This window comes from Mixta intestinalis (assembly GCF_009914055.1).
Lineage (GTDB): Bacteria > Pseudomonadota > Gammaproteobacteria > Enterobacterales > Enterobacteriaceae > Mixta > Mixta intestinalis.
Genome location: NZ_CP028271.1, coordinates 571,913 through 629,583, shown reverse-complemented (window position 1 = coordinate 629,583; position 57,671 = coordinate 571,913). Strand labels below are relative to the sequence as shown.

The following is a 57,671-nucleotide window of genomic DNA, read 5'->3' as shown; positions in this document are numbered from 1 at the left end:
TTTTCCCTGACGCGGCTCAACTGCTTACCTTTCAGGCGTTAAGACCAGAAATCCAGCGATATCTGGTCAACTTAACGCAATTACAGTCCCGCAGCACGTTTTTGCGCCTGCTTAGCCGCTTCGGTATTCGGGTACTGTTTAATCACCTGCTGATAAACGGCCTTCGCCTTCGCGCTGTCGCCCTTATCCTGCATGATTACGCCAACCTTATACAACGCTTCCGCGCTTTTTGGCGACTTAGGATAATTCTTCACCACGGTAGCAAAATAATAGGCCGCATCGTCTTTTTTGCCTTTGTTGTAATTTAGCTGACCCAGCCAGTAATTCGCATTTGGCTGATAGGTTGAGTCAGGATATTTCTTCACAAAGGCCTGAAAAGCCGTAATTGCCTGATCGTATTGTTTCTTTTCCAGCACCAGCGCAACCGCACTGTTGTAATCGCTGTTTGCATCACCGCTTTGTACCGGTGCCGCTGAGCTACCTGTCGCCGCCCCGCTGCTTGCCGGACTGTCGGTAGCAGCATTATCGCCTGACGCTGCCGCACCGCCCGCGCTGGCTGAAGCACCGCTGCTCAGGCTGTCAATCTGCTGATAGATCTGTTTTTGACGTTCAACCACCTGGTTTAACTGGTAGCTGTTTTCCTGAATCTGACCACGCAGCGAATCGATATCGCTTTGCGTTGCGTTAAGCTGCTGCTGTAGCTGTTGAAGAAGCTGAGCCTGCGAATTAGAAATGCGCTCAAGAGAGGTGACCCGGTCTTCTACCGAGCCGGAGCCGACGTTACTGATTGAAGCCTGGGCATTAGCGGCCCAGGGGGCCGCTATGCCAATCAGTAACGACAGACTCAACAAGTGAGGTCTGAAGCTACTAATCATGTGAGTCTCTTAGTATACCAGGACGGCGCGACGGTTTTTAGAATACGCCGCTTCGTCATGACCAAGAACAGCCGGTTTCTCTTTACCGTAAGAAACGATAGAGATCTGATCGGCAGATACGCCTTTGCCCTGCAGGTACATTTTAACGGCGTTAGCACGACGCTCGCCCAGTGCGATGTTGTATTCCGGCGTGCCGCGCTCGTCTGCATGACCTTCTACGGTCACTTTGTAAGACGGGTTGCCACGCAGGAAAGCCGCGTGCGCATCCAGCATCTGAGCGAAGTCAGAGCGGATGTCATATTTGTCCAGATCGAAGTAAACGATATTGTTCTGCTGCAGCTGCTGCATTTGCAGACGCGCCTGCTCTTCAGAGGACATGTTGCCGCCGTTCATGCCGTTGCCGCTGCCGTAAGCACCATCAGCGCCCATACCACCGTTGGTCTGGTCGTTGTTGTTGTCTTTGTGCGAGCTACATGCAGCCACAGCGATTACCGGCAGAGCCAGCATTAAACCCTTCAGCACTTTGTTCAGTTGCATTTCTAAATCCTGTTATAAGTTGCTATACATATTTACACATGCATCACAGATACGGCGACCAGGCAGGAAATTTGACCTGTCCATCGGTAGCCGGAAGACGCGCTTTGAAACGCCCATCTGTCGAAACCAACTGCAACACGGAACCCATCCCCTGAGTAGAGCTATAGATTACCATCGTGCCGTTAGGTGCGAGACTTGGCGTCTCATCCAGGAACGTGTCCGTTAATTGTTGAACGGCTCCCGTTTCCAGATCTTGTCTGGCGACGTGTTGTGCGCCGCCGTTGGTGCTAATCATCACCATAGATTTTCCGTCAGTGGCAACGTCAGCATCCTGGTTTTGTGAACCTTCCCAGGTAATACGCTGCGCGGTGCCGCCATTGACGCTAATTTTATAAATCTGCGGACGTCCCGCCTGATCTGAGGTATAGGCGATATTCTGGCTGTCCGGATACCAGGTAGGCTCGGTGCTGTTATAGCGTCCGTCCGTTACCTGACGAATCTGACCGGAACCAAGATCCATCACGTACAGATTGAGGCTGCCGGTTTTAGAAAGCGCAAACGCCAGCTTCGAACCATCCGGTGAGAAAGCCGGTGCGCCGTTATGACGCGGGAACGATGCCACCTGACGAATAGCACCATTGGCCAGCGTCTGGATAACCAGCGCGGATTTACCGCTCTCAAACGTCACATAGGCCAGTTTACTGCCGTCCGGTGACCAGGCTGGTGACATCAGCGGCTGCGGCGAACGATGAACAACAAACTGGTTGTAGCCATCATAGTCGGCAACGCGCAGTTCATAAGGGAACTGACCGCCATTGGTCTGCACCACATACGCGATGCGGGTACGGAAAGCGCCTTTGATACCGGTCAGCTTCTCGAAAGATTCATCGCTGGCAGTATGCGCCGCATAGCGCAGCCACTGCTTAGTCACTTTGTACTGGTTTTGTGCCAGCACGGTGCCCGGCGAACCGGAGGTATCGACCAGCTGGTAAGAGATGGTGTAGCTGCCATCAGCACCAGGCTGGATTTGCCCCACCACAACCGCATCGATTCCCAGCGCGGTCCAGGCCGCTGGCTGCACTTCCGCCGCGCTGGTTGGCTGCTGCGGCAGACGAGAACGATCCAGCGGATTAAATTTGCCACTGTTGCGCAGATCGGCAGCGATAATCCCGCCGATATCTTCCGGCGCGGCACCAGGGCCATCCCATTTAAACGGGACAACGCCTATCGGACGCGCCGTGTTTACCCCCTGGGTAATTTCGATGCGCACTTCCGCGTGCAGCATCGCTGCCCACAGAAGAAGAAAAAAGCTTAAGGTTACACGTAGTGCCTGCTTCATTTTCTCTCCCTTATCTGAACATTTACGTCCACGATAATTCGCACTGTTCCTGACGACGATTAGCTAAGTCCATACAGAGTATGGCAAGCTAACCATAGTTCAACCTACCATTTGTTACTGCATTATTAAGGCTTGAATTCCAGCACTGCATCCTTCACCGCCTGCCAGACATCCTGGCTTGGCGGCTTCGGCATCCGCGCCATGCGCGCTGCGTTAATCGCCGCCTGGCACAGGGCCGCATCGCCGCCTGCCGCCGTTGCTGAAATCAACAGTCCATCCGGTGCCAGCTTGATGCGCACGTCACAGGTTCGCCCTTTGAAGGTGTCGGAATCATAGAATTTACTCTCTATTGCCCCTTTCACCTGACCGAGATAGCTATCGATAGCCGCCCCGGAAGCCCCTGATTTTTTCTGCGTACCTTTACCCGCCGCACCGCCGGACTGCCCGGTTTTAGGTGCGTTCTTACCTGAGGTCAGGCCGCCCAGCAAATCATCTACCGCGCTACTGTCGCTGGCTGCTTCCGCCGCCGCTTTTTTCTTCGCGTCTGCGGCAGCCTTCGCTTTCGCTTCCGCAGCGGCTTTGGCTTTGGCGTCCGCCGCTGCCTTTGCTTTCGCCTCGGCTTTCGCTTTAGCATCGGCAGCCGCTTTTTCTTTGGCTTCCTGTGCCGCTTTTTCTTTCGCTTCCGCAGCGGCTTTTGCTTTAGCCTCCGCCGCAGCTTTGGCTTTTGCCTCAGCTTTCGCTTTGGCATCGGCGGCCGCCTGCGCTTTCGCCTCGGCCTCGGCTTTGGCCTTCGCTTCTGCCGCCGCTTTAGCCTGCTGCTCCGCTTTTTTCTTCGCATCGGCAGCGGCTGCTTTCGCCTGTTCTTCCGCTTTCGCTTTTGCCGCAGCAGCGGCGGCAGCTTTTGCCTGCTCTGCCGCTTCGGTTTTCGCTTTAGCGGCGGCGGCTTCTGCTGCTTTCTGCTGCTCCTGCGCACGCTTCATCGCTTCTTCAGCCTCGCGCTGCTGCTCAGCCTGTTCCTGCGCCTGCTTTTTCGCCTCTTCCTGCGCCTGTAGCCGCTCTTTCTCCAGCTCTTTCAGACGTTGCTGTTCTGCCGCCTGCTTCTGCTGTAGCTCTTCAGCCTGCTGCTGCGCTTTTTTCTGCCGTTGCTGTTCAGCCCGGCGGCTGTCACTTTGCTGATTTTGCTGGCGATTATACTGCTCAACCACCGCGCCCGGATCGACCATGACAGCATCAATATCGCTACCGCCACCGCCGCCGCTGGCCTCGATTTTCTCGTCAAACGAACTCCAGATCAGTAATGCAATCAAAAAGATATGCAATATCACTGAAATGATTATCGCGCGTTTTAACTTATCGTTTTGTTCGGATGCCTTCGACACGCTCGGTTCCCAAAAAACGGTTACGGAATAATTAAATTGGCTGCGTCATCAGGCCAACTGATTTCACACCCGCCTGATGCAGCAGGTTCAGCGCCTTGATGATTTCGTCATAGGGGACATCTTTCGCACCGCCAATCAGAAACACCGTTTTCGGATTCGCTTCCAGTCGACGCTGCGCTTCTGCCACCACCTGCTCGGCAGGCAGCTGCTCCATGCGATCGTGATCGACCACCAGGCTGTACTGGCCAACGCCAGCCACTTCCACGATTACCGGTGGATTGTCATCGCTGGAGACGGTTTTCGCATCCGTAGCATCTGGCAGATCCACCTCAACGCTCTGGGTGATAATGGGTGCCGTCGCCATAAAGATCAGCAGCAGCACCAGCAGCACGTCCAGCAGCGGAACGATGTTAATTTCTGATTTCAGATCGCGGCGACCGCGACCACGCGTTCTGGCCATACGTCACCTCGGCTTACTTTTTACTGTCGCTGGAGAATGCCTGACGGTGCAGGATAGCCGTGAACTCTTCCATAAAGTTGTCGTAGCCCTGTTCCAGTTTATTGACGCGCTGGTTAAGACGGTTATAGGCCATGACCGCCGGAATAGCGGCAAACAGACCGATAGCGGTTGCGATCAGCGCTTCCGCGATACCCGGCGCTACCATTTGCAGCGTGGCCTGCTTCACTGCACCCAGCGCGATAAAGGCATGCATAATCCCCCACACCGTACCAAACAGGCCGATATAAGGACTGATAGAGCCTACGGTACCCAGGAAAGGAATATGGTTTTCCAGCGCTTCCAGCTCGCGGTTCATCGAGATCCGCATCGCGCGGCTCGCACCCTCGACGACCGCTTCCGGCGCATGGCTGTTCGCACGGTGCAGGCGAGCAAATTCTTTAAAACCGGCATAAAAGATCTGCTCAGAGCCACTTAGCTCGTCGCGGCGCGTCTGGCTTTCCTGGTACAGGCGAGAAAGCTCAATGCCCGACCAGAATTTATCTTCAAAGGCTTCCGCTTCGCGCCCCGCCGCGTTAAGGATGCGGGTACGCTGGATGATAATTGCCCAGGACGCAATAGAAAACCCGATCAAAATCAACATGATAAGTTTGACCAGAAGGCTTGCCTTCAGGAACAAATCAAGAATGTTCATGTCAGTCACTGCTTGAACTCCGCGACAATAGACTTGGGAAGCGCTATCGGCTTCATGAGGTGTGGGTTGATGCAGGCAATAAGAACTTCTGCTTCATTGAGAACTTTGCCTTCTGTGTTAACAATACGTTGCCTGAACGTCATGGTGGCCCGACTCATCGTCGTTACCTCGCTCTGAACCTCAAGCAAGTCGTCCAGACGCGCAGCAGCAATGTAATCAACCGTCATTCGACGAACAACAAAAGCAATCTGCTGTTCAAGCAGCGATTGCTGATTGAAATGACGCTCGCGCAGCATTTCAGTACGTGCTCGTTCATAGAAAGCAATATAGCTGGCGTGATAAACCACGCCACCGGCATCCGTATCTTCGTAGTAGACACGTACCGGCCAGCGAAACAGCGTTGTACTCACTTTACATCCCGGTAATGCTTTTTAAACGTTGCTACTATACGCAAGTGCAAACGGCTTGGGAATGGGTCGCCAGAGCGCAGATAAAATAATTATCAAACGGATACTATTGACAAAAATTTCGTGATATTTACTGGCACAAGGTGGGACTAAAAACAGATGAATTGACAAAATTTTTCGTTGTCGGCTGGCCTGCAAAAAGAAAAGAGCCCGTTGCGGGCTCTTTCCTGTCAATGCACTACGCGTCAATCGATCAGCCTTGCGCGTTATCCTGCGGCGCGCTTTCTTCTATATGCTCCAGCGCCAGCGCAGTGATGATACCTAAGGAGCAGGCCAGCAGCGTTCCGAGAATCCAGGCAAAGTACCACATAGCTTGTCGCCTCCGTTAGTAAAGTGAATGAGTGTTACGTTCTATATGTTCTTTGGTAATGCGCCCGAACATCTTGTAATAGCTCCAGCTGGTGTAAATCAGGATCAGCGGTACGAAAATCATTGCCACATACAGCATCAGGTTGAGCGTTAACAGACTTGAAGTCGCGTCCCACAGCGTCAGGCTGACATTAGGCTGGGTGCTGGAAGGCATAATGAACGGGAACATCGCAACGCCGGCGGTAAGGATCACACACGCCAGCGTCAGCGAGGAGCAAAGAAATGCCCATGCGCTCTTTCTCAGACGTGAACAGATCACCGTCAACAGCGGCAGCAGCAGGCCCAGCGCAGGAATCAGCCACAGCAGAGGATGGTTCTGGAAATTAATCAGCCAGGCACCTGCCTGACGTGCCACTTCTTTATTTAACGGATTAGAGACCGCCGCATGATCGAGCGCACTGGTCACAACATAACCTTCAATACCGTATACCACCCAAACGCCCGCCAGCGCGAAAGCCACCAGCATCACCAGCGCGGAGATTTGCGCCGCTGCACGGGCGCGCAGGTAAAGCTCACCGCCGGTACGCATTTGCAGATAGGTTGCCCCCTGGGTCAGAATCATTGTCAGGCTGACCACGCCCGCCAGCAGACCAAACGGGTTGAGCAATTCAAAGAAGCTGCCGGTATAAAAGAGGCGCAGATAGGTATCGGCATGGAAAGGCACGCCCTGTAACAGGTTGCCAAACGCGATACCAATCGCTACCGGCGGTACGAAGCTGCCAATAAAGATGCAGTTATCCCACCCACGACGCCAGCGTACATCTTCAATCTTTGAGCGATAGTCAAATCCCAGCGGGCGGAAGTAAAGCGAAGCCAGTACCAGGATCATCGCAATGTAAAAGCCGGAAAACGCCGCGGCGTAAACCATTGGCCAGGCGGCGAACAGTGCGCCGCCTGCGGTGACCAGCCATACCTGGTTGCCGTCCCAGTGCGGCGCGATGCTGTTAATCATCACGCGGCGCTCGGTATCGGTGCGTCCCAGAATGCGTGACAGCATACCCACGCCCATATCGAACCCATCGGCGATGGCGAAGCCAATCAGCAGAACACCAATCAGCACCCACCAGATAAAACGTACAACTTCATAATCCAACATGGCTGACTCCTTTACTGCGCAGGCTGTGAAGCGATAGTGGACTGTTCATAGTGATAACGTCCGGTTTTCAGGCTGCTTGGCCCCAGGCGGGCGAATTTGATCATCAGATACATCTCTATCACCACGAAGATCGTATAGAGGCCGCAGATCAGGATCATTGAGAACAGCAGATCGCCGATAGTAAGCGAGGAGTTCGCTACCGCTGTTGGCAGCACTTCGCCAATCGCCCAGGGCTGACGGCCGTATTCAGCCACAAACCAGCCCGCTTCAACAGCGATCCAGGGGAGCGGGATGCCGAAGAATGCCGCTCGCAGCAGCCAGCGGTTTTTACCCACGCGGTTGCGGATTACGCTCCAGAATGAGAGCCCGATAATCCCCAGCATCAACACACCGCACAGCACCATAATGCGGAAGGAGAAATAGAGCGGCGCGACCTGCGGAATAGAGTCCTGCGTTGCCAGCTTGATCTGCTGTTCCGTTGCGTCAGCCACATTCGGCGTATAGCGTTTCAGCAACAGGCCATAGCCAAGATCTTGTTTACGGGCGTTAAAGTCTTCGCGTACTGCCGGATCGGTTTCACCAGCGCGCAACGCTTCCAGTAACTGATATGCTTTCATACCGTTGCGGATACGTACTTCATGTTCCGCCAACAGCTCTTTCAGCCCGGTTACCGGTTTATCCACCGAACGGGTGGCAATGAGTCCCAGCAGCCACGGAACCTGAACGGCGTAGTCGTTTTGCTGAGTTTCCTGGTTGGGCAGGCCGAACAGCGTAAAGGAGGCTGGCGCAGGCTGGGTTTCCCACTCGGCTTCTATCGCAGCCAGCTTAGCTTTCTGTACATCACCCATTTCATAGCCGGACTCATCGCCCAGCAGAATGACCGACAGCACTGCCGCCATACCAAAACTGGCCGCAATAGCGAAAGAGCGCTTCGCAAAAGCGACGTCGCGCCCGCGCAGCAGGTAATAAGCGCTGATGCCCAGGATAAACATGGCCCCGGTGGTATAGCCCGCCGCCACGGTATGCACAAATTTCACCTGTGCCACCGGGTTTAATACCAGCTCAGAGAAGCTCACCATTTCCATGCGCATGGTTTCAAAATTAAACTCGGCGGCAATCGGGTTCTGCATCCAGCCATTAGCGACCAGGATCCACAGCGCAGAAAGGTTGGAACCCAGCGCAACCAGCCAGGTCACGGCCATATGCTGAACTTTGCCGAGACGATCCCAGCCGAAAAAGAAGAGGCCGACAAAAGTCGATTCAAGGAAAAAAGCCATTAGCGCTTCGATAGCCAGCGGAGCGCCGAAAATATCCCCAACGTAGTGAGAATAGTAAGACCAGTTAGTCCCAAACTGGAATTCCATCGTCAGGCCGGTGGCAACCCCCAGGGCGAAGTTAATGCCAAACAGCTTGCCCCAGAACTTAGTCATATCTTTGTAAATCGGTTTTCCCGACAGGACATAGACGGTTTCCATGATTGCCAGTAAAAACGACAGACCTATCGTCAGTGGCACAAACAGGAAATGGTACATCGCCGTCAAGGCAAACTGTAAACGCGACAGATCGACGATATCGAACATCTTGACCCCTTGCTTTTCGCTGAAAGCGATTAACGCATACGTTATTTATTGGCGAACCAACAAATAGCGACAGGCTAATTGCTGTTGAAAAAGGTTTTTTATTTTTTGCTGTATAGCGGACGCAAACAGCCACGCTGCCCTACAGCAGTTAAACGAAAGTTAATTATATCTTCCCTGGTGAGACGCCAATATAATACCCATACAAACGAAACGGTAAAGCAAAATTATTGCGGCCTGAGGATTTTTTTGATCCAGATTCGCAACTACTACAAATGAGGTAAAAATCCAAAAAATGATATGGCGCAATTTACTCCGAAAAGGCGCGAGGTCAATAGGAAAACTTAAACTTCAAATAATTAACGGCAAATCAAAGAAAAATTAAAACTTAATGAGAGAAATTAAAATAGTGGTAAATCAAATGTTAACTTAACGTTTATATTTAGTAATATTAGCGCATGTGTTTAATATTAGAAAAAGTTTAAATTGCCAAATTTTACTTTTCTTTTAGTTGAATAGCTAAAGCGTTTAATTCCTTTTCTTCAGATAACATTATTTTTACCATTATCCTTTCCGTTGAAATTTACAATAAATAAACCAAAAACAATCAAAAATACAACAAACATATATTGCAAAATTTATGCCAAATATAAAAACAGGAGAACGAATGAGAGGTTTATCCAGAAGCAATGAGAGGGATAAAAGACAGGAAGTTACTTAACCAACGGCAATATATAAAAAAGGCCACCCACAGGTGGCCAATTTATCGAATAATCTTAAAGAGATTATTTCAGAGGAAGAACCGCTTTTACTGCATCGCCAATATCTGCCAGGCTACGTACAGTTTTTACACCTGCGGCTTCCAGCGCAGCGAATTTCTCATCCGCCGTACCTTTACCGCCTGCGATGATGGCACCTGCATGTCCCATACGCTTGCCTTTCGGCGCGGTGACGCCCGCAATATAGCCAACAACTGGCTTGGTCACGTGCTCTTTGATAAAAGCAGCCGCCTCTTCTTCCGCACTGCCGCCGATTTCGCCGATCATTACGATGGCTTCGGTCTGCGGGTCATCCTGGAACATCTGCAGGATATCAATAAAGTTAGAACCCGGAATCGGATCGCCGCCGATACCCACGCAGGTGGACTGGCCGTAACCGATGTCGGTAGTCTGCTTAACCGCTTCATAGGTCAGCGTACCTGAACGGGATACGATGCCGATGCGTCCCGGCTGGTGAATGTGGCCCGGCATGATACCGATTTTACATTCGCCCGGCGTGATCACGCCCGGACAGTTCGGGCCAATCATGCGCACGCCCGCTTCGTCCAGCTTCACTTTTACCGTTAGCATATCCAGCGTCGGAATACCTTCGGTAATGGTGATAATTAATTTAATGCCCGCATCGATCGCTTCCAAGATGCCGTCTTTACAAAACGGAGCCGGTACATAAATAACGGAGGCTGTCGCGCCGGTAGCTTCTACCGCTTCGCGCACGGTATTGAATACCGGCAGGCCGAGATGGGTCGTGCCGCCTTTGCCCGGCGTTACGCCACCAACCAGCTGCGTCCCATAGGCCAGCGCCTGCTCAGAGTGGAATGTACCCTGGCCACCGGTGAACCCCTGGCAGATAACTTTGGTGTTTTTGTCGATCAAAATGGACATTACTTACCCTCCGCTGCAGCAACAACGCGTTGGGCCGCGTCGGTGAGGCTGGTTGCTGCAATAATATTCAAACCACTGTCCGCCAGTTTCTGTGCGCCCAGCTCAGCGTTGTTCCCTTCCAGACGTACCACTACCGGTACGTTAACGCCAACTTCCGCTACTGCACCGATGATGCCGTCAGCAATCAGGTCACAGCGCACGATGCCGCCGAAAATGTTAACAAATACCGCTTTCACCGCATCATCAGAGAGGATGATTTTAAAGGCTTCGGTTACGCGCTCTTTGGTCGCGCCACCGCCGACGTCGAGGAAGTTAGCTGGCTGGCCACCGTGATGTTTCACGATATCCATGGTCCCCATCGCCAGGCCAGCGCCGTTTACCATACAGCCGATGTTACCTTCCAGCGCAACGTAGTTCAGTTCCCACTGGGTAGCATGGGCTTCACGCGGGTCTTCCTGGCTCGGATCGCGCATTTCACGCAGTTCCGGCTGACGGAACATTGCGTTGCCGTCCGCGCCCAGTTTGCCATCCAGACAGATCAGGTCGCCCTGCTTAGTGATAACCAGCGGGTTGATCTCAACCAGCGCCAGGTCACGTTCCAGGAATAGCGTTGCCAGGCCCATAAAGATTTTGGTGAACTGGTTTACCTGTTTGCCGGTCAGACCCAGCTTAAATGCCAGCTCGCGGCCCTGATAAGGCTGCGGACCGGTCAGCGGATCCAGCGCCATTTTATGAATCAGGTGCGGGGTTTCTTCCGCTACTTTCTCAATCTCTACGCCACCTTCGGTAGAGGCCATAAACACCACGCGACGCGAGCTGCGATCGACAACCGCACCGAGATAGAGTTCTTTATCGATATCGGTAGCGGCTTCTACCAGAATTTCGTTAACCGGCTGCCCTTCCGCATCCGTTTGGTAAGTGACCAGACGTTTACCCAGCCAGTTTTCAGCGAAGGCACGAATATCTTCCTTGCTGTTAACCACTTTCACACCGCCCGCTTTACCACGGCCACCGGCATGAACCTGACATTTCACTACCCACGGGCCTGCGCCAATTTTGGAGGCCGCCTCTTCCGCTTCGCGTGGCGTAGTGCAGGCGTAACCGGTGGGTGCCGGTAAGCCATACCGTGCAAACAGCTGTTTCGCCTGGTACTCGTGTAAGTTCATGATGTTCTATCCATTCAGGTCTGAAAACATTAGTAACGTTGGGCGCGGCATATACCGCGCCCGGCAAGATTAAACGTCCAGCAGCAGGCGCGCCGGATCTTCCAGCATCTCTTTCACTGCCACCAGATAGCCTACGGATTCGCGGCCATCGATCAGACGGTGATCGTAAGAGAGCGCCAGATACATCATCGGCAGCACTACTACCTGACCATTTACCGCCATCGGACGATCTTTAATGGCGTGCATGCCCAGAATCGCGCTCTGCGGCGGGTTGATGATCGGCGTGGACATCAGAGAACCGAACACGCCGCCGTTGGTGATGGTAAAGTTACCGCCGGTCAGCTCGTCGACCGTTAGCTTACCGTCGCGGCCTTTAATCGCCAACTCTTTGATTTTTTTCTCAATGTCCGCCATGCTCAGCGTATCAACATCTTTCAGCACCGGCGTGACCAGGCCACGCGGCGTAGAAACGGCAATGCTGACGTCGAAGTAGTTGTGATAAACCACATCGTCGCCGTCGATAGAGGCGTTCACTTCCGGGTAACGTTTCAGCGCTTCTACCACAGCTTTAATGTAGAAGGACATAAAGCCCAGACGCACGCCGTGACGCTTCTCGAAAGCTTCGCCGTACTGCTTACGCAGATCCATAATCGGCTTCATGTTCACTTCGTTGAAGGTGGTCAGCATTGCGGTACTGTTTTTCGCTTCCAGCAGACGCTCCGCCACACGCTTACGCAGACGGGTCATCGGTACGCGTTTTTCGCTGCGGCCCGCCAGCGGCTGCTGCGGTGCAGCTTCCGCTTTCGGCTCGGCTTTCGCGGCGGCAGGCTGCTGTTTCAGATGTTTTTCCACATCTTCACGGGTCAGACGTCCGCCAACGCCGGTGCCTTTGATCGCAGCGGCGTCAAGATCGTGTTCAGCAATCAGGCGGCGGATCGCCGGGCTGAGCGCGTCGTTGCTTTCTTCTTCCAGCGAAGCGGACTGCCGCTGCGCCGGGTTAGCCTCGTTACCTTCAGCTTTAGCGGTCGTTTCTTTACCGCCGCTGTTGCCCTCTTTCAGGCGGCCCAGGATCTGACGCGACGTAACGGTGGCACCTTCTTCTTCCAGTACGGCTTCCAGCACGCCGTCGGCGGAAGCCGGCACTTCCAGGATAACTTTATCCGTTTCGATCTCTACCAGAACTTCATCGCGGCTTACCGCATCGCCCGGTTTTTTATGCCAGGTTGCTACGGTGGCGTCAGCAACAGATTCAGGCAGGTCGGGAACGAGAATATCTACGCTACTCATTATCTTTCCTTATTTAATCAACGTTCAGCGCGTCATTAACCAGGTCTTGCTGCTGTTTCAGGTGTACGGACATGTAACCTACAGCAGGTGAAGCGGAAGCCGGACGGCCGGCATAACGTAAAGAAGCACCAAAAGGAACCACTTCGCGGAAGTGATGCTGGCTGCAATACCAGGCACCCTGGTTCAGCGGCTCCTCCTGACACCAGACGAAATCATGTACGTGCGCATAGGGCTGTAACGCTTCCTGTACCGCTTTATGCGGGAAAGGATAGAGCTGCTCAACGCGTACGATAGCCACATCTTTTTGCTCATTTTTGCGGCGCTGCTCCAGCAGATCGTAGTAGACCTTACCGGCGCACAGCACCACGCGTTTTACCGCCTGCGGATCGAGATCGTCGACCTCACCAATCGCTGGCTGGAAGCTACCGTTCGCCAGTTCTTCCAGTGAAGAAACGGCCAGCGGATGGCGCAGCAGCGATTTCGGCGACATCACTACCAGCGGACGACGCATCCCACGCAGCGCCTGACGACGCAGCATGTGATAAACCTGCGCCGGGGTAGACGGTACGCAAACCTGCATATTTTGTTCGGCGCACAGCTGGAGATAACGCTCCAGGCGTGCCGAAGAGTGTTCCGGGCCCTGCCCTTCATAGCCGTGCGGCAGCAGCATCACCAGGCCACACATACGGCCCCACTTCTGCTCGCCGGAGCTGATGAACTGATCAATCACCACCTGCGCGCCGTTAGCGAAGTCACCAAACTGCGCTTCCCAAATGGTAAGCGTGCGTGGCTCAGCGGTAGCGTAGCCATATTCAAACGCCAGTACCGCTTCTTCCGACAGTACAGAATCCCAGACTTTAAACTGGCCCTGACCGTTGTGAATATGCTGTAGCGGCGTGTAAGTTGAGCCGTTCGCCTGGTTATGAATCACCGCATGGCGATGGAAGAAGGTGCCGCGCCCGGAATCTTCACCGGAGAGACGTACCGGAATGCCTTCATCTACCAGCGTGGCGTAGGCGAGATTTTCCGCCGCGCCCCAGTCAAACAGCTTGTTGCCCGCCGCCATTTCAGCGCGGTCGTTGTAAATTTTCGCCACGCGCGACTGCACTTCTACCGATTCCGGCACCTGACTGATGCGTTTCGCCAGTTCCTGAAGCCGTTTACCATCTACCTTTTCCGGGTAGCTCTCATCCCACTCATGGTTGAGATAAGGCGACCAGGTAAAGGAGTGCAGGCTCATCGGACGCCATTCCGGCACCACGCATTCGCCTGCATCCAGCGCGTCACGATAAAGATTAACCATTTCCGTGGCATCTTCCAGGCTGATCACCTGTTCAGCTTCCAGACGGTCAGCGTAAATTTTACGCGGCGTCGGATGCTTTTTAATTTTCTGGTACATCACCGGCTGCGTGGCGCTCGGCTCATCCGCTTCGTTATGGCCGTGGCGACGATAGCAAACCAGATCGATGAAAACGTCACGCTTAAAGGTGTTACGGAAATCGAGCGCCAGACGGGTCACAAAGGCCACCGCTTCCGGGTCGTCAGCGTTGACGTGGAAGATCGGTGCCTGCACCATCTTGCCGATATCGGTACAGTATTGCGTTGAGCGGGCATCTTTTGGATTAGAGGTGGTGAAACCAATCTGGTTGTTGATCACGATACGCACCGTACCGCCCACTTCATAACCACGCGCCTGCGACATGTTCAGGGTTTCCTGCACCACGCCCTGACCGATAACCGCCGCATCACCGTGAATGGTAATCGGCAGCACTTTATTGCTGCCCGGCTCATCCAGACGATCGAGGCGTGCACGCACCGATCCCATGACTACCGGGCTGACGATTTCCAGGTGCGACGGGTTAAATGCCAGCGCCAGGTGCACCATACCGCCTTCGGTCTCCACGTCAGAAGAGAAGCCCATATGGTATTTCACGTCACCGGTGCCAAGATGCTCTTTATGCTTGCCGGAGAACTCATCGAACAGATCCTGCGGCTTTTTACCCAGTACGTTAATCAGGACGTTCAGACGCCCTCGGTGCGCCATACCCAGCACCACTTCACGCGTGCCGCTCTTACCGGCATGACGAATCATTTCGCGCAGCATCGGTACCAGCGCATCGCCGCCTTCGAGCGAGAAACGTTTCGCGCCCGGGAATTTCGCGCCGAGATAGCGTTCCAGTCCTTCCGCTGCGGTCAGCTCTTTCAGGAAGCCTTTTTTCTCTTCCTTACTGAAAGAGGCATGCCCAACCACCGATTCAATACGCTGCTGGAGCCAGCGCTTCTCTTCGGTATTGGTGATGTGCATATATTCCGCGCCGATCGGCCCGCAGTAGGTCTGCTTCAGCGCATTAATCAGCTCGCCGAGCTGCATGCGATCTTTACCAATAGCGAAGGAACCGACATTGAAGGTTTCCTGGTAATCCGCCTCGCTCAGGCCGTGAAAGGCGGGTTCAAGATCCGATACCTGCTCCTGCTGCCAGAGTCCCAGCGGGTCAAGACTGGCATGCTGATGACCGCGAAAGCGGAAGGCATTGATAAGTTGCAGGACTTTAACCTGTTTGGCATTGGCGTCGGGATCGCCAACAGAAGCGGCGTAGCGTGAAGTATCTTTCGCCAGACGGCGGAAATAATCGCGCGTAGAGGAGTGGAACTGCTCAGGCCTGAGCCCGGTGCCGGGAAGCTGCTGGAACATGTCACGCCATACAGCATCAACAGAGTCAGGATCGGTGAGATAATCCTCATAGAGCTGCTCTATGTAAGATTGGTTCGCGCCGGCCAGCCAGGAGGAGTCAAGCCAGGGCTTCATTGCGCTGTTCTGCATTGTGATCCCTTAAGCATTACATGCTTTATTCGAGGTTTCATTGTTGCCGGGTTACCGGCTTGCCCAACGCTGCACCCCGCACCTGCTTGTAAAGTGCGCGGTACAGCCAGATCCAGTTCATCGATACGAGCACAGTGGGCAACCGATGCCCTGGCCCGTAAGGGAACCTTGGTAAACGTTGCCTGCTGACAGCGCTTAACGGGGTTTCCTTAAAACATCCGGGAACCTGAGTTCCCGGATCGCTTATGGCGTTATGCGTTACGCTGTAGCAGCATCGACTTAATGTGGCCGATGGCGCGCGTTGGGTTCAATCCTTTCGGACACACGCTAACGCAATTCATAATGCTGTGACAGCGGAAGACGCTGAAAGCATCGCTGAGATCGTCCAGGCGCGCGTTGGTTTCGGTATCGCGGCTGTCAATCAGGAAGCGATAGGCGGCCAGCAGCCCCGCAGGCCCAACGAATTTATCCGGGTTCCACCAGAACGACGGACAGGAGGTTGAGCAGCAGGCGCACAGAATACACTCATAAAGCCCATCTAAATGTGCGCGTTCTTCCGGCGTTTGCAAATGCTCGCGCGCCGGCGGATTTTCGCCATTATTCAACAGGTAAGGCCTGATCTTTTCATACTGCTTATAGAACTGACCCATGTCCACGACTAAGTCGCGGATCACCGGCAGGCCCGGCAACGGACGGATCACAATTTTCTGTTTGCCGTTACTCAGCGCCGAGACCGGCGTGATGCAGGCCAGGCCGTTGCGCCCGTTCATATTCAGCCCGTCAGAGCCGCAAACGCCCTCACGACAGGAACGGCGAAACGCCAGCGACGGATCTTTCTCTTTCAGCTTAATCAGCGCATCCAGCAGCATCATGTCGCGTCCCTCTTCCGCTTCCAGGGTGTAATCCTGCATACGGGGCGCGTTATCCACATCCGGGTTATAACGATAAATGGAAAATTCGAGTCTCATCGTCTCTTCTCCGCAAATTAGTAGGTGCGCACTTTCGGCGGGAAAGCGGGGCGCAGTTTCGGCTGCATGTTCACCTCACGGCGCGTCATGCTTTCGGTTTGCGGCAGATAGAGCGAATGGCACAGCCACTTCTCATCGTCACGATCCGGGTAGTCAAAACGGCTGTGGGCACCGCGGCTTTCCGTGCGGTAGTTCGCCGCAACGGCGGTAGCGAAGGCGGTTTCCATCAGGTTATCCAGCTCCAGGCACTCAATGCGCTGGGTATTGAAATCGCTGGAACGGTCATCCAGGCGTGCGAATTTCAGGCGTTCACGAATCTGTTTCAGATCCTCCAGCCCTTTCGCCATCGCATCGCCTTCACGGAATACCGAGAAGTTGTTCTGCATGCAGCTTTGCAGCGCTTTGCGAATCTCAACCGGATCTTCGCCGGTGGTGTTGTTATCCCAGCGCTGATAGCGCGCCATCGCGGCGTCAATATCTTCCGGTGCGGCGTCACGCAGCGCGCCCTGCTCCTGGATAGATTCCTGCAAATGCAGGCCTGCGGCGCGTCCAAAGACCACCAGGTCCAGCAGCGAGTTGCCGCCCAGACGGTTCGCGCCATGTACCGATACGCAGGCAATTTCGCCGACCGCGAACAGGCCCGGCACCACGACTTCTTCGCCCTGTGCATTCAGCGTCAGCGCCTGACCGGTCACTTTGGTCGGAATTCCACCCATCATATAGTGACAGGTTGGGATAACCGGAATCGGCTCTTTCACCGGATCGACGTGGGCGAAAGTACGCGATAGCTCCAGGATACCCGGCAGACGTGACTCCAGCACCTCTTTCCCAAGGTGATCCAGTTTCAGCTTAATGTGCGGTCCCCACGGACCTTCGCAGCCGCGACCTTCACGAATTTCTATCATCATTGAACGCGCAACGACGTCACGGCCCGCCAAATCCTTGGCGTTAGGCGCATAACGCTCCATAAAGCGCTCGCCATGTTTATTCAGCAGATAGCCGCCTTCACCGCGACAGCCTTCGGTGACCAGCACGCCCGCACCGGCAATACCGGTTGGATGGAACTGCCACATCTCCATATCCTGCACCGGCACGCCAGCACGCAGCGCCATACCTACGCCGTCGCCAGTGTTGATATGCGCATTGGTGGTGGACTGGTAGATACGGCCCGCGCCGCCGGTAGCCAGCACCGTCGCTTTCGCTTTGAAGTAGACCACTTCACCGGTTTCAATGCTGAGTGCGGTACAGCCAACAACCGCCCCATCCTGGTTTTTCACCAGATCGAGCGCGTACCACTCGGAGAAGATAGTGGTTTTGTTTTTCAGGTTCTGCTGATACAGCGTATGCAGCAGCGCGTGACCGGTACGGTCGGCTGCGGCAGCAGTACGTGCCGCCTGCTCGCCGCCGAAGTTACGCGACTGACCGCCGAACGGGCGCTGGTAGATACGTCCATCGTCAAGACGGGAGAACGGCAGACCCATATGCTCCAGTTCCAGAATCGCTTCCGGGCCGGTTTTACACATATATTCGATCGCGTCCTGATCGCCGATATAGTCGGAACCTTTGACGGTATCGTACATATGCCATTCCCAGTTATCCTCATGGCTGTTACCTAACGCGACGGTGATACCACCCTGCGCAGAAACCGTGTGGGAACGGGTAGGAAAGACTTTAGACAGCAGGGCGCAGCTCTGGCCCGACTGGGAAATTTGCAGGGCTGCGCGCATACCTGCGCCACCTGCCCCGATCACGACGGCATCAAACTCTCTGACTGGCAAATTCATCTCACGCACCCCACACCACAACAGTTCCATAAATCGCATAAACCAACAGCGCGACAACCACGACCAGCTGTAACAGCAGACGCCACGCCAGCGGTTTAATGTAGTCGGTCAGTACCTGCCACATGCCGATCCAGCCGTGAATAACGGTGGAGAACAGCGTCAGCAGCGTAAAGACTTTGGTAAAGGACGAGGCGAAGAAGGCGCGCCAGATATCATAGGTCAGCGTATCTGACATAATGATGAAGCCGAGGATATACAGGGTATAGAGCGTAATGAGGATCGCTGTAGCACGCAGCAGCAGCCAGTCCTGAACGCCATTGCGCCCCAGTGCAGTAGCATTGCTTACCATACGAGGACTCCCGCCAAAATTGAAAGCACGACAGTTATACCAAAACCGATACGCGCTGAGCTGTTACCTACGCGCTGAGTTTCAGCCAGATACCCGAAGTCCATCAGCATATGACGAATACCACCAACGATATGCCAGGCCAGGGCGGTAAGGATGCCCCACATAATGAACTTAGCGAAAAAGCTGTTCATTACGGCAGAGGCCTGCAGGAAGCCTTCGGGAGAGGAGAGCGAGAGACCCAATAGCCAGAGCAGAATACCGACAGCCACAATGCTAATGACGCCGGAAACGCGGTGGAGAATGGACGCAATTGCAGTAACGGGAAACCGGATCGTAGTGAGATCCAAGTTGACAGGTCTTTGTTTTTTCACGGTTTTGCCCACACAGCCTTTCTTATTTTGCTTCCTCCGGGCCTGAAGGTGAAAGCCGATCACGGGCGTGGTCAGACTCGTGCACCGGCACCAAAACAGCAACATCCAGTGTTAATTGAAGCGGTAAAACGCTGGGTGGCTCCTGGTGTCAGGGTATTCCGGAGACCTGGCGGCAGTATAGGACGATCACATTATTATTACAATTCCTCTACAAACGCTTTGGGAACATTTAGGCAGAACAGTGATCGATCTCACGAATTTCACATTTTAAACAAATTTAATTATCTGATTTGACAAAACTTAAACATTTCAGTTACAAACTAATGCACAAAATTCCTGGGATGCATAAAAGTTATGGGGGTACACTTTCCCCTAATGGTAAGTTATGTAACAGTGATTGAATTAAATTGCTAAACGCATCAGATTATTAGTTAAGATTCATAATGACCAGAACGGATCTTTAACAACCGCAGAACGCATTAGTATCATGGCTGCCGGAAGCGTTTCCAGCCGCGCCCGTCACTCTGTACCCTGCACGCAACCCATGCCACAGAGTAGACAGCCTGTCATTTTTTCGGCGATCCGCAGCATGTTGCTAATTCTGGTGTCAAAGATCTATCAAACATGGCGCTAAGGAGACTGTAAATGTCTGATAAAAAAGTGACGCTCACCGTAACCGGTGAAACGCCTGTTGAGCTTGACGTGCTACAGGGCACGCTGGGTCAGGATGTGGTGGATGTACGAAGCCTTGGCTCTAAAGGTTTATTCACGTTTGACCCAGGTTTTACCTCTACTGCGTCCTGTGAATCCAAAATCACTTATATCGACGGTGATGAAGGCATTCTGCTTCATCGTGGTTATCCGATCGATCAACTCGCCACTCAGTCTAACTATCTTGAAGTCTGCTATATTCTGCTGAACGGCGAAGCGCCGACGCAGGAGCAGTTTGAAGAATTCCGTACTATCGTGACGCGCCATACCATGATTCACGAGCAGATTACTCGTCTGTTCCACGGTTTCCGTCGCGATTCACACCCGATGGCGGTTATGTGCGGTGTGACCGGCGCGCTGGCGGCATTCTATCATGACTCGCTTGATGTCAATATTGAACGCCACCGTGAAATCGCCGCTTTCCGTCTGCTTTCCAAGATGCCGACCGTTGCTGCAATGTGTTACAAATACTCAATCGGTCAGCCGTTTGTCTATCCACGTAACGATCTCTCCTATGCGGGCAATTTCCTGCATATGATGTTCGCCACGCCGTGCGAAGAGTACACCGTGAACCCGGTGCTGGAACGCGCGATGGATCGCATTTTGATTCTGCACGCCGATCATGAGCAGAACGCCTCTACCTCTACCGTACGTACCGCTGGTTCATCCGGCGCTAACCCGTTCGCCTGTATCGCTGCCGGTATCGCTTCACTGTGGGGGCCGGCGCACGGCGGTGCCAACGAAGCCTGTCTGCGCATGCTGGAAGAGATCAGCCATAAAGATCATATCCCGGAATTCGTGAAGCGCGCGAAAGACAAAAACGATTCGTTCCGTCTGATGGGCTTCGGTCATCGCGTGTATAAAAACTACGATCCGCGTGCCACGGTGATGCGTGAAACCTGCCACGAAGTGTTGAACGAGCTGGGCATGAAGGATGACCTGCTGGAAGTGGCGATGGAGCTGGAGCATATTGCGCTCAATGACCCCTACTTTATTGAACGTAAGCTCTATCCGAACGTCGATTTCTACTCCGGTATTATCCTGAAAGCGATGGGTATTCCTTCGTCAATGTTTACCGTTATCTTCGCGATGGCACGTACCGTTGGCTGGATTGCGCACTGGAAAGAGATGCATGACGAAGGCATGAAGATTGCCCGCCCGCGCCAGCTCTATACCGGTTACGCTCAGCGCGAGTTTGAGTCTAACCTGCCGAAGTAAGCATTAAAAAGGGCCTGCGGGTCTTTCAGGTTATCGCTAAAGCTAAGGAGCGGGATATGTCTCCTGCGACAGCACGGTAATAATAACTAAAGGGCCTACCGGCCCTTTTTTATTACCCGCAACGCGCAGTTAGTGCTGACAGCCGGGACACCAGTAAAAGGGGCGCGATGAGAGCATCGTTTTCTCAATCGTACCGCCGCAGCGCTCACACGCCTTACCCGCACGATGAAACACCTTAAACTCAAACGCGGCACCGTGATGCGCACTGGTCATGGTGCCGCGCATACGATAAGAGTGGCGCGGAATCGCCAGCAGCGCCTGCGTTAACCGCGCCAGCTGCGGTTCGGTTAAATCCTGCGCCCGATGCTGTGGTGCCAGCTCCGCCTGCCACAAAATCTCCACGCGCAGATAATTACCCAACCCGGCAAGAAAAGCCTGATCGAGCAGCAAACCGCTAAACTGACGCCGCCGGAAACGGGGAGAGAGTAAGCGTTCGCGCACTTCCTCTTCCGTCAAACGCATATCCAGCACATCGGGCCCGATACGCTGCAAAAAGGGATGCGCCGCCAGCGTATCAGCGTTATGCATCTCAATATCTGAGGCGCTGTAAAGCAGAATAGTCCAGTCAGCGCAGGCAAGCTTAACACGCAGCACCCGCTGTGTTACGGGTTCACTGCCGGTTTTCACCACGCGCCAGACGCCGTAAAGCTGATTATGACTGTAAAGCGTCAGCCCATTGGAAAAATGCGTCAACAGCGCCTTGCCGCGTGTCTCAATCGCCGTCACGGTCTCGCCAACCAACGCATCTTCATAAGTTTTCAATTGCGGAAAGGCAAACCAGACCGCCGTCAACGGCTTGCCGACAATGGCTTCTTCCAGCCGATCCGCCGCGCGGCGGATCTCTGGTCCTTCTGGCATAAGATTATCCTGTTAGTGCGTTGCGCCGCCAACCAGGCGCAAATCTTGTTCGGTGCGAAGCGCAATAGTAATCGCCATTTCCAGTGCCAGTATGATGGTTTGTGCCGCCATGCTGGGGCTACCGGGATGCTTTACCGCCTGCTCCGGAAGGTAGGGCACATGAATAAATCCACCACGTACCTTATCATCCTGCTGAGCAAGGCGATGCAACAGACCATACATCACATGGTTACACACGTAAGTGCCCGCAGTTTGCGACACTGAAGCCGGAATGCCCGCCTCGCGTATGCCATCAACTATCGCTTTGATCGGCAGCGTGGCGAAATAGGCGGCCGGGCCGCCGGGAATAATCGGCTCATCGATCGGCTGGTTGCCATTATTATCCGCAATACGCGCATCGTTAATATTAATGCCGATGCGTTCGACGGTAATATCGGCGCGTCCCCCCGCCTGCCCTACGGCAATCACCAGATCTGGTTGCAGCGCCTCCATTTCAGCATACAGCGCGGTTAACGCATCGCCAAAAGCACAGGGCAACTGCCTCGCCATCACTCTGTATCCGCATACCATGCGTTCATGCAGCTGACGCACCGCCTCCCAGGAGGGATTAATCTGTTCGCCGTTAAAAGGCTCAAACGCCGTAATCAGCACTGTCTTCATTTATCGCCTCACAGGAACATTAAAAAATAGAGTAGAAAAACATTAACAATTAACAATAGCACGCCAGTCGGCACCTGAATCTTGATTACCGCGTTGCGATCCGGCAGCTCCAGCAGCGCCGCTGGCACGATGTTAAAATTGGCCGCCATCGGCGTCATCAATGTCCCGCAATAGCCGGAAAACATGCCGATCGCCGCCATCACCGCCGGGTTGCCGCCGTGCTGTAACACCAGAATTGGAATCCCAACGCCTGCGGTAATAATCGGAAAAGCGGCGAAAGCGTTACCCATAATCATGGTGAGCAAGGCCATACCCAGTACAAAAACGGCGACGGCGATAAAACGGTTATCAACCGCCAGATAGTGCGAGGTTAAATGAGCAATTGCGGTGCCCACTCCTGCGCTGGTAAACAGCAGGCCAAGCGTGGCGAGGATCTGCGGTAAAATAAACGCCCAGCCAATGGCATCCAGCAGACGGCGCGCCTCCTGCATCGACTGTGCCGGACTTTCGCGGCTCATTTTCAACGCCAGCAGCCAGCCGATAAAGCAGCCGATGGTCATAGAAAAGAGCGTAATCAGCGTGGCATGATTGCCGTCACCAAATACCGCCTGTTGCAGACCGGGCAAATGGTTAAAGGCCAGTACGCCCGCCACGGTAACCAGCGGAATAGCCAGCGCCGGGTAAAACAGACGCCCACCGAGACGCCTGGCGCTCTGCTGACGCTCTTCTTCACTGCGCTGATGATAACGTCCGAGACGCACGCCACCGCAGCCCGCCAGCAAGGCCATCACCACCACCAGCACGCCGATAGCAATATGTAGCCCACGCGCGCCTGACTCGCGGCTGGCGCTGAACTGTTCCGCCAGCTGATAAGCCCAGTCACCCACAAAAAAGATCAGCGCATACAGCCCCCAGAACAGGCCGGTGGTTAAACGGCGCGGATTCGCCTTATCGCGCCACGACATCAGCGCCACTACCAGCAGAATCAGACCCGCCAGATAGAACAGATATTGTTGCTGAAACATTAGCGACCTCCTTTCTGTTGCAGGGCCGCCTGATTCAGCGCGCTCAGTTCTGCCGCCAGTTTCTTATCCAGCCGTCGCAGACGCAGCGCATGAATAATAAAGGCGCACACCGCCGTGGGAATGCCCCAGAGCGCGATATGCAGGGGTTCGGTCTGAATACCGCCCGACTCCAGCATAAAATTGTGCATAAAGATAATCGCGCCGAAGGCGACAAAAATATCCTCGCCAAAAAACAGCCCGACATTATCGGTAGCGGCAGACATGGCGCGCAGACGATAGCGCACCGAATCTGGCAGATCGCCGTAGCGGTTTTCCGTCGCCCCTTCCGCCATCGGTGCCAGCAGCGGGCGCACCATTTGCGGATGTCCACCCAGGCTGGTTAAGCCCAGCGCCGCCGTTACTTCGCGCACCAGTAGATAAATCGTCAACAGACGTCCGGCGGTGGCGGTTTTAATGGTTGCGATCCATGCCTGTGCGCGCTCTTTAAGCCCGTGCCGTTCCAGCAGGCCGATAACCGCCAGCGGCAGTAGCAGAATAAACGGCAGATTGCGCGTATTCAGGAAACCGGAACCCAGTTTTTCCAGGATATCCATCAGCGGCATATGCGCCGCTACGCCGGTCACGCCGCCTGCGATAACCACCACCAGTACCGGATTAAAACGAAGCAGGAAACCGATAACGATGGCGGCGATGCCAAGCAACGGCCAAAGATTAACCAGAGGTTGCATAATTTCTCCTGTAAAATTCCCGGTGCGAACCGGGATAATGGTCAGACGTCACTGCTGACTAAAATGTGCTGCGCGGCAAAGGCGGCGCGCAGCCGACGGGCAAAGGCGAGCGCATGGAGACCGTCGCCGTGCAGGCAAACGGTTTGCGCCCGCAGCGCTACCCATTCCCCCGTTACGCTTTCGACTTTGCCATGCTGCACCATGCCAAGCGTACGAGAAATGGCCTGTTCCTCTTCTTCGATCATCGCTCCCGCCTGACCGCGCGGCACCAGCGAACCGTCGGCCTGATAGCCGCGATCGGCAAACACTTCTTCACGCGTGCGCAACCCATAATGCTGCGCGGCGCGTATCGATTCGCTGCCTGCCAGCCCCACCAGTAGCAGGCTCGCATCCACCGCTTTGACCGCTCTGGCGATAGCATCCGCCAGCTGCGCATCACGCGCCGCCTGGTTATAGAGCATCCCGTGCGGTTTAACGTGCGTCAGCTGCCCCCCTTCGCTTTCCGCCAGCGCCTTGAGCGCACCAATTTGATACAGCATCTGGGCGTAAACGGTTTCCGGCGGTAGCTGCATCGCGCTGCGCCCAAAGTTTTCCCGATCGGGAAAGGCGGGATGCGCGCCGATGGCGACACCATACTCCAGCGCCCAGCGCACCGACTGCAGCATGGTCTGCGCGTCACCCGCATGAAAACCACAGGCGATATTGGCGGAGCTGACCAGCTGTAACAGTTCGCGATCGCTGGCGCACCCTTCGCCTAAGTCAGCGTTTAAATCAATTTTCATTTTCCAGTCCCCATGCTATGCGTGCGATAACCTGCTGCTGTTGCTGCTTCGCCTGTAGCGCTTCCTCCAGCGTGCAGTGAATAAAATGGATCGGCTCACCCAGGCGGATCTGCGCCAAATGATAAAGATCGGCTTCGATCACGCAGGCGATACGTGGATAGCCGCCGGTAGTTTGTGCATCGGCCATCAGCACAATCGGCTGACCGCTATGCGGCACCTGGATAACGCCGGGCAGCAAACCGTGCGAAAGCAGTTCACGGCGGCTGTTGCGCGTCAGCGGTCGCCCCTGTAAGCGGTAGCCCATGCGGTTACTTTGCGGATCGAGCCGCCACGAGATGCGCCAGAAGGCTTCCTGTGACTCGTGACTGAACTCATGGTATTCCGGACCGGGTAGCGCACGCAGGCGATTGCCCCACAGCAGCTGGCGCACCCCGGCCGGGCGGGTTAACTGGCGCTCCGGCACGGCCAGCGGCAGCCTGTCGCCATCCTGTAAACTGCGCCCCTGCCAGCCGCCGAAAGCGGCCTTCAGATCGGTGCTACATGAATCAAGTAGCGGCTCGACGGCAAAACCGCCATCAATCGCCAGATAGCTGCGCATGCCGCGCACCGGCATGGCGAGCGTCAGCCGTTGCCCTTTTTTTACCGCATGCCGCCAGCCGGTCCAGACAGGACGTCCGTCCAGCTCGGCGTTACAGCCCGCGCCGGTCAGCGCAAACCAGCCGTCGCGCCCAAACTCGGCGCAAAACTGGCCCAGCGTAATCTCCAGCACCGCCTGCGATTGTGCATTGCCAACCAGCAGATTCGCGGTGCGCATCGCCGGTTCATCCAGCACCCCGCCGCTGCTGATACCAAACTGACGCCAGCCGCTGCGCCCGTTATCCTGTAGCGTGGTATGCATACCGGCACGAATAATTTTCAGCATACGCCCTCCTTCTGCGGCACAAATCGCACGCTATCACCGGGACGCAGCAGCGTCGGTGGCTGATGCTGCGGATTAAACAGCGCCAGCGTGGTGCGCCCCAGTAGCTGCCAGCCGCCGGGAGACGCTAAAGGATAGATACCGGTTTGGCTGCCACCGATGCCTACCGAACCGGCAGGTACCAGCACGCGTGGTACATCGCGACGTGGGGCGTGCAGGCGGCTGTCCAGTCCACCCAGATAGGGGAAACCAGGCTGAAAGCCGATAAAATAAACCACATAGTCAACGGCGGCGTGCGCCTCAACCAGCTGCTGCGGCGACATCTGGCAGTGGCGCGCCACCGCGGCCAGATCCGGCCCCGCCTCGCCGCCATAAATAACCGGAATAGCGACATGGCGTGACTCAGGCACGGCGGCCTCGCTCTCTTCCCACCAGCGTTGCAGACGTTCAATCGCATCCAGCGCCTGCTGCTGTGGATCGCGCAGCACTACCGTCAGATTATTCATTCCGGGGATCGCTTCCAGCACCTGCGGATAGTCGCGCAGGCGCTGCGTTAATCCCCAAATTCGCTGCTGGCTGAGCAACGAAACGGGCGGTTCCAGCTCAAGCACGACCGCGCGTTCCCCCAGCAGGTAACAACGTGCTCGTTGCAAAACACACCTCCTGACATCACAAACTGCGTGACTTATTCATTTTGAACAAATAGTTATGCGGTGATGCTACAAGAGTGTCAACCAATTTGAGCGAGGATGTGACGCAGATATGGCGACGGGAAGCATCCCGTCGCAGGTGAAAAGACGTTTTTTCAGGCGGGATTATCGATGTCGATAAAGGTGACATCCAGCCGATAATGCGCGACCAGCCATTCGCCCAGCGCACGAATGCCGCCGCGCTCCGTGGCGTGATGCCCCGCTGCGAAAAAGTGCAGACCATTCTCTCTGGCGCTGTGGATAGTTTGCTCTGAAACCTCGCCGGTGATAAAGGCATCCACGCCAAACGCCGCCGCGCTGTCGATAAAGCCCTGACCGCCGCCGCTGCACCAGGCAACACGGCGAATCTGCTGCGGCGCGGTGTCGCCACAGTGGAGCGGCTGACGCCCCAGCACCTCAGCGATACGCGCAGCCAGTGCTTCTCCACTTAGCGCCTGCGCCAGTTCGCCCCACGGCACCAGCGGCTGAATCTCGCCCTGAACGGTAATACCCAGCGCCTGTGCCAGCTGCGCGTTGTTGCCCAGCTGCGGGTGCGCATCCAGCGGCAGGTGCCAGCCGTAGAGATTGATATCATTCGCCAGCAGCGTGCGCAGGCGGCGGCGCTTCATGCCTTTAATCGCCGGTGCCTCGTTTTTCCAGAAATAGCCGTGATGCACCATTACCGCATCCGCTTCCAGCCGCACCGCTTCATCCAGCAGCGCCTGGCAGGCGGTGACGCCGGTCACGATCTTCCTTACCTCTGCGCGGCCTTCAACCTGCAAACCGTTGGGCGCGTAGTCGCTGAAGGCGGCACTGTTAAGCTGTTGGTTAACGATCTGCTCCAGTTCAAAGTTATTCATTCACCTACTCCGGGGATATGACCGACGACGCCTGGCGCGCCGCCTCAAAAATAGCCAGGGTTTGCTCTCTTGCCGCCTTATGTTCCACGATTGGCAGCGGATAATCGAGCCGTTGATGATTTTTCTTTGCCCAGTCATGCGGATGATGAATCACTTTATCGGGCACCGCCGCCAGCTCCGGCAGCCAGCGGCGGATAAATTCACCCTGTGCGTCAAAGCGCTCGCCCTGAGTGGTGGGATTAAAAATACGAAACCAGGGAACGGCATCGGTGCCGGTAGAGGCGGACCACTGCCAGCCGCCGTTGTTGGCGGCCAGATCGCCATCGATCAGTACCGACATAAAATAGCGCTCGCCCAGCCGCCAGTCGATTTGCAGATCCTTAATCAGAAAGCTGGCGGCGATCATGCGCAGGCGATTGTGCATCCAGCCGGTGGCGTTTAGCTGACGCATCGCAGCATCAACAATGGGATAGCCGGTTTTCCCCTGGCACCAGGCGTCAAACTGCTCGGGCCGCTGCTGCCAGGCTAATTTTTTCGTCCAGGCCGCAAAAGGCTGGTTTTTACACAGCTTTGGAAACGCAACCAGCAGGTGGCGGTAAAAATCACGCCAGATTAGCTCATTCAGCCAGACGCTGGCCTGCCCTTCCTCCAGCGCCTGCGGCTGTTCGCGCAGCAGACGATGTAAGCACTGACGCGGCGACAGCGTGCCGGTCGCCAGGCACACAGAAAGCCTGCTGGTGCCCTCCAGCGCGGGGTAATCACGCTGCGCCGGATAATCCAGCACCGGCTGACGACAGAAAGCGCGCAGGCGCTGTAGCGCGGCGGCTTCGCCAACGGGAAATAGCTGCTCATCAAACGATTCACGCGGATAGTCAAAAGGTGACAGCGGTAGTAATGTTGTTAGCGGCGTTTCTGCACGCGCCTGCGGTGCCGACAGACACTCTGGCAGCCCGGCACGCAGACGCTTGCGATACGCTTTGCTGAACGGCGTAAAGACTTTATACGCTTCATTATTGCCGGTTCTGACGCTGCCCGGCGGCAACAGGACGCTGTCGTCAAACCCCTGCACCGTCACGCCCTGCTCAGTGAGCCGACGCTCAACGGCGGCATCCCGTTCGCGTTCGTTAAATTCATACTGATAGTTGTAAAACAGCGCATCAACCTGCTGTTCGTGACAGAAATCTTGCAGGTAGCTAACGGAGGCGGTGAAGTCATCACACTGATGATAGTGCAGCGCGATCCCCTTTTCCGTCAGGCTTTGCTGTAGCTGTTGCAGGCTACGCCAGATATATTCCGCCTGACGCGGTGCCATATTATGCTGATGCCACTGCTGCGGCGTGGCGATAAACAACGCAATCACGCGGGCATGGCGCGCACGGCAGGCTGCCCAGAGCGCGCTGTTATCGTTGATGCGCAGATCGTTGCGCAGCCAGACCAGATGGGTGGTCATAGGTTCTCCTGAGCGATCAACGACCGTAGCGTAAACGCAGCGCTTCCGGGTAAGGCTCAAAATAACGCTGTTGCGCCAGCCATTCGTGCGGATACTCTTTCATATAGTGTTTAAGCAGCGTAATCGGCGCCAGCAGCGGCTGTAAGCCCTGACGATAACGATCGATCAGTGAAGCCAGTTCCTGACGCTGGGTGGAAGAGAGCTGGCGACGAAAATAACCCTGAACGTGCATCAAAACGTTAGTGTGATTATTACGCGTGGCGCGATGCGCCATCAGCGCCATCAGGCGATTACGGTATTCCGTTGCGTACGCTTCAAGCGAAGGATAACTGTTCATTGCCGCAACGAAGCGTCCCATCTCACGATACTCCGGCTGTGAATGGGCCAGCAGCAGCAGCTTATAGCGTGTGTGAAAAGCGATCAGGCCGTGCGCCGTCAATCCCTGACGCCACATCTGATTAAACTCATGCAGGGCATAGATCCGGCCGACAAAATTTTCCCGCAGCACATCATCATGCAGACGCCCATCTTCTTCCATCGGTAACCAGGGCATTTCGCGTTGCAGCGCTTCGGCGAAGATACCGATACCCTCTTTACGATTGTTGTTACTGTCAGGTTCGTATACGCGTACCCGCTCCATGCCGCAGCTGGGGGATTTAGCACAGAGAATATAGCCGCACAGATGATGCAGACCGCTGACCTTATGCGCGGCAAACTCACGCATCTGCGCGGTGATCTCTTCGCCGCCGGTTTTGCTGAAGCAAAGTGCAACCTCATCCTGCTTTTTCACCAGCCGCAACGCCGGACGCGGCGTCGGTAATCCGATCGCCATTTCCGGGCAGATCGGTTCATAGCGCACATAGGGAGCGAGTTGTTCAGCGGCGAAAGCCAGTCGTTTATGACCGCCGTCGAAACGCACGCTTTCTCCCAATAAACAGGCGCTGATTCCTACCGGTATTTTTTCGCTCATACTTGTACAACTCCAAAAACTTTGTATAAGTTTTAGTTTAGCTGAAGCCCAAGTGCAACGCACTTAAAATCCAGTGACACCGGAACAGAAGGCAAAAAAAATCCCGCCGCTCGGCAGGATTTATCGGGATAGCAAACGCTATCTGTGATTAGATTGCTGATCAATCCCTGGCCTTAATTGCCAGTTTAGTAGAAGTCTCCGCCCGCCGCTTCCGCCTGGGCCAGCCAGACGGGCTTGCTGCTGGTCTTACTCCAGACACGGTGCAGATAGCTGTAAAAACGCGCTCTGTCGGGGCGGAAAATCATTATGGGTAGCGCCAACAGGCCAATAAGTACAACGGCCGTGCGACGCAGGATAATTTTAGGCAGGGGATAAACAGAATACATAACCTACGCCTCCTGGAGATAAGTAAATAACGGAATATGTGAACGATAATAGACCTCATTGTGTAATTTTACTACTCATCCGACCACTTTTTTTGCTGAAAAAAAGGACAAAAAATGCCCCAGGCGGTAACTAAGTTACAAAATTGTTTATTTATGGTTTTAATGTTGTTCTATTAACGGCTGATGTTAACGATAAAGAGCACGACGCGTTCTATCAGAATGCGCTTTCAGGTTGTTCAATCGATTCTACGGCACGGAGAGGCCCCGTTTTGACCAGCGTACTGATTGTTGAAGATGAAAAAGAGATACGGCGTTTTTTACGTGTAGCGCTGGAGGGTGAAGCACTGCGCGTATACGACAGCGATACCTTACAGCGCGGTCTGATTGAGGCGGCAACGCGTCGCCCCGATCTGGTCATTCTCGACCTCGGCCTGCCCGACGGTGACGGCATCGACTTTATTCGCGATCTGCGCCAGTGGAGCGCGATCCCGGTTATCGTCCTTTCGGCGCGCAGCGACGAGCAGGACAAAATCGCGGCGCTGGATGCCGGAGCGGATGATTTTCTTACTAAACCCTTTGGCATCGGGGAATTACAGGCGCGGGTGCGCGTGGCGCTGCGTCGGCAGGCGGGAAAAAATGCCCCAAACAGCGTGGTGCAGTTCGGTCAGGTAGAGGTTGATTTAGCTGCTCATCATATTACGCGCGCTGGCGCTACCATCCATTTGACGCCGACAGAGTTTCGTTTGCTGGCACTGCTGTTAAATAATCCGGGAAAAGTGCTGACCCAACGCCAGCTGTTAAACCATGTCTGGGGGCCAAACGCGGTTGAACACAGCCACTATCTGCGCATCTATATGGGGCATCTGCGCCAGAAGCTGGAACAGGATCCGGCACGTCCGGCGCATCTGTTAACCGAAACCGCTATCGGCTATCGCTTCATGCCTTGAGCTACCCTATCGCCCATAAAAAAGGCGCTGATGATCAGCGCCTTGTTTGTTTTCGCGTTCAGACTCAGGCGTTTTTCAGTACCGCGCTGACGATCTCAACGGCTTCTTTCTCGATTTTTTCGCGATGTTCTGCGCCGAGGAAACTTTCACAGTAAATTTTATAGGCATCTTCAGTACCGGACGGACGTGCGGCGAACCAGCCGTTTTCCGTCATGACTTTCAGACCGCCAATCGCCGCCCCGTTACCCGGCGCGCTGGTCAGGCGCGCGGTAATCGGATCGCCAGCCAGCGTATCGGCGCTGACCATTTCCGGCGACAGCTTCGACAATGCCGCTTTCTGTGCCGACGTGGCAGGTGCCTGTAAGCGGTTATAGCTTGGCGCACCAAAGCGTTTAGCCAGCTCATCATAGTGCTGCTGCGGGTTTTTTCCGGTCACGGCAGTAATTTCCGCCGCCAGCAGGCAGAGAATAATACCGTCTTTATCGGTAGACCACGGCGTGCCGTCAAAACGCAGGAAAGAGGCGCCCGCGCTCTCTTCGCCGCCGAAGCCAAAGCTGCCGTCAAACAGGCCATCGACAAACCATTTAAAGCCGACCGGCACTTCCACCAGCTTACGTCCGATATCGTTAACCACGCGATCGATCATCGCGCTGGATACCAGCGTCTTCCCAACGGCCACCTCTTTACCCCACTGTGGGCGATGCTGGAACAGGTAGTTAATCGCTACCGCCAGATAGTGGTTCGGGTTCATCAGGCCCGCAGGCGTGACAATGCCGTGACGGTCATAGTCAGGATCGTTACCGAAAGCGAGATCGAACTTATCGCGCAGCGCCAGCAGGCCCGCCATCGCACATTCAGAAGAGCAGTCCATGCGCACTACGCCATCTTTATCCAGATGCATAAAGCGGAAGGTTTGATCGATAGCGTCGTTAACGATGGTCAGATCGAGCTGATAATGTTCAGCGATACGCTGCCAGTAGGCCATGCCGGATCCGCCAAGCGGATCGACACCGATTTTCAGGCCCGCTTTTTTAATCGCGTCCATATCAACGACCTGCGCCAGCCCTTCTACATACGGCTGGATCAGATCTTTTTCCCGCAGATGACCGCTGGCCCAGGCCTGTGCCAGGGTGAGGCGTTTCACCTCTTTCAGGTCATCTTTGATCAGCTGGTTAGCGCGATCTTCCACCACTTTCGTGACGTTGGTATCCGCCGGGCCGCCATTCGGCGGATTGTATTTGATGCCGCCATCTTCCGGCGGGTTATGCGAAGGCGTGATTACAATACCATCCGCCTGTGCGCCGCCCGCTTTGTTGTGTTCAAGGATAGCGTTTGAGATCGCCGGGGTTGGCGTATAGCCGTTGTCCTGCTGCACAATCACATCAACACCGTTAGCCGCCAGCACTTCCAGCACGGAAATAATCGCCGGTTCCGACAGCGCATGCGTATCTTTACCGACAAAACAGGGGCCGGTAATGCCATTTTTACGCCGTTCTTCCGCTATCGCCTGCGCAATCGCGAGAATATGCGTTTCGTTGAAGCTTTGACGCGCGGCGCTGCCGCGATGGCCTGATGTGCCGAATTTCACCGCATGTTCCACATTGCCTTTCTCAGGTTGCAGAACGTAATACTGGGACGTTAATTGTGCGACGTTAATTAAATCGCTCTGCTGGGCTGGCTGCCCGGCACGGGGGTGATTGGCCATTGGCGCTTCTCCCTGACGCTTCAGTTAAATGGTGCCGCAAACCTTATCTGCCAGCTCCTGCGGGAACTGCATTGCCAGCATAATGTGTTCCACCATGCTGCATTTGCGGCCTGTATTAGTGTTGGTGATCACCCAGTACGGCGTGCCGGGCACATGCTTCGGCTTAGTATGGGTGCCATGCTGTAACAGTGTTTGCTCATCGCCGGCAAAGTAAACGCGGGTGCGTCCCTGCAGCGAGGCGGTCGCCTCGGCAAACGCAGCGGGATCAAGAGAATAGAGCGTCGACAGAATCAGCATAAAACGGTTAACCGCTTTCTTTTGCTCGGCATACTCATCAGAGAGTAGCAGCTCACGCACGGCGCGCACGCGATCCTGAGAACGTGGGACCGGTTTGCTGGTCTCACTCTCCTGACTCACGTTAACAGCTACGGCGGGAGCCGTAGCCGCAACCGGCGCACTCTGACCGGCGGTAAATTTCAGCATACGCCGTAAAATATCCGAGGCACTTTCACCGATATGCTGCGTGTGACTGGCAATGTAGCGGTAGAGCTCTTCGTCGACTTCAATCGTTTTCATCTTCATCCGTACGGTAATTGCTTGTGGCAGAGCCAGGCGCAGCGGATATTAGCCAGGTTCAGCTGTACAATTTGCGCGCTGGTTCTAACATAAGGATTATAAAGTTAAATCCTGCGGGTCGGTAGCAACGTTGGCGCTTGCAGACAAAAGTCAGAATATGCCGCAAAGCCTCCCGGCGAACAACCGCTCACTAACCGGCAGGGAAAGTAAAAACCATGATAACCTAAGCTTTACTGTCAACTGTAAGAACTTTGCCATGAATTTGAATACTCGCCTGCAAACTGAACAATCTGCCAACGATGCGACACCCATCCTGTTGATTCATGGTCTGTTTGGTAGCCTGGATAATCTTGGCGTACTGGCGCGCGGCCTGAAGGCGGATCGGCCGCTTATCCAGGTTGACGTGCGCAATCATGGCCTTTCGCCGCGCAGCGAGGTGATGAGCTATCGGGCGATGGCACAGGATATGCTGGAAACGCTCGATCGGCACAGCATCGATAACGTCACGGTTATCGGTCACTCAATGGGCGGCAAAATCGCCATGACCATGACCGCGCTGGCACCGGAACGTATCGAACAGCTGGTGCTGATCGATATCGCCCCGGTGGATTACCAGACCCGCCGACACGATGCCATTTTCGCTGCCGTTAATGCCGTTACCGCTTCAGGCGTTACCCAACGCAGCGCCGCCGCCGACATCATGCGTGAAATCATCGCTGAAGAAGGCGTGATTCAGTTCCTGCTGAAATCTTTTCACGACGGTGCCTGGCGCTTTAACGTCCCTGTTCTGTGGGATAACTATAGCGCGATTTCCGGCTGGGAAAGTATACCGCCGTGGCAGGGACCGGCGCTGTTTATTCGCGGCGAGCTTTCTCCCTATCTGGATGATATTCATCGTGATACGTTGCTGGCGCAGTTCCCACAGGCGCGCGCGCATGTGATTGCCGGAGCGGGTCACTGGGTTCATGCTGAAAAACCCGACGCGGTACTGCGTGCCATACAGCGTTTTTTAGCGCTGTAAAAGCAAGGCGTTAACCCGCCGACAAAGATTGTTCTCACTCTTTGCTCAGGGTATGATGGCGCGCTAAAATTTTGCCGTCGCTGAAAATGGCGGCAAGCCGGCCCAAACGTCACCATGCGCGGCGCAAACGCGCAGCCCATTCAGTACCACGATTCTATGGCAAAAGAACACACGGACCGGACCACGATCGATCTGTTTGCAGATGAACGTCGCCCGGGACGCCCGAAAACCAGTCCGCTGTCGCGTGATGAACAACTTCGTATCAACAAACGCAACCAGTTGAAACGTGACAAAGTACGGGGTTTACGGCGCGTTGAACTGAAGATGAACAGTGAGGCTGTCGAAGCGCTCAATGCAATGGCCGCTGAACGTGGCGTAAGCCGCAGCGAGCTGATTGAAGAGATGATTCTTGCCCAGTTGAAGGCGCTCTGACTGGCTGAAAGAAGCGCACAATGAGACACAAATGCAGCGGCTTTACGAGTTCCGCCTCCAGACGGTCTCTGCTATTATTGCCGTAATCTGCATTCCACGGGCAGTTACCAATTCTATAAGTTTCAAGAGGTTATTAAACTCATGGCAATCGTAGGCATTTTCTTTGGCAGCGATACCGGCAATACAGAAAACATTGCGAAAATGATCCAGAAACAGCTCGGTAGCGACGTTGCTGCAGTGCATGATATTGCCAAGAGCAGTAAAGAAGACCTGGAGGCTTTTGATATTCTGCTGCTGGGCATCCCTACCTGGTATTATGGCGAAGCGCAGTGCGACTGGGATGACTTCTTCCCGACGCTGGAAGAGATCGACTTTAACGGCAAGCTGGTAGCGCTGTTTGGCTGCGGCGACCAGGAAGATTACGCTGAATATTTCTGTGATGCCATGGGCACCATCCGCGATATTATCGAGCCGAACGGCGCGGTAATCGTTGGTCACTGGCCAACCGAAGGCTATCACTTCGAAGCCTCTAAAGGTCTCGCCGACGATACGCATTTCCTTGGACTGGCAATTGACGAAGATCGTCAGCCTGAATTAACCAACGAACGCGTTGATAAGTGGGTGAAGCAGATTTACGAAGAGCTGCATCTGCAGGAAATTCTGGAAGCCTGATTCCGCGCTGATTGTGTACCACATCACATTGCGTAACAGGTTTTTCCTATAGAAATGATAGGTACGGGTTTGAAAATTTTATCAAACAGTCGGTAGAATACCCGTATCGGTCATACGCTTTCCTGCCGTTGTGCTGTAAAGCGGCAGGATGAAGCGAAATGTAAACGCAGCATCAGATGAGCATGAACAACGCCGGACGTAGCTCTTATTTTACTTCCACTTGCGGCTTCACGCCTCCCCGTACGGTTTTCATTTCGAAGCATCAGTTCTATAATGAGACGCATTAGCTTTAGCGTCGACCGATGTTCATGGCTGTTCAGCCACATTGTGACTAGCAAAGTAACAGGACAATATCCGCATGACTGACAATAACACCGCATTAAAGAAGGCCGGCCTGAAGGTTACGCTTCCACGACTAAAAATCCTGGAAGTGCTTCAGGAACCTGAGAGCCATCACGTCAGTGCGGAAGATTTGTACAAGCGCCTGATTGATATGGGCGAAGAAATTGGGCTGGCAACGGTATATCGCGTACTGAACCAGTTTGATGATGCTGGCATCGTTACACGCCATAACTTTGAAGGCGGTAAATCCGTTTTCGAACTGACCCAGCAGCATCATCACGATCACCTGATTTGCCTTGACTGCGGCCGGGTGATTGAATTTAGTGATGAATCGATCGAAGCTCGCCAGCGTGAAATCGCCACGCGTTACGGCATCAAGCTGACCAACCACAGTCTCTATCTGTACGGTCACTGCGCGACGGGTGACTGCCGCGAAGATGAAACATTACACGACAAATAAAAAATTGTGCTATGCAGTAATGGAAACCGGTGCCTGAGCACCGGTTTTTTTATGGCTTTGTGACGCCGGGCAAGCGTAAAAGCCTGCCCCAACGTTTTCAATCAGAGCGCTTCGCTGCGGCTGTAGCGCTCTCCATCCGGGCTGACGCTGCGTACCATAACGCTACTGCCTTCAGCAACCGTAGGCTTCATCCGCTCGTCATAGCGCAGCCAGCCTTTACCGCCATCCAGCGAGTATTCGATAGCCAGACCCGGCAGCGCAAGGTTCGCCTCCAGCTTGCCGTTGCGAATTTGCGCGCCCGGCACCGGCAGGCGGTAAGCGATACCGACTTTATCCAGCTTCGCCAGCTCACGTTGCCCCAGAATATTGGCGAAACGCTGCCAGTCGCGGTTTAACGCCTGACGATCGACAAACTGCGTGACGCCACCCTGATATTCACGCCCCGGCTGATAATCCTGCTCCCAGGAGGCACGATGCCAGGCGCGCTCCGCTACGGTAAACAGGCGCGGGAAGATCATATATTCCATCTGGTCGTCGGTACGTACGGTTTCACTCCACAGCTGCGCCGACAGCCCCCAGGCTCCGGGCCAGGGTTTATCAGAGCGTGCCGTAAAGGTTTTGCCATCACGATCGACTGAGGTCTCCGCATTTTGCGGTAGGTTATTTGGCGCAAAGCTAAACATCTTACGTTCATCGCTATAGCGCGTTCCCCAATAGTAGCCACGCTCTAACGGGTTCACCTCATAAGGGAAATCCATATAGACGTAGTCGGGGTTAGAGATAATCACATCGTAGCCTTTATTGGCCCAGTCGTTAGCGCTGTCAAAGCCGCCCCAGTAAAGTGTATCCCAGAAGTTAACCGCCACTTTTGGCGTGGCGAAGGCGGCAGCGTTCTCCGCATGTTTCACGCCATCCTGCCAGGCCTGCATACGTTCGATACCGTGCGCATGTACCTTACTGCTGACCGCCAGCGCAAAATAGCTCGGCAGATGATCGAGATCTTTCACTTCACCAGCCGCAATCATTTTCTGACAGGCGAGCGATTTTTCCCAGGGGCGATTTTCCTGGCTGCGGTCAATCAGGCCGGTACCAGGCTGCGGCTGCTGTTTATCGCTGTAGCCTGCGCCAAGGCGAATATTTTTAGCCTCGTCGCCGCCAAAGTGCCAGGTAGACAGCGGCTGCCCGGCTTCTTTATGCATCGCCTGAATTTCGCCGATAACCTTATCGACAAAGCGCTGTGAAGAGGCGAGGCAGGGATTGAGATAGCTGGTACGATCGTAAAGCTGAACGGAGGTCGTTTCAGAGGTATCAAGCGGATCGCGCAGCCGATACTCTTCTGCTTTTTCTGTTTCGCCCGCTTTCATCAGGCGCTGATAACGTGCTTCCATTGAGATGACGGCGGCGCGTGCGTGCGCAGGCATATCGATTTCCGGGATCACCTCAATATGGCGTGCCTGGGCATATTTAACGATATCGATGTAATCCGCCCGGCTGAAAAAGCCGCTGCCGTTGTTATTGTTAAAGGGACCAGAACCGAGCTGCGGCAACAGGCAACGCTGTTCGCTAAGATCGTGGCAGCGCTGGCTACCTACCTCGGTAAGCTCCGGCAGACCAGGGATAGCGATACGCCAGGCTTCATCGTCGCTGAGATGGAAGTGAAATTTGTTCATTTTCCACGCGGCCATCTGATCCAGCATACGCATTACCGCCTGCTTGCTGTGGAAGTTACGCGCCACATCAAGGAAAGCGCCACGGTAGGCAAAGCGCGGTGCATCCTGTGCTTCCAGCGTTGCAATCACCGGCAGCCCTTCAGCAGGCAGCAACGATGCTACCGACATCAGCCCGTAAAAGACACCGGCGCTGTCGTAGCCGGTCAGCTCAATACCCCGCGGGCTGATGCTGAGATGATAAGCCCCGCTTACCGCACGTTCACCGCTAAAATCCGCCTGACGAATGGTGGTACGCAAAGGAACACCGCCGCTGTTTTCCTTCACGCCCAGCAGCGCAAAGCGCGCTTTAATCACCTGTGCCTGATTATCCGGCAGCGTCAGCAAATCAAAGGCAACGCCTTTGCTTAAATCAAGATCCTGCGGGTGAACTTTTAACGCCAGCGGGGTTGGGGTAATTTGTCCACGCAGCGCCGCCGTCGGCAGCACGGCGATATCACTGTTTTTCAAAAAACGGCTGGCAGGCTGCATCAGTATATTTTTATCATCAGCGGTCCGCTTCCAGCGATCGTTAAAGGGCGCAACAAACTGCGTCAAATCTTCGGTGTCGGTACTGGCGATAATGCGCGGCTGGGCGTTTTCCGCCGTCACATACCAGCGCGGCATCACATCGGTAATAAACAGCTGCCAGTATTCATTGATCAGGGGGATCGCGATCGATTCCCCTGCGCCGATGCCGGTAAATTTCTCAGTGGGCTCCAGACGCGTCAGATCGCCATTAACATGCACGATCCTGAACCGATCGCTGTCGATCTTAATCGTCGCATGAACATTACTCATGTAGATCGCCCAGTTGCGGCTGGTCAGCGCCGGACCATTATTTGTCAGGGTAATGGTTGCCCGGTTACAGGCGGCCCAGTCAGCCCCCAACGCGGCGCAGTCGGTGCCGTGCAGGGCAGCCTGGTTATCGGTTACTTCGTAACGCACGCCAAATTGACTTACCTGATCCACAACCCGCTGCGCCTGCATTGCGTCGCTGCTGCATCCCGCCAGCGTCGCCATAATTAGCGCTGACAGCGTTAAACGTTTCATGTTTTCCCCTTATTCGTCCTGTCGCGTGGGCTTTCCTTCACCGCGTACTGCCGGTCAGCCGCAGGCGATTGCCGTTATAGCCGTTGCCCGGAGGCAGCCGTAGCTGCCTGTTCTGTTTAAAAGATGGTGAAAGGTGCAATGACGATAAATTTCACGTCTTTTTCGTCCTGGAACATGTTGCCGTAGCCGCCGCCGAAGCTGGGAACGTCGCTGTGGTTGTCATAGCGGGTAAAATGCAGCTTAAACAGCGTATCCTTCGCCCTGCCCTCCTGGATGGTGTAAATCAGATCGAGATTCCAGGCAGATTCTCTGATGCGCTGGCTCTGGTCCCATTGCGGATTGCTGCTCGGTTTGGCATCCCAGCCGTAGGCCCAGGAAGCGCCAACCTTCCAGCCCGCCATGTCCCACTGGCTGAGGTCATAGATTACGCCAGCAAAAATGGCTTTTTCTCCGTTGGCGTTCCAGTCAGAGCGTGCATCCCACCAGATATCCAGCCTGCCGTTAGAACTGGCGTAGGATGGCGTCATACGCTGCAGGAAAAAGCCCTGGTTGCCTTCGGCTTTAACCCAGGTCCCTTCGAGTCGCCAGTCAAACGGCCCCCAGGTATAGCCAAAGGTCAGCGCCTGAAGCCAGGCCATGCCGTCATAAACATCGTTGCTGTTGTTTGCCCCGCCGCTCTCCCGATCGTGCGCACCGTAGAACTGATAGCTGGTGCGTAAATCGCTATCGCCAAGCGGTGTACTCCATGAAGCTTTAGCAAAATACTGGTCCATATAATCTGCCGCCTGGCCCCATGAGGCTTCCAGGATCAGCTGATTGTTGAAATCGTAACGAGCGCCGACCGCGTGTAGCCAGGAGATGCCGGTTTTACCATCGGCCTGACGAAAGCGATAGATATGTCGATACCAGGGGGCTTTATAACGGTCGGTCCACATATAGGACATTTCAAGCTTGCCCGCTTCGGCGTAATCCTGACTAAATCCTGCTTCAACGCCACGATAGGTGCCGGGTAAAAAGCTCCAGTGCGGTGCCAGCAGCGTTTGCCCCTGCGGCTGGATATAACCCGCGCGCAGCCAGTAATCATCTACTTTCATTTTTAACGCTGCTTTATAAAGACTGGTGCCGCTGCGATCGCCGCTCCAGTCTTCATCCCAGCGCGTTTTTCCACGGCTGAAACCAATTTCATTCGGTGCCGCCGGGCCGCTGTTACTCATTTCAACCGCGCCGAAAACGGCCAGATCCAACCCGATAATATCGGCAGCGTAGCCCGAATTAAAATCAAGGCTGCTGTTTAACGTGGCGTGATGTAAGTTCTCCCGGTATTTGCCGTAATGTTCGCTGCTCTTATCAACCTCTTTTCTGTCGCGCTGCCGCTGCCAATAATAAACGGCCCCTTTTAATGACGAATCTTCAATAAAGCCGGTAGCACGAACAGGCGGGGTAATAAAAGTAGTTAGCGCGGTTATTACAGCCGCCGAACAACAGGCGGCCTTACGCTTCCCTGGTAAGGTGCGCATGGGTATTCCTCTTTGACGGAAAAATTAAAAAATCATGAACAACAATAGCTAAGGAGCTTCTCGTTGCGTTGCTAGGATATTTTTCGCGTCGCGAATTATCAATAAGGAAATACATATGTTTTATTAAAACATGACATGGGGCACATAAAAGGATGCGGTAATTAACAAATAAATAAACTTAATTCCGTCGCATTAGAAATATAAGCAGGCTATCTTTTTATTATTAAGGAATATATATATTAATAAGTCTAAATAAAGACCTAATTGTCTTTAATTAAGTAGATAACTTATTTTTAATTGGAATGCGGGAAATAAATAAAATGAAAGAACAGGACGACGGTTGTCGTCCTGAGAAAGGATTAACGGGCATATACTGGCAGCAGATCGACATAACTGAGCAGCGAAACGACGATATTTAAGGTAGCAAACAGCAATACCAATACGATGGGCAGCCTGCCGCCCTTTAAACGCCATCCCTGCGCCTGGGGGAAGCGTTTTCTGGCTTGATGTGCCAGCAGTGCCGGGGTAATCACCGCCCAAATCGTCGCCGCCAGTCCGGCGTAGCCAATCGCCAGCAAGAAACCATTCGGCCAAATCATTGCCGCCGCCAGCGGCAGGAAAAATGTTGTCAGCGTCGTTTTCAGACGCCCGGTGCCGCTGTTATCAAAGCGCAGCAGATCAGCCAGATAATCAAACAGCCCCAGCGTGACGCCGAGGAAAGAGCTGGCTACGGCGAAAGTGCTGAAAATCGTCAGTAGTTTACTCAGCGAGGCGCTCTGTAGCAGCCCGCTTAGCGCCTCCACCAGCGCATCAATATTACCGCCGCGCTGGGCGATAGCGATAAAATCACCGCGAGGAATATTACCCATGGTGCCGATAATCCACACCAGATAGATAACCAGCGCCGCTACGGTCCCCAACAGCAGACAGCGCGCCACCTTCTTACCATCATGACGGTAATAACCAATCAGCCCGGAAATATTGCCGTGATAGCCAAAGGAGGCGAGGCAAAACGGAATTACCATCCAGACATAACGCAGATAGTCTGTTTCGTTACCGCCCGCGTCCAGTAACAGCGCTGGCTTAACGTGCCCCAGCAGGCCGCCAAACAGCAGGAAGAAAGTAATCACTTTTGCGCCGAGGAAAATCAGCGTCACGCGGCTGACCACGGCGGTGCCAAGCCAGACGAACAGCGCCACCAGTAGCGTAAAGCCCAGCCCGGCCATTCTGGCGGAAACCGGCAGATGTAACGTGGCGAACGTGTGCTGCAAAATTGCTCCGCTGGCAGAAATATAGGCGTAGGTCAGAATACCCAGCACAAAAGCGATCGAGGTGCCGTTAAGCAGATTCCAGCGTGCGCCAAGCAGATCGCGCGTCAGAGTATCAAAGCCCGCACCGGTCGGATAATGCAGGCTGGCTTCCAGAAACATCAGCCCGGAGAGCAGCATACAGAGCCAGGTTAACAGCAGAATCGCCGCCGACCAGCTAAACCAGGCGCCGGACATCACCACCGGCAGAGAAAACATGCCAGCACCGACAACGGTGCCGGTAATAATCAGCGTACCCCAAAGGACAGAAGGGAGCTTATTGACGGAAACCGCTGCTTCCATAAGATAACCTCAGAATGTTATTTGTTTATTTTTTGTTCAGATAGCGTTCTGTCTGGCAGAACGGCTACTGTGAAAAACATTCTACCTGATAGTGAACTCATGCACTAGTACATAAATAAAAACCGTTCGTTTTTATCGTGACTACATTATTAGCCGATTAAAAAGAGAGCAGATAACATCAGGGCTGGCGTGGCAGGCGTTAGCCTAATGCTGAGAATAGTGCATAAAAAAGGCGGCTCATTGAGCCGCCCGATCGCCGTTAATGGGGGGTTATTCGCCGCTTTTCGCCCAGGTATCACGCAGGCCAACGGTACGGTTAAATACTAGATGCTGCGGGCTGGAGTAAACGCTGTCGGCACAGAAATAACCTTCACGCTCAAACTGATAAGGTGAGGTCGCTTCCGCCTGCGCCAGACCCGGCTCAACAAAGCCGTGTTTGATAACCAGCGATTCCGGATTAATGGTGGTAAGAAAATCTTCCGCCGCCGCCGGATTAGGCACGCTGAACAGGCGATCGTACAGGCGGAATTCCGCCGCTGCCGCATGCTCCGCCGACACCCAGTGAATGACGCCTTTCACTTTACGTCCGTCCGCCGGATCTTTGCTCAGCGTATCCACGTCACAGGTACAGAAGATACAGGTAATGTTGCCCGCTTCATCTTTCGCCACTCGCTCAGCGCGGATCACATAAGCGTTACGCAGACGCACCTCTTTGCCCAGTACCAGACGCTTGTACTGTTTGTTGGCTTCCTCACGGAAATCAGCGCGGTCGATCCAGATTTCGCGGCTGAACGGCACGATACGCGTTCCCATTTCCGGTTTGTTAGGATGATTTGGCATCGTAATCATCTCTTCATGACCGGCAGGCAGGTTTTCAATTACGACTTTCAGCGGATCGAGTACCGCCATCGCACGCGGTGCGTTTTCGTTCAGGTCATCGCGCACGCACGATTCCAGCGCAGCCATCTCGACGATGTTATCCTGCTTGGTGACGCCGATACGACGACAGAACTCGCGAATCGAAGCGGCGGTATAGCCACGACGACGCAGGCCGGAAACGGTCAGCATGCGCGGATCGTCCCATCCCTCCACCACTTTTTCTGATACCAGCAGGTTCAGCTTACGCTTGGACATGATGGCGTATTCGAGGTTAAGGCGTGAGAACTCATACTGACGCGGATGTACCGGGATAGTGATGTTATCCAGCACCCAGTCGTAAAGACGGCGGTTATCCTGGAACTCCAGCGTACAGAGCGAGTGCGTAATGCCTTCCAGCGCATCGGAAATACAGTGGGTGAAGTCATACATCGGGTAGATGCACCACTTGTTGCCGGTCTGGTGGTGCTCGGCGAATTTAACGCGGTAGAGCACCGGATCGCGCATCACGATAAAGTTGGAAGCCATATCGATTTTCGCCCGCAGGCAGGCCGCGCCTTCGGCAAACTCGCCGTTGCGCATTTTTTCAAACAGCGCCAGGTTCTCTTCCACGCTGCGATCGCGATATGGACTGTTCTTGCCCGGCGAGGTCAGCGTGCCGCGATATTCACGGATCTGCTCCGGCGACAGCTCATCAACGTAGGCCAGACCTTTATTGATCAGCTCAAGCGCGTAGTTATACAGCTGATCGAAATAATTGGAGGAGTAACGGATGTCGCCACTCCACTGGAAACCCAGCCACTGCACATCCTGCTTAATGGACTCGACATACTCGATATCCTCTTTCGCCGGATTAGTATCATCAAAACGCAGGTTACACTGCCCCTGATAATCCTGCGCAATGCCGAAATTCAGGCAAATCGACTTTGCGTGACCAATATGCAGATAGCCATTCGGCTCCGGTGGAAAACGGGTATGCACACTGCTGTGTTTACCGCTCGCCAAATCTTCGTCAATGATCTGACGAATAAAATTAGTTGGGCGGGCTTCAGCCTCACTCATCACTGTATCCTCAACACGAAATGTCTGATCGTTTCGACCATGAAATAACGGATTATGATCCACAAAGCGCGCAAGAGAAACAACCGTTTGTTAGCACCAGAGAAGAAAAAAGGCAGGAATCGCTTCCTGCCCGTAGAGGTTTCACACAAAGGTGCGTTATTTGCGGATTTCGTACAGTTCGCTTTCGCCTGCTACCACGCTGCCGGACGCCAGCAGATGAATACCAGCGAAGTCATCAACATTACTGACCACCACCGGGCTGATCATGGAACGGGCGTTGGCATTCAGGAAGTCGAGATCCATCTCCAGCACCGGCTCACCGGCGGCGACGGTTGCGCCCTCTTCTACCAGTCGTTTAAAGCCTTTGCCTTCCAGCGCCACGGTATCCAGCCCCATGTGCACCACAATTTCAACGCCATCGGTGCTTTCCAGGCAGAACGCATGGTTAGTGTTAAAGATTTTCACTACCGTACCTGCCAGCGGTGCTACAACCGTTTTATCGGTAGGCTTAATCGCCACGCCTTCACCTACGGCTTTGCTGGCAAAGGCTTCATCCGGTACCTGCTCAATCGGTACGATTTCACCGCTCACCGGTGCCAGCAGCGTTGCGAAAGGCTGTGTGTTAGCAGCAGTAACCGCAGGCGCAACTTTCTCAACCGGCGTCGCTGGAGCAACAGCGCCAGAGGCAGCGGCGACCGGTCCTTTTGCCAGCACGGTTTTCATCGCAGATGCAATAGATTCAGCCTGCGTACCGACAATGATCTGCACGCTCTGTTTGTTCAGACGAATAACGCCGGATGCGCCGAGGCGTTTGGCCAGGCTTTCATTCAGCACCGCGCTGTCTTTAACGTTCAGGCGCAGGCGGGTAATACAGGCATCGATATGGGTCAGGTTTTCTGAGCCACCTACCGCACTAATATAACGACGCGCCAGTGATTCCGTTTCCGTTTCGCCCTGTCCGGCCTCTTCAACGTTCACATCATAGCCATCGCTCTCGTCACCGGAAACGGCCAGCTCGCGTCCCGGCGTCAACAGGTTGAATTTTTGGATAGTGAAGCGGAACACCAGATAGTAAATCCCAAAGAACACGATGCCCTGCGGAATCAGCATATACCAATGATGCGCCAGCGGGTTACGTGACTGCAGTGCCATATCCACCAGGCCAGCACTAAAGCCGAAGCCGGAAATCCACTGCATGTTGGCGGAAATGAATACGGAAATACCGGTCAGCACCGCGTGAATCACATACAGTACCGGGGCGACGAACATGAAGGAGAACTCCAGCGGTTCGGTAATACCGGTAAAGAATGCGGCAAACGCAGCGGCCAGCATGATACCGCCCACTTTCGCACGGTTTTCAGGACGCGCGCATTGATAGATAGCCAGTGCAGCACCGGGCAGACCAAACATCATGATTGGGAAGAAACCAGCCTGATATTGTCCGGTTACGCCCACGATCCCTTTTCCATTAGCGATAGACTGCGCACCGCCCAGGAAGTTAGGAATATCGTTGATACCGGCAACGTCAAACCAGAACACGGAGTTCAGCGCATGATGCAGACCAACCGGAATCAGCAGGCGGTTGAAGAATGCGTAAACACCCGCACCCACTGAACCCATTTTCTGAATATGCTCACCGAAGGTCACCAGCGCATTAAAAATAACCGGCCAGATATACATCAGGATGAAAGAGATGAAGATCATCAGGAAGGAAACCAGGATCGGCACCAGGCGACGTCCGCTAAAAAACGATAGCGCTTTTGGCAGCTCAACGTGGCTGAAGCGGTTATAGACTTCCGCAGAAAGAATACCTACCAGGATACCGACAAACTGGTTGTCGATTTTATTGAAAGCGGCAGGCACCTGATCCACCGGGATTTTCTGAATCATTGCTACCGCGCCAGGAGAACAAAGCGTAGTGACGACCAGAAAACCGACGAAGCCGGAAAGCGCGGCGGCACCATCCTTATCTTTCGACATCCCGTAAGCGATGCCCACGGCGAACAGCGCTGGCATATGTTCAATGATTGCGCCGCCCGATTTAATCAGCAGCGCCGCCAGCGCATTGCCCGCGCCCCAGCTGTCAGGATCGAGCCAGTAACCGATGCCCATCAGTATTGCCGCGGCAGGCAGCGTAGCTACCGGCACCATTAGTGCCCGCCCGACCTTCTGCAAGTAACTTAGAATATTCACTATTTTCCCCTTGTAAGCATAAAAAGGCCCCTGAAGCTGTTACTCTTGTTATCACATTCCTCAGATAACCTGCCGAAAATCCACTTCCGTAGTGCAGTGTAAAAATAATTTAATTCGCTTCGCAAATTAAAAGCGCTCTGTCTGTGACTTTTGTCACCATAATCTTATTTCTGCGGGTAAAGCCTCTGGCTATCGTTGAGAACTTATTTTATGATCTAAAATATCAGGACGGCGCTTCTCTCTGCGGCCAGGATCTGCTCCCTTGCCCTACGCTTAGCACATTGCTCTACCGTCCACCATCGACTTGAATATTGCTTAGACGAGGTAAAATATGAGACTGATTCCTCTGGCGAACGCTTCCCAGGTAGGTAAATGGGCCGCCCGCCATATTGTAAACCGTATCAATGCATTTAAACCCACCGCCGATCGACCTTTCGTTCTTGGTCTGCCAACCGGCGGCACGCCGCTGGAAGCATACAAGCATTTAATTGAAATGCATAAAGCGGGCCAGGTTAGCTTTAAACATGTGGTGACTTTTAACATGGATGAGTATGTCGGTCTGCCGAAAGAACATCCGGAAAGCTACCACAGCTTTATGTATCGAAATTTCTTCGATCACGTTGATATTCCCCGCGAAAACATAAATCTTCTTAATGGAAATGCTGCGGATATTGACGCAGAATGTCGCCAGTATGAAGAAAAGATTCGCGCTTATGGGAAAATCCATCTCTTTATGGGCGGCGTAGGTAACGATGGACACATCGCCTTCAACGAACCGGCTTCCTCACTGGCATCCCGCACCCGTATCAAAACGCTGACGCACGATACCCGCGTAGCTAACTCGCGCTTCTTTGACGGCGACGTTAATCAGGTGCCGAAATATGCCCTGACAGTAGGTGTAGGTACGCTGCTGGACGCGGAAGAAGTGATGATTCTGGTGACCGGGCACGTAAAAGCACAGGCGCTCCAGGCGGCGGTAGAAGGCAACGTCAACCATATGTGGACCATCAGCTGCCTGCAGCTCCATGCTAAAGCCGTGGTGGTGTGCGATGAGCCTGCCACCATGGAACTTAAAGTAAAAACGGTTAAATATTTCCGCGAAATGGAAGCGGAAAATATGCAGGGCCTGTAAGCACCAGAGTTAACCTTCTGTCCGGCAGGAGTGCCGGACAGACGCCGCCTGAGTCGGGAGAATATTATGTACGCTTTAGTGAATGGCCGCCTGTTTACCGGCCACGAAATTCTGGATAATCATGCCGTGGTCATTAAAGACGGCCTGATTGAACGGGTCTGTCCGCACAACGAGCTGCCAGCGCAGTGTGAACAGCGTGACGTGGGCGGCGCAATTGTGTCTCCCGGTTTTATCGACGTTCAGCTTAACGGCTGCGGCGGCGTGCAGTTTAATGACAGTCTCGATGCGCTGAGCCTGGAAACGCTCGCTATTATGCAAAAGGCGAATGAGAAATCGGGCTGCACCAGCTTCCTGCCGACGCTGATTACCAGCTCCGACGAGCTAATGATTCGTGCGGTAGAAGTAATGCAGAGCTGGCTGGCGCTGCATCCACACCAGGCGCTGGGCCTGCATCTTGAAGGACCATGGCTTAGCGTGGCGAAAAAAGGGACGCATCGCGCAGAACTGATCCGCAAACCCGATCCGGCGCTGGTACAGTTTCTGTGCGATAACGCCGCAGCGATTACCAAAATCACGCTGGCACCTGAAATGGTGGATACGCACGTTATCCGCCAGCTGCGTGAGGCCGGTATTATTATCTCTGCCGGACACTCTCACGCCACCTATGCTGAAGCACGTAACGGCTTTGCTGCGGGCATCAGTTTTGCAACACATCTTTATAACGCCATGCCCGCACTGACCGGACGTGAACCTGGCCTGATCGGCGCTCTGCTTGATACGCCTGAAGTCTATTGCGGCATTATTATTGATGGTCTGCACGTGCACTATGCCAACGTGCGTAACGCTAAACGCATTAAGGGAGACAAGCTGGTTTTAGTCACCGATGCAACGGCAGCGGCAGGAGCATCTATTGACCAGTTCATTTTTGCTGGCAAAACAATATACTATCGGGACGGGCTGTGCGTTGATGAAAACGGAACGCTTAGCGGATCGGCGCTGACCATGATCGAGGGAATACGCAACTGCGTTGAACAGGTTGGGATTTCACTGGATGAAGCCCTGAGAATGGCAACGCTTTATCCAGCCCGGGCAATGGGCGTAGATAAGCAGCTGGGTTCAATTGAAGCGGGAAAAGTCGCAAACCTGGCCGTCTTCACGCGTGATTTTCATATCATCAAGACCATCGTTAACGGTAACGAAGTCTTTAGCGAGTAATCATTAATGACCACTGGCGGCCATGCACAAATAGGTAATGTCGATCTTGTAAAGCAGCTAAACAGCGCAGCGGTTTACCGCCTTATCGATCAGCAAGGCCCGATATCCCGCATTCAGATTGCGGAACACAGCCACCTTGCTCCCGCCAGCGTCACGAAGATTACACGCCAGCTTATTGAGCGCGGCCTGATAAAAGAGGTGGACCAGCAGGCGTCCACCGGTGGACGCCGCGCTATCTCTATCATAACTGAAACCCGCAACTTCCATACCATTGGCGTCAGATTGGGGCGCCATGATGCCACGGTAACGCTCTACGATCTGAGCGGCAAATCGCTGGCGGAAGAGCATTACCCGCTGCCGGAGCGCACCCAGGAAACGCTGGAGCACGCGCTGTTTAACGCCATTACCCATTTTAGCGAATCCCACCAGCGCAAGCTGCGCGAGCTAATCGCTATTGCCGTTATCCTGCCGGGACTGGTCGATCCGGATAATGGCGTTATCCGTTATATGCCGCATATTGCGGTGGATAACTGGCCGCTGGTGGCTAACCTACAGCAGCGTTTCAACGTTACCAGCTTCGTCGGGCACGATATTCGCAGCCTGGCACTGGCGGAACACTATTTTGGTGCAAGTCGCGACTGCGCCGACTCCATTCTGGTGCGTCTGCATCGCGGCACCGGAGCAGGCATTATCGCCAATGGACAGATCTTTCTCGGCAGCAACGGCAACGTCGGTGAGATAGGCCATATTCAGGTCGATCCGCTGGGCGAGCGCTGTCATTGCGGTAACTTCGGCTGCCTGGAAACCATCGCCGCCAACGGTGCGCTGGAAAATCGCGTACGTCATCTGTTACAGCAGGGCTATCCCAGTACATTGACGCTGAACGATTGCACTATTCAGACGATCGGCAAGGCAGCGAACCGCGGTGATGCGCTGGCAATGGAAGTCATTGAACATGCCGGACGCTATCTCGGCAAAGCGATCGCCATCGCTATTAATTTATTTAATCCGCAAAAAATCGTGCTGGCAGGGGAAATTACCGAGGCAGAAAAGGTGCTGTTTCCGGCGATCGAGGGCTGCATTAATACTCAGGCGTTAAAGGCGTTCCGCAAAAATTTACCGGTAGTCCGTTCCGCGCTGAATCATCGTTCCGCTATCGGTGCCTTTGCGCTGGCGAAACGTGCCATGCTTAACGGCACTTTACTACAGCATCTGTTAGAAGATTAATCTGCACTAACCAGCCTCCTGCGGCTGGTTTTTTTATCCTGCTCCCCTTCTCCGAAAGCCTGACTTTTATCCGCACCCCGGCATTTTTTGCTGATTCATCAATTTTATGGCCTTTTTATTAGATGAAATTCAATTTTATGCGGAAGCTGTCAATCTTTTTATCAGAAAAATGGGAAACCACTTGCATTGTATGCAGTAAATAGCGCATTTTCATATTCATCACGCAACGACAAACGTTGCGCATCCAACATCACTCAATGACAACATCACCTTGAAGGTGAGATCAGGAGCAGGTTATGTGTTCAATTTTTGGTGTACTCGATCTGAAAAGCGATGCTTCCGAACTGCGTAAAAAAGCGCTGGAGCTTTCCCGTTTAATGCGTCACCGTGGACCGGACTGGTCTGGCGTTTACGCTGACGAACATGCCATTTTGGTTCATGAGCGTCTTTCTATTGTTGACGTAAACAACGGCGCTCAGCCGCTTTACAACGCCGCCCGCACGCATGTGCTGGCCGTCAATGGGGAAATCTATAACCATCAGGCACTGCGCGCAGAGCTGAGCGATCGCTACGAGTTTCAGACCGGCTCCGACTGTGAAGTTATTCTGGCACTTTACCAGGAAAAAGGCGTCGATTTCCTTGACGACCTGCAGGGTATGTTCGCCTTTATTCTCTACGACAGCGAAAAGAAAACCTGGCTGATTGGCCGCGATCATATCGGTATTATTCCGCTTTATATGGGGAACGACGAGCACGGCAACCTGTTTGTCTCTTCAGAAATGAAATCGCTGGTGCCGGTCTGTCGTTCTATTAAAGAATTCCCGCCGGGAAGCTATCTCTCCAGCACCGATGGTGAAATGCGTCGCTACTACCAGCGTGACTGGATGGAGTATCGCAACGTAGCCGATAAGGTCACTGACGCCGCCGCACTGAAAGACGCGCTGGAAGAATCAGTAAAAAGCCACCTGATGTCTGACGTACCTTATGGCGTACTGCTCTCCGGCGGGCTTGATTCCTCAATTATTTCTGCCATCACCAAGCGTTTCGCGGCAAAACGCGTTGAGGATCACGATCAAAGCGAAGCCTGGTGGCCGCAGCTGCACTCTTTCGCCATCGGCCTGGCTGGTTCACCCGATTTACAGGCAGCGAAAAAAGTGGCGGACCATCTCGGCACGGTGCACCACGAACTTCACTTTACCGTGCAGGAAGGGCTGGATGCGATTCGCGACGTGATCTATCACATCGAAACGTATGACGTCACCACCATCCGCGCCTCAACGCCGATGTACCTGATGTCGCGCATGATTAAAGCGATGGGAATCAAAATGGTGCTTTCCGGCGAAGGGGCCGACGAGGTGTTTGGCGGCTATCTTTACTTCCACAAAGCACCGAACGCGCAAGAGTTCCATGATGAAAACGTGCGCAAGCTGCTGGCGCTGCATATGTATGACTGCGCGCGTGCCAACAAATCGATGGCCGCCTGGGGCGTGGAGGCACGCGTGCCTTTCCTCGACAAGAAATTCCTCGACGTGGCGATGAGCATTAACCCGCAGGATAAAATGTGCGGCAGCAACGGCAAAATGGAAAAACACATTCTGCGCGAGTGCTTCTCCTCCTATCTGCCGGAAAGCGTAGTGTGGCGTCAGAAAGAGCAGTTTTCTGATGGCGTCGGCTATAGCTGGATCGATACGCTGAAAGAAGTGGCGCAGCAGCAGGTAAGCGATCAGCAGCTACAGACCGCTCACTATCGCTTCCCGTACAACACGCCGACGTCTAAAGAGGGCTACCTCTATCGTGAGATCTTTGAAGAGCTGTTCCCGCTGCCGAGCGCGGCAGAATGCGTACCGGGCGGCCCTTCCGTCGCCTGCTCTTCTGCTAAAGCGATTGAATGGGACGAAGCCTTCAAAAAAATGGACGATCCGTCAGGCCGCGCGGTTGGCGTGCACCAGTCCGCCTACTAACCTGTTCGCCTTTAGCGCAACGTAATTCGGGCCTTTACGGCCCGTTCTTTATTGCTTCTGCTGCAGTTACGATCAAAAATTGTCTTTTTTCTCATCATGCTGGTTATAAGCCAGTCAAACGATGCGGGAACAAGGAAAAACGGCAAAAAACTTGTTGACGCTGTTGAGCGCAATACGCATAATGCGCCCCGCAACGCCGATGAAGGTAACGCGAAAAAAAGATGGCTACGTAGCTCAGCTGGTTAGAGCACATCACTCATAATGATGGGGTCACAGGTTCAAATCCCGTCGTAGCCACCATCTTTTTTGCGGGAGTGGCGAAATTGGTAGACGCACCAGATTTAGGTTCTGGCGCCGCAAGGTGTGCGAGTTCAAGTCTCGCCTCCCGCACCATTTTAGTCATCGGCAGCGGATGGGGTATCGCCAAGCGGTAAGGCACCGGTTTTTGATACCGGCATTCCCTGGTTCGAATCCAGGTACCCCAGCCATCATTCTGGTGTAACACAGATACGTGTTCGGATATTGGGATATCGCCAAGCGGTAAGGCACCGGTTTTTGATACCGGCATTCCCTGGTTCGAATCCAGGTATCCCAGCCACACCAGAATGAAGCAGTGAAGTCTGGCTACGTAGCTCAGCTGGTTAGAGCACATCACTCATAATGATGGGGTCACAGGTTCAAATCCCGTCGTAGCCACCAATTTATTGGGGTATCGCCAAGCGGTAAGGCACCGGATTCTGATTCCGGCATTCCGAGGTTCGAATCCTCGTACCCCAGCCAATTACAAACTGTTTATCCCAATTTATTGGGGTGTCGCCAAGCGGTAAGGCACCGGATTCTGATTCCGGCATTCCGGGGTTCGAATCCCTGCACCCCAGCCAAACAGTGTGAAAAAGCCCGCTTTTGCGGGCTTTTTTGCGTCTGCGATTCAGCTCTTTTAACGGGCAGGTTTCCCTGCCCGCTCAAATTTACAGTCCTAACGCGTAACGCAATGCCTGACGCTTCAACACACCCGCGCGCTCCGCCGCCATTAATCCGACGTTACGCAGTAGCCGTAGCGGCACCAGGCGATTACTGAAGGTAAAATAGAAGAAATCCATACCGCTCTGCATCAGCAAATTATCCCGCTGACGCTGACGCTGATAACGCAACAGCACGCGCTCGGAAGCCCAGTCTTCGGCCTGATTACGCGCCGTGGTCAACACATCGATTAGCGCATCAACATCGCGATAGCCGAGATTAACCCCCTGCCCCGCGAGCGGATTGATGGTATGTGCCGCATCGCCTACCAACGCTACGCCTGGCAGCACATAGCGGCTGGCGTGGCGGCGTACCAGTGGGAAGGAAGCCGCCTGATGGACGCGAAAGCGCCCCAGACGCGCCGGGAAGCAGCGGGCGACCTCTTTTTCCAGCTGCTCCGGCGGCAGCGCCTGTAGCTGACGGATGCGCGCCGGGCTGTCATACCAGACCAGTGAGGCCCAGCGGCCATAAAGCGGCAGCAGCGCGTGCGGGCCGTCAGGCGTAAAATGCTGCCAGGTGGTATCGCCTGCCTCACGCTCCAGTTCGACACTAATCAACATGCAGGACTGACTGTAATTCCAGCCCTGAATGCCGATACCGGTCAGCTGACGTATCTGCGAATTCGCCCCGTCAGCGCCGATTACCAGCCGGGCAGTAAGCTGCTGCCCTTCCTCCAGCGTCAGCCGCCAGCCGCCATTATATTGCTCAAGCGTCGATAATTTTGCCGGTGCGAACAGCGTTACCGGTTGCTGTTGCAATCGCTGCCATAGCGCCAGTTGCAGCACATTATTCTCGACCATGTAACCTAACTCCGGCAGCCCCAGGCTCTGCGCATCAAACTGCACCCGCGCTGTCTGCCACTCCCAGGTTTCCAGGCGACGATAAGGTGCACAGCGCATCTGCATCACGCCGGGCCACGCCTCCAGCTCTTTTAATAACGCGACCGAGGCGCAGCCGATAGCCGAAATGCGAATATCGGGCGGTGCCTCCGGATGAAACGCGGGCGGCGTATCACGCTCCAGCACCGCCACCTGAAAGCCCTGCTGCGTCAGCCCGCTGGCCAACGCCGCGCCAACCATACCTCCGCCAACCACGGCGATATCAACCTGCGTTTGGTGCATATATTTTTCCTTCTGTGTCCTGCCGTCTCGCTGTGACAGGTCAGCAAATCATTCAGATTAAAGTGTACCGGAAAATCATCGGAAAACAGAAAAGCATGGAGGCTGGTCACAACAGCAGCAAAGCATTACAATACGCGCCCTGCAATCCTTCCTGCACTGATAAATGGCAAGTTAGATGAGTAAAAAACTGCATATCAAAACCTGGGGCTGTCAGATGAACGAATACGATTCATCTAAAATGGCTGACCTGCTGGAGAGTACGCACGGCTATACCCTCACGGAAGTGGCGGAAGAAGCTGATGTTCTGCTGCTCAATACCTGCTCCATTCGCGAAAAGGCACAGGAAAAGGTCTTCCATCAGCTGGGACGCTGGAAAACGCTGAAAGAGCGCAACCCTGACCTGATTATTGGCGTGGGTGGCTGCGTCGCCTCGCAGGAAGGTGACCATATTCGTCAGCGCGCCAGTTACGTCGATATCGTGTTTGGCCCGCAAACGCTGCATCGCCTGCCGGAAATGATCAACACCGTGAGCGGTTCAAAAAGCCCGGTAGTGGATATCAGCTTCCCGGAAATTGAAAAATTCGACCGCCTGCCGGAGCCACGAGCCGAAGGACCGACGGCGTTCGTCTCCATCATGGAAGGCTGTAATAAATATTGCACCTTCTGCGTGGTGCCCTATACGCGCGGCGAAGAAGTCAGCCGTCCCTGCGACGATATTCTGCTGGAGATCGCTCAGCTGGCGGCACAGGGCGTGCGTGAAGTCAACCTGCTCGGTCAGAATGTGAACGCTTACCGCGGCGCAACCTATGATGATGGTATCTGCACCTTTGCTGAACTGCTGCGCCTGGTCGCCGCGATTGACGGTATCGACCGCATCCGCTTTACCACCAGCCACCCGATCGAGTTTACTGACGATATCGTTGACGTTTATCGCGATACGCCGGAGCTGGTGAGCTTCCTGCATCTGCCGGTACAGAGCGGTTCAGATCGCATTCTGACGATGATGAAGCGTGCTCATACCGCGCTGGAATACAAAGCGATCATTCGCAAGCTGAAAGAAGCGCGTCCTGACATTCAAATCAGTTCCGACTTTATCATCGGCTTCCCCGGCGAAACGCAGGACGACTTTGAGAAAACCATGAAGCTGATCGCCGACGTTAACTTCGATATGAGCTTCAGCTTCATCTACTCGGCGCGTCCGGGTACGCCCGCAGCCGATCTGCCGGATGACGTTAGCGAAGATGAGAAGAAGCAGCGTCTCTACATCTTGCAGGATCGCATCAACCAGCAGGCAATGGCGTGGAGCCGCCGCATGATGGGTACCGTTCAGCGTATCCTGGTGGAAGGTACGTCGCGTAAAAGCGTGATGGAGCTTTCCGGGCGCACCGAAAACAACCGCGTGGTAAATTTTGAAGGCACGCCGGACATGATCGGTAAATTCGTCGATGTGGAAATTGTTGATGTCTACCCTAACTCACTGCGCGGCGTGGTGGTACGCACCGAAGATCAAATGGGCCTGCGCGTAACGGAAAGCCCGGCTTCAGTCATTGCGCGTACGCGTAAAGAGAACGACATCGGTGTAGGCATCTATCAGCCTTGATCGATCTTCCTTTTGCGGCGGACATTCCTGGTCCGCCGCTCAATTTCACGCCATTACACTTGCTTTCTGAAAGCTGCGCCCAAATATCCGCTTTATGGCTTGCGCCTTTCTGTCATGACATAAATACTTCGGCTATAGCATGTCTGCCAGTCAGGCAGCATAAACCCTGTGACTTCTCAACCTGGCCCTGAGTGACCCAAAGGATTAGTTTGAATATTGAAACTCGCGAAATAGTGTTAGAACCTGCGGATAATCACCGTTTGCAGAGCCTGTGCGGTCCTTTCGACGATAACATCAAGCAGCTTGAGCGTCGTTTAGGCATCGAAATCAGCCACCGTGACCATAGCTTTAGGCTGGTTGGGCGCGCCATTTGCGTCAATGCTGCTGTCGATATCCTGCGCAATCTTTACGTCGATACCGCGCCGGCACGCGGCGTTATCCCTGATATCGAGCCGGAACAGATTCACCTGGCCATTAAAGAGAGTCGTGTGCTGGAGCAAACGGCGGAAAGCGTGCCGGAATATGGCAAAGCGGTAAATATCAAGACCAAACGCGGCGTAATCAAGCCGCGCACACCGAACCAGGCGCAGTATATTGCGCATATTCTCGATCATGATATTACTTTCGGCGTTGGACCGGCAGGTACCGGTAAAACGTACCTGGCGGTAGCAGCGGCGGTAGATGCGCTGGAACGTCAGGAGATACGCCGTATCCTGCTGACGCGGCCGGCTGTCGAGGCGGGTGAAAAACTGGGCTTTCTGCCGGGCGATTTAAGTCAGAAAGTGGATCCCTATTTACGTCCGCTGTATGACGCCCTGTTTGAAATGCTGGGCTTTGAGCGCGTCGAAAAACTGATGGAGCGCAACGTGATCGAAGTTGCACCGCTGGCTTATATGCGCGGTCGTACGCTGAACGATGCCTTTATCATTCTCGATGAGAGCCAGAACACCACTATCGAACAGATGAAGATGTTCTTGACCCGCATCGGCTTTAACTCAAAAGCGGTGATTACTGGCGATATCACTCAGATCGACCTGCCACGCAACGCCAAATCCGGCCTGCGCCATGCGATCGAAGTGCTGTCAGATGTAGAAGAGATTAGCTTTAACTTCTTCCATAGCGAAGACGTGGTACGCCATCCAGTGGTCGCCCGTATCGTTACCGCCTATGAGGCGTGGGAAGAAGCCGATCAAAAACGACGCGACAGACTGGCGGAAGAGCGTAAACGCGAAGCGCTGGCAGCGCAGGCTGTACAGGCAACACAGGAATCTAAATGAGTCAGGTGATTCTCGATTTACAGCTCGCCTGTGAGCAAACGGAAGGTTTGCCAGGCGAGAATGATTTTCGTCGCTGGCTGGAGGCGGTGCTATCGCAGTTTCAGCCGGAAAGCGAAGTAACTATTCGCATCGTAGACGAAGCGGAAAGCCATGAGTTAAACATGACTTATCGCGGCAAGGATAAGCCGACCAACGTGCTCTCCTTCCCGTTTGAAGCACCGCCCGGCATAGAGCTGCCGCTGTTAGGCGATCTGGTGATTTGTCGCCAGGTTGTTGAACGCGAAGCGCAGGAGCAGGAAAAAGCGCCGGAAGCGCACTGGGCGCACATGGTTATCCACGGCAGCCTGCACCTGCTCGGTTATGACCACATTGAAGATGATGAAGCCGAAGAGATGGAATCGCTGGAGACCGAGATAATGCTTGCTCTTGGCTA

The 57,671-nt window shown here is 54.2% G+C and carries 50 protein-coding genes and 7 tRNA genes (1 of these 57 cut by a window edge); 20 read left to right on the top strand and 37 right to left on the bottom strand.

What is annotated here, in order from left to right:
- Positions 1–80 precede the first annotated feature (80 nt).
- From cpoB to sdhC, 18 genes are all read right to left on the bottom strand, one after another.
- Positions 81–875 (bottom strand): cell division protein CpoB, encoded by a 795-nt coding sequence (gene cpoB, locus C7M51_RS02920; protein WP_160620353.1) that lies wholly within the window; start codon positions 873–875, stop codon positions 81–83.
- 9 nt (positions 876–884) lie between these two features.
- On the bottom strand, positions 885–1,412 hold the full coding sequence (pal, locus tag C7M51_RS02915) for a peptidoglycan-associated lipoprotein Pal (protein WP_160620351.1): 528 nt from the start codon (positions 1,410–1,412) through the stop codon (positions 885–887).
- Positions 1,413–1,455: 43 nt separating this feature from the next.
- A complete protein-coding gene (gene tolB, locus C7M51_RS02910; protein ID WP_160620349.1) occupies positions 1,456–2,751 on the bottom strand; it encodes a Tol-Pal system beta propeller repeat protein TolB in 1,296 nt (431 codons plus the stop codon).
- Between the two features lie 125 nt (positions 2,752–2,876).
- Positions 2,877–4,130 (bottom strand): cell envelope integrity protein TolA, encoded by a 1,254-nt coding sequence (tolA, locus tag C7M51_RS02905; protein ID WP_160620347.1) that lies wholly within the window; start codon positions 4,128–4,130, stop codon positions 2,877–2,879.
- Between the two features lie 31 nt (positions 4,131–4,161).
- Complete coding sequence (gene tolR / locus C7M51_RS02900; protein WP_160620345.1) at positions 4,162–4,590, bottom strand: colicin uptake protein TolR; 429 nt, start codon at positions 4,588–4,590, stop codon at positions 4,162–4,164.
- A 13-nt stretch (positions 4,591–4,603) separates the two neighbouring features.
- Positions 4,604–5,290 (bottom strand): Tol-Pal system protein TolQ, encoded by a 687-nt coding sequence (gene tolQ / locus C7M51_RS02895; RefSeq protein WP_160620343.1) that lies wholly within the window; start codon positions 5,288–5,290, stop codon positions 4,604–4,606.
- Positions 5,287–5,691, bottom strand: a complete 405-nt coding sequence (gene ybgC / locus C7M51_RS02890) for a tol-pal system-associated acyl-CoA thioesterase (RefSeq protein WP_160620341.1) — start codon at positions 5,689–5,691, stop codon at positions 5,287–5,289. The genes tolQ and ybgC overlap by 4 nt, the downstream gene beginning before the upstream one ends.
- Before the next feature lie 250 nt (positions 5,692–5,941).
- Positions 5,942–6,058: a cytochrome bd-I oxidase subunit CydX gene (gene cydX / locus C7M51_RS02885; protein ID WP_160620340.1), complete on the bottom strand. Its 117-nt coding sequence runs from the start codon at positions 6,056–6,058 to the stop codon at positions 5,942–5,944.
- Between the two features lie 15 nt (positions 6,059–6,073).
- Positions 6,074–7,213: a cytochrome d ubiquinol oxidase subunit II gene (cydB, locus tag C7M51_RS02880; protein ID WP_160620338.1), complete on the bottom strand. Its 1,140-nt coding sequence runs from the start codon at positions 7,211–7,213 to the stop codon at positions 6,074–6,076.
- An 11-nt stretch (positions 7,214–7,224) separates the two neighbouring features.
- On the bottom strand, positions 7,225–8,793 hold the full coding sequence (gene cydA / locus C7M51_RS02875) for a cytochrome ubiquinol oxidase subunit I (RefSeq protein ID WP_160620336.1): 1,569 nt from the start codon (positions 8,791–8,793) through the stop codon (positions 7,225–7,227).
- A gap of 782 nt (positions 8,794–9,575) precedes the next feature.
- Positions 9,576–10,451 carry a succinate--CoA ligase subunit alpha gene (sucD, locus tag C7M51_RS02870; RefSeq protein ID WP_141176947.1) on the bottom strand — a complete coding sequence of 292 codons (876 nt, stop codon included), beginning with the start codon at positions 10,449–10,451 and terminating at the stop codon, positions 9,576–9,578.
- The gene (gene sucC / locus C7M51_RS02865; RefSeq protein ID WP_160620334.1) at positions 10,451–11,617 is read right to left on the bottom strand and encodes an ADP-forming succinate--CoA ligase subunit beta; all 1,167 of its coding nucleotides are present in this window, start codon (positions 11,615–11,617) and stop codon (positions 10,451–10,453) included. Before sucC ends, sucD begins: the two co-directional genes overlap by 1 nt.
- A gap of 69 nt (positions 11,618–11,686) precedes the next feature.
- Positions 11,687–12,904, bottom strand: coding sequence for a 2-oxoglutarate dehydrogenase complex dihydrolipoyllysine-residue succinyltransferase (gene odhB, locus C7M51_RS02860; protein ID WP_160620332.1), 1,218 nt, complete (start codon positions 12,902–12,904; stop codon positions 11,687–11,689).
- Positions 12,905–12,917: 13 nt separating this feature from the next.
- Positions 12,918–15,725: a 2-oxoglutarate dehydrogenase E1 component gene (gene sucA / locus C7M51_RS02855; RefSeq protein ID WP_160620330.1), complete on the bottom strand. Its 2,808-nt coding sequence runs from the start codon at positions 15,723–15,725 to the stop codon at positions 12,918–12,920.
- 251 nt (positions 15,726–15,976) lie between these two features.
- Positions 15,977–16,693, bottom strand: coding sequence for a succinate dehydrogenase iron-sulfur subunit (locus tag C7M51_RS02850; RefSeq protein ID WP_160620328.1), 717 nt, complete (start codon positions 16,691–16,693; stop codon positions 15,977–15,979).
- Positions 16,694–16,710: 17 nt separating this feature from the next.
- Positions 16,711–18,477 (bottom strand): succinate dehydrogenase flavoprotein subunit, encoded by a 1,767-nt coding sequence (gene sdhA / locus C7M51_RS02845; RefSeq protein WP_160620325.1) that lies wholly within the window; start codon positions 18,475–18,477, stop codon positions 16,711–16,713.
- 1 nt (position 18,478) lies between these two features.
- Entirely contained in the window at positions 18,479–18,826 is a 348-nt protein-coding gene (sdhD, locus tag C7M51_RS02840) for a succinate dehydrogenase membrane anchor subunit (RefSeq protein ID WP_160620323.1), read from the bottom strand.
- Positions 18,820–19,209 carry a succinate dehydrogenase cytochrome b556 subunit gene (gene sdhC, locus C7M51_RS02835; RefSeq protein ID WP_160620321.1) on the bottom strand — a complete coding sequence of 130 codons (390 nt, stop codon included), beginning with the start codon at positions 19,207–19,209 and terminating at the stop codon, positions 18,820–18,822. The genes sdhD and sdhC overlap by 7 nt, the downstream gene beginning before the upstream one ends.
- Positions 19,210–19,842: 633 nt before the next feature.
- Between sdhC and C7M51_RS02830 the strand changes: the two genes are divergently transcribed.
- The gene (locus C7M51_RS02830) at positions 19,843–21,126 is read left to right on the top strand and encodes a citrate synthase (protein ID WP_160620319.1); all 1,284 of its coding nucleotides are present in this window, start codon (positions 19,843–19,845) and stop codon (positions 21,124–21,126) included.
- A gap of 129 nt (positions 21,127–21,255) precedes the next feature.
- Here the strand turns inward: C7M51_RS02830 and nei are convergent, their stop codons facing one another.
- The 11 genes from nei to C7M51_RS02775 form a co-directional block, all read right to left on the bottom strand.
- Positions 21,256–22,044: an endonuclease VIII gene (nei, locus tag C7M51_RS02825; protein ID WP_160620317.1), complete on the bottom strand. Its 789-nt coding sequence runs from the start codon at positions 22,042–22,044 to the stop codon at positions 21,256–21,258.
- 12 nt (positions 22,045–22,056) lie between these two features.
- Positions 22,057–22,704 carry a pyroglutamyl-peptidase I gene (pcp, locus tag C7M51_RS02820; RefSeq protein WP_160620315.1) on the bottom strand — a complete coding sequence of 216 codons (648 nt, stop codon included), beginning with the start codon at positions 22,702–22,704 and terminating at the stop codon, positions 22,057–22,059.
- A gap of 8 nt (positions 22,705–22,712) precedes the next feature.
- Positions 22,713–23,729 carry a DUF979 domain-containing protein gene (locus tag C7M51_RS02815; protein ID WP_160620313.1) on the bottom strand — a complete coding sequence of 339 codons (1,017 nt, stop codon included), beginning with the start codon at positions 23,727–23,729 and terminating at the stop codon, positions 22,713–22,715.
- Positions 23,729–24,457 carry a DUF969 domain-containing protein gene (locus tag C7M51_RS02810; protein ID WP_160620311.1) on the bottom strand — a complete coding sequence of 243 codons (729 nt, stop codon included), beginning with the start codon at positions 24,455–24,457 and terminating at the stop codon, positions 23,729–23,731. Before C7M51_RS02810 ends, C7M51_RS02815 begins: the two co-directional genes overlap by 1 nt.
- Before the next feature lie 41 nt (positions 24,458–24,498).
- Positions 24,499–25,239, bottom strand: coding sequence for a 5-oxoprolinase subunit PxpA (gene pxpA, locus C7M51_RS02805; protein ID WP_160620309.1), 741 nt, complete (start codon positions 25,237–25,239; stop codon positions 24,499–24,501).
- Positions 25,229–26,161: a 5-oxoprolinase subunit PxpC gene (gene pxpC, locus C7M51_RS02800; RefSeq protein WP_160620307.1), complete on the bottom strand. Its 933-nt coding sequence runs from the start codon at positions 26,159–26,161 to the stop codon at positions 25,229–25,231. Before pxpC ends, pxpA begins: the two co-directional genes overlap by 11 nt.
- Entirely contained in the window at positions 26,155–26,811 is a 657-nt protein-coding gene (gene pxpB, locus C7M51_RS02795; protein WP_160620305.1) for a 5-oxoprolinase subunit PxpB, read from the bottom strand. The genes pxpC and pxpB overlap by 7 nt, the downstream gene beginning before the upstream one ends.
- Before the next feature lie 152 nt (positions 26,812–26,963).
- Complete coding sequence (locus C7M51_RS02790) at positions 26,964–27,707, bottom strand: type 2 GTP cyclohydrolase I (protein ID WP_160620304.1); 744 nt, start codon at positions 27,705–27,707, stop codon at positions 26,964–26,966.
- A 4-nt stretch (positions 27,708–27,711) separates the two neighbouring features.
- Entirely contained in the window at positions 27,712–29,157 is a 1,446-nt protein-coding gene (gene phrB, locus C7M51_RS02785) for a deoxyribodipyrimidine photo-lyase (RefSeq protein WP_160620302.1), read from the bottom strand.
- Positions 29,158–29,173: 16 nt separating this feature from the next.
- Positions 29,174–30,127 (bottom strand): YbgA family protein, encoded by a 954-nt coding sequence (locus tag C7M51_RS02780; protein ID WP_160620299.1) that lies wholly within the window; start codon positions 30,125–30,127, stop codon positions 29,174–29,176.
- A gap of 185 nt (positions 30,128–30,312) precedes the next feature.
- Positions 30,313–30,513 carry a YbfA family protein gene (locus C7M51_RS02775; protein WP_160620297.1) on the bottom strand — a complete coding sequence of 67 codons (201 nt, stop codon included), beginning with the start codon at positions 30,511–30,513 and terminating at the stop codon, positions 30,313–30,315.
- A gap of 269 nt (positions 30,514–30,782) precedes the next feature.
- Here C7M51_RS02775 and kdpE point away from each other — a divergent pair, with 269 nt between their 5' ends.
- Positions 30,783–31,460, top strand: coding sequence for a two-component system response regulator KdpE (gene kdpE, locus C7M51_RS02770; RefSeq protein WP_160620295.1), 678 nt, complete (start codon positions 30,783–30,785; stop codon positions 31,458–31,460).
- Positions 31,461–31,524: 64 nt separating this feature from the next.
- Here the strand turns inward: kdpE and pgm are convergent, their stop codons facing one another.
- Together pgm and seqA are read right to left on the bottom strand one after the other, a co-directional pair.
- Positions 31,525–33,165: a phosphoglucomutase (alpha-D-glucose-1,6-bisphosphate-dependent) gene (gene pgm, locus C7M51_RS02765; protein ID WP_160620293.1), complete on the bottom strand. Its 1,641-nt coding sequence runs from the start codon at positions 33,163–33,165 to the stop codon at positions 31,525–31,527.
- Between the two features lie 24 nt (positions 33,166–33,189).
- Positions 33,190–33,741 carry a replication initiation negative regulator SeqA gene (gene seqA / locus C7M51_RS02760; RefSeq protein WP_160620292.1) on the bottom strand — a complete coding sequence of 184 codons (552 nt, stop codon included), beginning with the start codon at positions 33,739–33,741 and terminating at the stop codon, positions 33,190–33,192.
- 256 nt (positions 33,742–33,997) lie between these two features.
- On the opposite strand from seqA, the gene ybfF reads away from it, so the two are divergent.
- The 4 genes from ybfF (at position 33,998) to fur (ending at position 36,668) form a co-directional block, all read left to right on the top strand.
- A complete protein-coding gene (gene ybfF, locus C7M51_RS02755; RefSeq protein ID WP_160620290.1) occupies positions 33,998–34,762 on the top strand; it encodes an esterase in 765 nt (254 codons plus the stop codon).
- Between the two features lie 156 nt (positions 34,763–34,918).
- Positions 34,919–35,194, top strand: coding sequence for a LexA regulated protein (ybfE, locus tag C7M51_RS02750; RefSeq protein ID WP_141176971.1), 276 nt, complete (start codon positions 34,919–34,921; stop codon positions 35,192–35,194).
- A 141-nt stretch (positions 35,195–35,335) separates the two neighbouring features.
- Entirely contained in the window at positions 35,336–35,866 is a 531-nt protein-coding gene (gene fldA, locus C7M51_RS02745) for a flavodoxin FldA (protein ID WP_160620288.1), read from the top strand.
- 358 nt (positions 35,867–36,224) lie between these two features.
- The gene (gene fur / locus C7M51_RS02740) at positions 36,225–36,668 is read left to right on the top strand and encodes a ferric iron uptake transcriptional regulator (RefSeq protein ID WP_141176973.1); all 444 of its coding nucleotides are present in this window, start codon (positions 36,225–36,227) and stop codon (positions 36,666–36,668) included.
- 101 nt (positions 36,669–36,769) lie between these two features.
- Here fur and C7M51_RS02735 read toward each other — a convergent pair whose 3' ends face one another.
- The 5 genes from C7M51_RS02735 to nagE all read right to left on the bottom strand — a co-directional run bounded on the left by C7M51_RS02735 (position 36,770) and on the right by nagE (position 46,679).
- Positions 36,770–39,427 carry a beta-N-acetylhexosaminidase gene (locus C7M51_RS02735; RefSeq protein WP_160620286.1) on the bottom strand — a complete coding sequence of 886 codons (2,658 nt, stop codon included), beginning with the start codon at positions 39,425–39,427 and terminating at the stop codon, positions 36,770–36,772.
- Between the two features lie 116 nt (positions 39,428–39,543).
- Positions 39,544–40,944: a chitoporin ChiP gene (chiP, locus tag C7M51_RS02730; RefSeq protein ID WP_160620284.1), complete on the bottom strand. Its 1,401-nt coding sequence runs from the start codon at positions 40,942–40,944 to the stop codon at positions 39,544–39,546.
- A 359-nt stretch (positions 40,945–41,303) separates the two neighbouring features.
- Positions 41,304–42,554 (bottom strand): tryptophan permease, encoded by a 1,251-nt coding sequence (mtr, locus tag C7M51_RS02725; RefSeq protein ID WP_160620282.1) that lies wholly within the window; start codon positions 42,552–42,554, stop codon positions 41,304–41,306.
- Positions 42,555–42,824: 270 nt separating this feature from the next.
- Positions 42,825–44,492 (bottom strand): glutamine--tRNA ligase, encoded by a 1,668-nt coding sequence (glnS, locus tag C7M51_RS02720; protein ID WP_160620280.1) that lies wholly within the window; start codon positions 44,490–44,492, stop codon positions 42,825–42,827.
- Positions 44,493–44,648: 156 nt separating this feature from the next.
- The gene (nagE, locus tag C7M51_RS02715; RefSeq protein WP_160623544.1) at positions 44,649–46,679 is read right to left on the bottom strand and encodes an N-acetylglucosamine-specific PTS transporter subunit IIBC; all 2,031 of its coding nucleotides are present in this window, start codon (positions 46,677–46,679) and stop codon (positions 44,649–44,651) included.
- Positions 46,680–47,016: 337 nt separating this feature from the next.
- On the opposite strand from nagE, the gene nagB reads away from it, so the two are divergent.
- The 11 genes from nagB (at position 47,017) to C7M51_RS02660 (ending at position 53,101) form a co-directional block, all read left to right on the top strand.
- Positions 47,017–47,817 carry a glucosamine-6-phosphate deaminase gene (gene nagB / locus C7M51_RS02710; RefSeq protein ID WP_141176979.1) on the top strand — a complete coding sequence of 267 codons (801 nt, stop codon included), beginning with the start codon at positions 47,017–47,019 and terminating at the stop codon, positions 47,815–47,817.
- A 66-nt stretch (positions 47,818–47,883) separates the two neighbouring features.
- On the top strand, positions 47,884–49,032 hold the full coding sequence (nagA, locus tag C7M51_RS02705; protein WP_160620278.1) for an N-acetylglucosamine-6-phosphate deacetylase: 1,149 nt from the start codon (positions 47,884–47,886) through the stop codon (positions 49,030–49,032).
- Positions 49,033–49,038: 6 nt separating this feature from the next.
- Positions 49,039–50,259 carry a DNA-binding transcriptional regulator NagC gene (nagC, locus tag C7M51_RS02700; RefSeq protein WP_160620276.1) on the top strand — a complete coding sequence of 407 codons (1,221 nt, stop codon included), beginning with the start codon at positions 49,039–49,041 and terminating at the stop codon, positions 50,257–50,259.
- A 296-nt stretch (positions 50,260–50,555) separates the two neighbouring features.
- Positions 50,556–52,220, top strand: a complete 1,665-nt coding sequence (gene asnB, locus C7M51_RS02695) for an asparagine synthase B (RefSeq protein ID WP_160620274.1) — start codon at positions 50,556–50,558, stop codon at positions 52,218–52,220.
- Positions 52,221–52,443: 223 nt separating this feature from the next.
- Positions 52,444–52,520, top strand: a tRNA-Met gene (locus tag C7M51_RS02690).
- 8 nt (positions 52,521–52,528) lie between these two features.
- A tRNA-Leu gene (locus C7M51_RS02685) sits at positions 52,529–52,613 on the top strand.
- A 20-nt stretch (positions 52,614–52,633) separates the two neighbouring features.
- A tRNA-Gln gene (locus C7M51_RS02680) sits at positions 52,634–52,708 on the top strand.
- A 35-nt stretch (positions 52,709–52,743) separates the two neighbouring features.
- Positions 52,744–52,818: transfer RNA gene (locus C7M51_RS02675), tRNA-Gln, on the top strand.
- 24 nt (positions 52,819–52,842) lie between these two features.
- Positions 52,843–52,919 (top strand) — tRNA-Met (locus C7M51_RS02670).
- A 6-nt stretch (positions 52,920–52,925) separates the two neighbouring features.
- Positions 52,926–53,000 (top strand) — tRNA-Gln (locus tag C7M51_RS02665).
- Positions 53,001–53,026: 26 nt separating this feature from the next.
- Positions 53,027–53,101 (top strand) — tRNA-Gln (locus C7M51_RS02660).
- An 87-nt stretch (positions 53,102–53,188) separates the two neighbouring features.
- On the opposite strand, the gene ubiF is transcribed toward C7M51_RS02660, so the two are convergent.
- Positions 53,189–54,361 (bottom strand): 3-demethoxyubiquinol 3-hydroxylase, encoded by a 1,173-nt coding sequence (gene ubiF, locus C7M51_RS02655; RefSeq protein WP_160620272.1) that lies wholly within the window; start codon positions 54,359–54,361, stop codon positions 53,189–53,191.
- 175 nt (positions 54,362–54,536) lie between these two features.
- Here ubiF and miaB point away from each other — a divergent pair, with 175 nt between their 5' ends.
- The 3 genes from miaB to ybeY form a co-directional block, all read left to right on the top strand.
- The gene (gene miaB / locus C7M51_RS02650) at positions 54,537–55,961 is read left to right on the top strand and encodes a tRNA (N6-isopentenyl adenosine(37)-C2)-methylthiotransferase MiaB (RefSeq protein ID WP_160620270.1); all 1,425 of its coding nucleotides are present in this window, start codon (positions 54,537–54,539) and stop codon (positions 55,959–55,961) included.
- A gap of 209 nt (positions 55,962–56,170) precedes the next feature.
- A complete protein-coding gene (locus C7M51_RS02645; protein WP_160620268.1) occupies positions 56,171–57,238 on the top strand; it encodes a PhoH family protein in 1,068 nt (355 codons plus the stop codon).
- Positions 57,235–57,671 carry the 5' portion of an rRNA maturation RNase YbeY gene (gene ybeY, locus C7M51_RS02640; protein ID WP_160620266.1) on the top strand. The gene runs 37 nt beyond the window's last position, so the window shows 437 of its 474 coding nt (coding positions 1–437); the start codon lies at positions 57,235–57,237; the stop codon falls past the right edge of the window. The genes C7M51_RS02645 and ybeY overlap by 4 nt, the downstream gene beginning before the upstream one ends.

What these genes read in the sequence shown, in the direction of transcription:
- nagA (WP_160620278.1), top strand. Translation starts at nt 47,884, where the DNA reads ATGTACGCTTTAGTGAATGGCCGCCTGTTTACCGGCCACGAAATTCTG.
- tolR (WP_160620345.1), bottom strand. Translation starts at nt 4,590, where the DNA reads ATGGCCAGAACGCGTGGTCGCGGTCGCCGCGATCTGAAATCAGAAATT.
- cpoB (WP_160620353.1), bottom strand. Translation starts at nt 875, where the DNA reads ATGATTAGTAGCTTCAGACCTCACTTGTTGAGTCTGTCGTTACTGATT.
- nagC (WP_160620276.1), top strand. Translation starts at nt 49,039, where the DNA reads ATGACCACTGGCGGCCATGCACAAATAGGTAATGTCGATCTTGTAAAG.
- phrB (WP_160620302.1), bottom strand. Translation starts at nt 29,157, where the DNA reads ATGACCACCCATCTGGTCTGGCTGCGCAACGATCTGCGCATCAACGAT.
- asnB (WP_160620274.1), top strand. Translation starts at nt 50,556, where the DNA reads ATGTGTTCAATTTTTGGTGTACTCGATCTGAAAAGCGATGCTTCCGAA.
- cydA (WP_160620336.1), bottom strand. Translation starts at nt 8,793, where the DNA reads ATGTTCGATATCGTCGATCTGTCGCGTTTACAGTTTGCCTTGACGGCG.
- glnS (WP_160620280.1), bottom strand. Translation starts at nt 44,492, where the DNA reads ATGAGTGAGGCTGAAGCCCGCCCAACTAATTTTATTCGTCAGATCATT.
- C7M51_RS02815 (WP_160620313.1), bottom strand. Translation starts at nt 23,729, where the DNA reads ATGTTTCAGCAACAATATCTGTTCTATCTGGCGGGTCTGATTCTGCTG.
- C7M51_RS02850 (WP_160620328.1), bottom strand. Translation starts at nt 16,693, where the DNA reads ATGAGACTCGAATTTTCCATTTATCGTTATAACCCGGATGTGGATAAC.
- C7M51_RS02775 (WP_160620297.1), bottom strand. Translation starts at nt 30,513, where the DNA reads ATGTATTCTGTTTATCCCCTGCCTAAAATTATCCTGCGTCGCACGGCC.
- cydX (WP_160620340.1), bottom strand. Translation starts at nt 6,058, where the DNA reads ATGTGGTACTTTGCCTGGATTCTCGGAACGCTGCTGGCCTGCTCCTTA.
- C7M51_RS02790 (WP_160620304.1), bottom strand. Translation starts at nt 27,707, where the DNA reads ATGAATAACTTTGAACTGGAGCAGATCGTTAACCAACAGCTTAACAGT.
- ybfF (WP_160620290.1), top strand. Translation starts at nt 33,998, where the DNA reads ATGAATTTGAATACTCGCCTGCAAACTGAACAATCTGCCAACGATGCG.
- ubiF (WP_160620272.1), bottom strand. Translation starts at nt 54,361, where the DNA reads ATGCACCAAACGCAGGTTGATATCGCCGTGGTTGGCGGAGGTATGGTT.
- sdhD (WP_160620323.1), bottom strand. Translation starts at nt 18,826, where the DNA reads ATGGTAAGCAATGCTACTGCACTGGGGCGCAATGGCGTTCAGGACTGG.
- pxpA (WP_160620309.1), bottom strand. Translation starts at nt 25,239, where the DNA reads ATGAAAATTGATTTAAACGCTGACTTAGGCGAAGGGTGCGCCAGCGAT.
- pgm (WP_160620293.1), bottom strand. Translation starts at nt 33,165, where the DNA reads ATGGCCAATCACCCCCGTGCCGGGCAGCCAGCCCAGCAGAGCGATTTA.
- pcp (WP_160620315.1), bottom strand. Translation starts at nt 22,704, where the DNA reads ATGAAGACAGTGCTGATTACGGCGTTTGAGCCTTTTAACGGCGAACAG.
- mtr (WP_160620282.1), bottom strand. Translation starts at nt 42,554, where the DNA reads ATGGAAGCAGCGGTTTCCGTCAATAAGCTCCCTTCTGTCCTTTGGGGT.
- pxpC (WP_160620307.1), bottom strand. Translation starts at nt 26,161, where the DNA reads ATGCTGAAAATTATTCGTGCCGGTATGCATACCACGCTACAGGATAAC.
- pal (WP_160620351.1), bottom strand. Translation starts at nt 1,412, where the DNA reads ATGCAACTGAACAAAGTGCTGAAGGGTTTAATGCTGGCTCTGCCGGTA.
- sucD (WP_141176947.1), bottom strand. Translation starts at nt 10,451, where the DNA reads ATGTCCATTTTGATCGACAAAAACACCAAAGTTATCTGCCAGGGGTTC.
- nei (WP_160620317.1), bottom strand. Translation starts at nt 22,044, where the DNA reads ATGCCAGAAGGACCAGAGATCCGCCGCGCGGCGGATCGGCTGGAAGAA.
- sucA (WP_160620330.1), bottom strand. Translation starts at nt 15,725, where the DNA reads ATGCAGAACAGCGCAATGAAGCCCTGGCTTGACTCCTCCTGGCTGGCC.
- tolB (WP_160620349.1), bottom strand. Translation starts at nt 2,751, where the DNA reads ATGAAGCAGGCACTACGTGTAACCTTAAGCTTTTTTCTTCTTCTGTGG.
- odhB (WP_160620332.1), bottom strand. Translation starts at nt 12,904, where the DNA reads ATGAGTAGCGTAGATATTCTCGTTCCCGACCTGCCTGAATCTGTTGCT.
- seqA (WP_160620292.1), bottom strand. Translation starts at nt 33,741, where the DNA reads ATGAAAACGATTGAAGTCGACGAAGAGCTCTACCGCTACATTGCCAGT.
- chiP (WP_160620284.1), bottom strand. Translation starts at nt 40,944, where the DNA reads ATGCGCACCTTACCAGGGAAGCGTAAGGCCGCCTGTTGTTCGGCGGCT.
- C7M51_RS02830 (WP_160620319.1), top strand. Translation starts at nt 19,843, where the DNA reads ATGTCTGATAAAAAAGTGACGCTCACCGTAACCGGTGAAACGCCTGTT.
- C7M51_RS02810 (WP_160620311.1), bottom strand. Translation starts at nt 24,457, where the DNA reads ATGCAACCTCTGGTTAATCTTTGGCCGTTGCTTGGCATCGCCGCCATC.
- miaB (WP_160620270.1), top strand. Translation starts at nt 54,537, where the DNA reads ATGAGTAAAAAACTGCATATCAAAACCTGGGGCTGTCAGATGAACGAA.
- fur (WP_141176973.1), top strand. Translation starts at nt 36,225, where the DNA reads ATGACTGACAATAACACCGCATTAAAGAAGGCCGGCCTGAAGGTTACG.
- ybfE (WP_141176971.1), top strand. Translation starts at nt 34,919, where the DNA reads ATGGCAAAAGAACACACGGACCGGACCACGATCGATCTGTTTGCAGAT.
- C7M51_RS02780 (WP_160620299.1), bottom strand. Translation starts at nt 30,127, where the DNA reads ATGAGCGAAAAAATACCGGTAGGAATCAGCGCCTGTTTATTGGGAGAA.
- fldA (WP_160620288.1), top strand. Translation starts at nt 35,336, where the DNA reads ATGGCAATCGTAGGCATTTTCTTTGGCAGCGATACCGGCAATACAGAA.
- cydB (WP_160620338.1), bottom strand. Translation starts at nt 7,213, where the DNA reads ATGTTGGATTATGAAGTTGTACGTTTTATCTGGTGGGTGCTGATTGGT.
- sdhA (WP_160620325.1), bottom strand. Translation starts at nt 18,477, where the DNA reads ATGAATTTGCCAGTCAGAGAGTTTGATGCCGTCGTGATCGGGGCAGGT.
- C7M51_RS02735 (WP_160620286.1), bottom strand. Translation starts at nt 39,427, where the DNA reads ATGAAACGTTTAACGCTGTCAGCGCTAATTATGGCGACGCTGGCGGGA.
- sucC (WP_160620334.1), bottom strand. Translation starts at nt 11,617, where the DNA reads ATGAACTTACACGAGTACCAGGCGAAACAGCTGTTTGCACGGTATGGC.
- nagB (WP_141176979.1), top strand. Translation starts at nt 47,017, where the DNA reads ATGAGACTGATTCCTCTGGCGAACGCTTCCCAGGTAGGTAAATGGGCC.